Raw genomic sequence first — 57,671 nt, forward strand, 5'->3', positions numbered from 1 at the left:
AGGCAGATTCAAAGAATTCAGATCAGACAAAAGTACTCAGGCAAATCTTCTGAGGATAGTCATCACTGAATTGGAATAACCACCGCCAAATAAATTTGCATGAACCAGCAATGGATAGAGATTATAAAGATCTTTCCTTTTATCAAAATATTTCTCCAGAGGAAAGGTATCTTGGTAAGACTCATAAAATGAGGAATCAAAGCCACCAAACAAAGTCGTAAAAGCAATTTCAATTTCCCTGTTTCCATAATATACTGCAGGATCTACAAGTACAGGTTCCCCTGAGAATCCTGCCATTACATTGCCACTCCAGAGATCTCCGTGCAGTAATGATGGTTTTTCATGAACTAAAAGGTCTTTGATTTTCTTAGAAAGTTGTTCAATCAGCTCTATTCCTCTTCTTTCAAGTCTTCCAACTTCTAGTGCACGATGAGCTAGTGGTAAAAGCCTTCTTTCCACAAAAAATTCAGGCCAATTGCTGAACCAGCCATTGAGCTGTTCAAGACTACCTATATAGTTGTTATTATCTAATCCGAATGAAGAGGCAGTAACTTTATGTATCTCAGCAAGGCGATGCCCCAAACTACTCCAATATTCTTTACATTCTCTTCCCCTTTCAATAAACTCCAGTATCAATAGATTCTTTCCTATGAAAATTACTTCAGGAGTCCTGATCTTGTTTGTCTTTGATAATAAACTCAAGCCTTCCGCTTCCTTTTCAAAAAAATCCTCTGGTATACTTTTGTTAATCTTTACAAAATATGTCTTATTGGAAGTTGTTACTTTATAAGTATTGTTAATACTTCCACCACCGACAGGTATAATTGCATATATTTCTTCCTTAATACCTTCTTTTATAAGATTAACAAAATCGTCCATTCCACTTTTAGATTTTTTGCTCTTCTGAAATATAATTGTAAAAATTATTGCAACATCTCCAGAGGATCTCATAAACATCATGAAATCCAGACATGCCACCATAATACGGATCAGGAACATCCATAGTACTTTTATCCGAATCAAATGCTCTCATCATAAAGACCTTATCTTGTCTGGATTTATCCTTGGTAAGGTTTCTGATATTGTTGTAATTAGAAGTATCCATTGCAAGGATATAATCAAAGTCATCAAAATCTTTAACTGTAATTTGTCTTGCACAATGATCCAATATAATTCCTCGTTCTTGAGCTATTGCCCGCATTCGCTCATCCGGCAGAGCACCAATATGATAGGCAGAGGTCCCTGCAGAATCACAATAAAACTTATTTGCTACAGCCTTATTTTCAATCACTTTCTTAAAAACACCTTCTGCCATTGGGGAACGACAAATATTTCCCAAACAGACAAATAAAATTTTCTTCATTATCAGCAAATTATAAATATGGTCAAATAAATAATAACACTATTTATCGAATAAATTGAAATTTATTAATAATTTTAGACACTTTTCACTAAATTTAGTATGAGAAAATTAATAAAAACTCTTTTTTAAGTTACCTTTTATTAATTTCAGGTATTAAAATTAAAATTCTGTAGGCCTAATATAGAGGTTATGTCAAATTTGAGATTTCTGTTAAAAATATTTTGTCTCTTTGTGCTTCTGGGTATTTCTATTCTTCACAAAAAAATGGACACCTCACAATTAGCAGATAAAAAAGTTGAAATGGAAAAGTTAGCCATGACTCAACACTTACTTAAAAAAGTAAAATTTTAACATTCATTTAAAATATTTAAAGAATTTTCAAAAAACCTCTCTCGCAGAGGTTTTTTTATGAATCTTTTTTTAAAGCAATTGGTTACATTTTGTAACGTTTCTGTATTAATATTCAGAATACACTAAATAATTTTATTCATAACCTGTTTAATTTCTTCTAGGAAAAGCCCTTTCACCAGGGCTTTTTTTAGTTTTATCCCCTTCCTGTTTATCTACCATTTGATTTTTCTTTTAATCCGTCTATTTTTGTCTTTCTAAAAATTCTTAAATAGGAATTATTCCTATTTAAAATACATAGAGGGAACATGGAAAAAAGTTTTTCTGAAATAAAAGAATTACTAATAAGGAAAGGATTAAAAGCCACACATCAAAGAATTGTGATTTATCATCTGCTATTTAATTCTTTTGAGCATCCTACAGCAGAACTTCTTTTTGATAAACTAAAAATCAATAATCCCAGCATATCTTTAGGCACAGTATACAAGACACTTGATACATTTGTACAAACGGGACTTGCGGAGAAAGTCCTTTCCGAAACTGGCAGTGACAGGTATGATGCTAATCTAAGTTCACATCATCATATTTATTATACTGATACGAAAGAAATAGTTGACTTTTACGATTCAGAGTTGCAGGATCTGATTATTGCTTTTTTAAACAAAAAAAGCATCCCGAATTTAAAAATTAAGGATTTTAAGATCCAGATTCATGGAGAAAAAATCGACATGGTAGAAAATCAAATTAACTAATATTAACCTAAAACTTTAGAAATAATCATGGCATTAGTAGGAAGAAAAGCTCCTTTATTCAATGCTCCGGCGGTAATTAACGGAGAAGAAATTGTTGAAAGTTTCAGCCTTCAACAGTATTTGGGAAAAAGAGATGTAATCTTTTTCTTTTATCCAAAAGACTTCACATTTGTATGCCCTACTGAAATCCTTGCTTTTCAGGAAAAACTGGCAGAATTTGAAAAAAGAAATGTGGCTGTTGTAGGATGTTCTACAGATACTGAAAACTCTCACCTGGCTTGGCTTACAACTCCTAAGGCTCAAGGTGGTATTCAAGGTGTAACTTATCCGATCGTTGCAGACGTTGCAAAGACAATTTCATTAAACTATGGTGTACTTGCTGGTGAATATGAATATAACGAAGAAGGAATGATGGAATTCAAAGGTATTCCAATTGCTTACAGAGCAACTTTCCTTATTGACAAAAACGGTATAGTAAGACACGAACTAGTAAACGATCTTCCACTTGGTAGAAACATAGATGAGGCAATCAGAATCGTTGATGCTCTTCGTCATAACGAAAAATACGGTGAGGTTTGTCCTGCAAACTGGGAAGAAGGTAAAGATGCAATGAAAGCATCAAGAGAAGGTGTTGCTGATTATTTGGCGAAACATTAATTTAAGCTGAAAGCTGAAAGCCAAAAGCTTAAAGTAAAAAGCCCTGCAAATCCGTATTTGCAGGGCTTTTCGATAAAAACAAATGCTTCTCATTGCTTCATGGTATTCTCAACTTTAACACTTTTTCAGCTTTACGCTTTTAGCTTTATGCCTTCCGCTTTAAGCTTTCCGCTTTCTTCATCTTCAAGATAATCAAGATCTTTTCCGAAAGTTTCATCAAGGTTATATAAAGCTATTAAGGATATCACTATTATTATTCCAGTTACTATATAGCTAGTATTAATCAATCCAAATTCCTTTTCTAATAGATAGTCAAACAAAATGGAAATAGGCACCAGGGAACCTCTGACAAAATTTGGTACTGTAGTAGTAACAGTAGCACGAATATTTGTACCAAACTGTTCTGAAGCCACAGTTACAAAGATTGCCCAGAAACCTACTGAAAATCCTAAGCTGAAGATAAACATATAAAATGTTGCTACAGATGCATTATATTGTCTTAGATAAAAGACGATAATCACTGTTGATAGCAAGTAAAAAAAGTAAAACACTTTTTTTCTGCTTTTCAAAGCCTGACTCATCATCCCACTACACAGATCTCCGAAAACTAACCCCCCATAACAAAGCATTACTGCATAGCCCTGCTCTATCTTTCCTTGCACTCCTAGTTCTTTTGCAATCAATCCCGCACGTCCAATTAGAATTCCTATGATAAACCATACTGGCAGTCCGATTAAAATGCAGTTTAAATATTTAATTGCTCTTTCTTTATTTTGAAAAAGCATCATAAACTCTCCTTGCTTCACTTTCTTTTCTGTCAGGCCCTGAAACATTCCCGATTCAAAAACCCCAATTCGAAGCAAGAGAAGAGAGATACCTAATCCTCCACCGATAAAATATGACAACTCCCATCCTATTTTGCCTACCAGTGCAGCTACTACCGCTCCTGTAACACCCACGGAGGCAATTATCATTGTACCATACCCCCTGGTTTCTTTAGGCATTGTTTCTGAAACAAGCGTGATCCCCGCGCCCAACTCTCCTGCCAGTCCTAGGCCGGCTAAAAATCGCAGCACCGCATAAGTCTCCATTGGAGAGAAACCTGTGAATTCACTGATCTGGGCCACCATTCCGTTGGCAAGATTTGCAAGAGAGTAAAGCAATATAGATCCGAAAAGTACAGAAAGACGTCCTTTTTTATCTCCAAGAACTCCCCAGAATATTCCCCCTATCAGCATACCGATCATCTGAACATTCAGTAAAAACTGGAAATTTTTCACCGGCTCCCCAGGAATTTTCAAGTCTTCCAAGCTTTTTAGTCCTACTATAAGGAATAAAACAAGGTCATAAACATCTACAAAATAGCCTAAAGCGGCAACAATGACAGCAAGATTGAGGGCATCTTTATAGCTGACTTTTTCTTTATTCATAATAAACCTTTATGGTAATTAGATTCGTCTTTTTTCGTTAATTTTAACCTCCTAAAATAAATAAAAAATTTCACTTAGAAGATGACTTTTAGTCATTTTAGTATCCTCAATGATTATATTCTATAACGCCGGAATTTATCTCTACTATCTGCTCATTTTCATTATTTCACCATTTAATTCCAAAGCTAAATTATGGCTTAGAGGAAGGAAAAAGTGGAAAGAAAAACTTGCAGTTAAATTTGACAATAATAAAGCTCCGGTAGCCTGGTTTCATTGTGCTTCATTAGGTGAATTTGAGCAGGCCAGACCTGTACTTGAAAATTTCAGGGAAAAATTTCCCGAATACAAGATTCTCCTGACCTTCTTTTCTCCAAGTGGTTATGAAATCAGGAAAAATTATCCCAAAGCTGATTTTATTGAATACCTGCCTCTCGATACTCATGCAAACGCAAAGCTTTTTGTTGAAATTACGAGACCTAAAATTGCTTTTTTTGTTAAATATGAGTTCTGGCATCATTACATCCAATACCTGAGTGAGTCTGGAATCCCTGTGATCTCATTTTCTACAATTTTCAGAAAGGACCAGCTTTTCTTTAAACCTTATGGGAAGTTCTATCTGGCAATCCTTAATAGGCTTTCTAAAATTTTTGTCCAGAATAAAGAATCTTTGGATCTGCTTACAGAACATCAAATTAATAACGGTGAAATCGCCGGCGATACTCGTTTTGACAGAGTTCTGGAGATTAGAAAATCAATCAAGCCTCTCCCGATTGTTGAATCATTTAAGGATAATTCAAAAGTTTTTATTGCTGGAAGTACATGGCCAAAAGATCTGGAAATCTTATTGCCATTAATCAACAAAGGTCTTAAAGACTTAAAATTTATAATAGCACCACATGAAATTCATGAGCATGAAATTAATAATTTTATGCAAAGCTGTAAACTTAAAAGTATAAGATATACTAAGGCTGAAGAGGAACACGTAAGTGATTTTCAAGTGCTGATAATAGATTGTATAGGTATCTTGTCTGGTGTTTATGCCTATGGTGATTTTGGATATATTGGTGGTGCATTCGGAAAAGGATTGCATAATACGCTTGAAGCAGCAACCTTTGGATTACCATTATTCTTTGGTCCTAACTATAGAAAGTTTCAGGAAGCAAAGGACCTGATAAGCATTGGAGGAGCTTTTTCAATAACATCTGCTACAGAATTTGAAAATGCTTTTCTAAAAGTTATGAATAGCCAAAACATTCATCAGGAAATCATCAATAAAAATAAAAACTATATAGAAGCCAATAAAGGCGCTACTGATAAAATAATTGGTTATTCAGGTTTATTACTGAACAAATAAAAGAGACTTACAAGATTCTCTTATTTAAAGATAAAATCCAGGGCTGAATATGCAAGGAATGATAATGAGATCCACAGGATCATGGTATGAAATAATAACGGATCAAAAAGAGATCTTTAAGGGCAGGCTTCCCGGCAAATTCAAACTGAAAAACTTCAAAGTAACCAATCCCATTGCTGTGGGGGATTATGTTGATTTTACCATTGAGAATACTGCTGAACGCACTGTTCTCATTGAAAAAATTCATCCAAGAGAAAATTACATGATCAGAAAGTCTGTCCATAAGACAGGCCATGGTCACATGATTGCAGCAAATATAGACCAGAGTATTCTGGTTGTTACACTTGTACTTCCAAGAACATCACTGGGATTCATTGACAGATTTCTTGTCTCCTGTGAAGCTTTCAGAATACCGGCCGTTTTGGTCTTCAATAAAATAGACTTATACGATGAAGCCCTTTATGCTTATCAACAGGATCTTATAAACATATATGAAGGCCTGGGATACAAGTGCATATTGACTTCTGTACAAACAGGCCAAGGTATTGAAGAATTCAAAAATATTCTGAAAAATAAAAAAAGTCTTATAAGCGGCCACTCAGGAGTTGGTAAATCTTCCCTTGTCAATTTAATTGCTCCAGACCTCGAACTTAAAACCGGGGACATATCAGATTTCAGCCTAAAAGGCAAACACACTACTACCTTTGCCGAAATGTTTGAACTGGAACCTGGCACCTACATTATTGATACTCCAGGAATTAAAGAACTTGGGATCTTTGATATGGAGGAAGAAGAAATCAGCCATTATTTCCCTGAAATGAGAGAACTTCTGGGGCATTGCAGATTTCATAACTGCAAGCACTTCAACGAGCCAGGATGCACCATTATTCAACAGGTAGAAAAAGGTGAAATTGCTTTATCCAGGTATGAAAGCTATCTAAGCATGCTTATTAATGAAGATACCAGAAGATAATCAATATTATGAATATGACTTTTTGTTAAAAAGTAAATTACTTTTTAACAAAAAAATAGAGGTTAGCAAATAGAGAAATACCGGGGAAAAACAAAAAGCCATAATACCACTTTCTGCTATCCCTGCATTGTTCACGGAATGCATGGAAGCCAGTAAACTCATCAGATATTCCGTTCTCGTAAATCCTTTTGTATTTAAAATCCTTCCCTTCTCCATTTTTTTGAATTTCAAAATTCAAATGTTCTATAGTTGCTGATTTCTTTTTTAATATCAGATGATATGGGAAAAAAAGTATTGCGATGATCGTTGGAGTTACATAGAATTCCGTTCTCATAAACACTATGTTGTGAATATGAAAGATGATAGTCGCCAAGCCAATCCAATAAAATAAAGGCAAACGGACTGTAGCAGTAAAACTAATGAGCTGCAGATACAATGTAACCAAAAAAAGTATCTGCCAAATAATAGGATAATCATAAGCCTGGAGCAAAAAACCTAATTGGTTATCCCAGAATCTATATCCTGAAACTGCATTAACTAATGCGGCCTGAGGATGCAACCAGTGAATTACTTGTGAATGAAAAACAAGCTTTTGAATTAATCCACCTAACTTCCAAATTCCAGATATGGTATATGTGACCATTAATCCAAAAAAGAAAAACCTGATAGCACTTATTTGAAAACCTAGGTTTGAGGAATCTGTACTTTTAGCTGGAATAAATAAACAAAAGAGATTAGTAAGTATAAAAAAATGTCCTACGTGTGATGCAAAGCCGTAGCTCCATTTCAGACAAGTGAACCACATTATACAAAATAGCAATATTGCTTTATTCAATATAGAGCTTGAATTTTTAATAGAAAAACCATTAGAAATTAAAGCAACGATAATAATACTAAAGAAATAAGCCGAGGATGGAAATTCAGGTATGAATAATTTGGAGAAATAATTCATTCGTATGAATAATTCCTTGGGTCTATCCTGAAGCTGAAAATAAATATAGACCTGGTAGAATAACCAGAAAAATGTAAAAATCCTCAGACATCTATCGGCATAATAGAAATTGAAGGCAAGTTCTTTTTCTTCCTTGTCACCATAGTGGTGCGAATGTCTCTCTATTCGAAAAAAATCAATAAATCTCGACAACAGGTTTTCTTTCATAATTTTCAAAGTCATTCATTATTACAAGAGGATTGTAAATCTCCTCCACCACTCTGTAACTTTTAAACTCCGGAGCAATGTACCTGCATAGTATCCTCAGCTTTTCATTCCTTGTTTTCACATCTGAAAGCTGCATAAGATAACTTACCAGATAATTGATATCGTCACTTGAAAAAGTTTTCCTCTGTTCGTTTTTTATTCTGATATATTCGCCTGTATTAGTTTTTCCGTAAAGTCGGTACTCATGGACTTGTAAATCCCATCCTGTCGGCTGACTGAATAATTTCCAGTGAAAAAAAGGATATGGTTCTCCCCAGTCCATCCTCACTGTAAACAGGGTGCCTACAGAAGCAAATAAACTCAAGGTCATTAATACTTTTGTAGCCAATAGTCTTTTCTTCATCTCTATAGATTTACGATAACTTTTTATAAAGTTTGTAAAATAAAAAAGTCGGGGCTTTTATTTCTGCTAATTTACTTATGAAAAAAGCCCTTAAACCAACTTCCTCCATTTCTTTTAAAATCTTATAATAAACCTTTACAGCATCATAAGCCTGCACCAATAAAGCATGCCGCATTTCAAGTAATATCCTTTTTTTAAGTGCTTTTTTTTCTGCGTCATTTTTTATCAGCCAATTTGCCTTTTCACAAACCCTTGCCGTAGATGCCTGAATCTTGTTATTTCCTTTTTGGTCTCCTTTTGTTGACAACGATTTTTTTACCACACGTTTCACAGTTAGATTATCTGGAGAATAAAAATATTTGAATTTTAAAGATGATCTAACCCAAAAATCAAAATCTTCATAAGCAAGAGATTCATCATAGCCTCCAAGATACTCCAGCACGTCTCTCCTGATCATCATGGTCGGAGGACAAATAAAGCTTTTTTTCAATATTGATTCAAATACCAATCCATTATCGATCTTTACATGTTTGTCGCTCCACTTGCATAGAAAACTCCCCTCTTCATCAATAATTGTTGCATCAGAATGAACTACGCCAAAGCTTTCTCCAAGGTGTTCAAATAAATTTACCTGATTTTGAATCCTACCCGGACTCAACACATCATCCAGAGCGAAATCTATAATATAACATCCTTTACTTTGAGCAAAAGCCTTGTTAAATGATCGACAGTTTCCAAGATTTATTTCATTTCTGATATACTTCACTTCCCTTCCGGAAATCATTCTCTCTATTTCTTCAGATGATTTATCTTCACTCGCATCATCTACAATGATCACTTCAATATTTTCATAAGTCTGGCGAAATAAAGATTCTAGCGCCTCTTTAATATATCTTTCATGATTATATGAAAGACAGATGACCGAAACCAATGGCAAGTTACTCATGAGAAAAGAAGCTTCCTTTGTATATAAACTAGAACGAGCAAATAGATCAAAAAGCGTACAGCATGTGCCATTGAAAACCCTTCCAGCCCGAATACCGGTATCAGCAAATAGATCGAAACCAGATAAACCGCTGCAGATAACGCTTGAATACAAATAAACATCCAGGTTCTAGCTTGAGCAGAAAGCAAAAATGCCAATACAAAAGAATATACTTTAAACAGATCACCGACAACCTGGAAATCAAATAAATAAGCCCCTGCAACAAAACTTTCATCAAAGAAAAAATACAGGATTTCTGATTTAAAAAAATAAATGAATGCTAAAGTGATGACTGCAAAAGGAGTTACAACTATCAATACGTGCCAGACAAACTTTTTCAGAGCTAGTTGTCTATGCATTAATTCCGAAGCTTTAGGATAAAAAGCAACTGACAAGATGCTAGTACATGCAATGGCATAATAATCTGAAAACTTAACAACAGCCTGCCATAGGCCGGTATCATATACACTGAATTCATTAAAAGCAATGATCCTCACCACAAACTCTACAACCCTTGCAAATAATACCATACTGGCTGCCATAAGTATAAAACCACTCAGGTCTTTTATAGCTCCCAGACTAAAATGAAATCTGAATTTGTAGGTTAGATCTTTTAAAGCAATGTATATGCTGAGAAAGAATAATAGTGCTGGACCTGCTCCTAAGAGCAATAATACAGCACTAAAGTTCTTGAAGAGGGAAATAACATAAAGCAAACCTACAAGCAGCAAAGTTGACAGAGTCGTCAATAATACATAGGTTTTTATTTTCTGGGCAGATAACAATATAGAAAATGAGAAATAGCTGACTAGGTTGATTACTATAACTCCGAGAAATAAAACCATCCACAGACGAGGACTAATATTCCCAGTAATAAAGAGGCTTTCCAGATAATCATATTTAATAACCAAGCCGATGGCTGCTATTATAAATACAATTAAATTAAGTAAGATAGCTGTACCAAGATACTTTGTATACTCATTTTCTGTCAGGCCTTTATCTGATAAATACTTTACCAACCCCTTATTGATCCCATCCGAGGGAATCATAAGAATGATATTCATCAGGTTCTGGAAATGAGATATAAGTGCAAAATCTGATGGCAAAAAAAAGCGAGCAATGATTTTATTAACGATTACACTTCCAATCGTTTTCGCCCCCACGGAAATACCGGTCCACAAAGATGACTTAATAAATTTCATTCCTGGATTTGAAATTACATCTTTTTATAGAAACCGTCCCTCTGCGTTCTCAAAATTAACACAAAAGATTTTTTTCAAAGGAAAGTTTTAATGAAACCTTCCCTCCCATATTTTGCTTAAATTTTATAAGGCCAAAGTTTGGAACGCTCTTACTTGTTGCTATCCCTAAATCAAATAGAGTGATACCAGATTCTCTGCAGTAATTATAAATATGGCCAATCATACTAATTGAAGGACTGTATCTCTTATACCCATATGAATCTGCAGGCAGATAGTAATATAATATTTGACCAGAAATCTTTACGCCAAATGCCGATCCTATGACCTTTTCTCCATCTTTCAGCAAAAAGGTCTTAAAGCTCTTCTCAAATGTCTGATAGAGATTTTTCAATCCCTCAGGAGTAATAGTTACAGGATGCCCTTTAATTTCCCGGTTTTGTTTCACCAGGCTATAGATAGAATCTATATCAGGATTATCTTCGATACAAAACTGAAATGAATCTCTGTATTTCCTATATCTCCTCCTTGCTGAAGGATTTAAGCCAGACTCAAAATCCCCCTGTGAAGAAATCTCAAGATGGAAATTCATATCGTGTTCAGAAATAACAAACCCTTTTTTCAAAAGACAATGTGTTACCAGTTCACTGTGTCTCCTATTATAACAATAGGGATACGATACAATATGAATTTTTTGTATACTTCTTTTGAGAAGCCAGAATTCAAGTTCAAATAAAAAATGAAAAATATCTTCTGTGCCAATAGTATTATCAAATTCAAAACCACCGAAAGGAGCCTTCAAGGGGCTTGTGGCGTCTGAATCACTAATAAACAGAGTTATACGTAATCTCGCAACAGACTTTTCTTTATCAAACAGAATTAAAGAACAGAATGGATAACCTGAAGATTGAAAATGAATTTGTTCAATAGAGTTAAAAAGAAATCCCTCAAAGGAATTTTGGACAGAAAAAGTACTATCGTCTCTGAACTGCAACAAAGGACTTAAACAATTTATAATCTCTTAGATAATCTGATTCATCAAATTCTGAAGATGCAAGACTTAAAATAATTGCTTTTTCTGAAAGTCTTATCTGTTTCCAGTGAAGAGGCGGCACATACAATCCGGTATTGGGATCATTCAGTTTAAAAGTGGTAATTTTCCCCTCAGGATTTTCCAGAATCACTTCGGCTTCACCGTTTACAATCACCAATACCTGCTTTCCCGTTTTGGAAGCATGGTTTCCCCTTTCAGAATTTTCAGGTGTTCCATAAACCCAATATACCCTTTTTACTGGAAATGGTAACTCTCCTTTAGGTTCTGCTACAGAGATATATCCAATTTCCGGATTGCCTATCTTTTGAAAATCTATAATTCTGGGAATATCCATTAAATCCACTTATCCAACTAATTCTTAAATAAAAACAATTTTTCCGCAAATAACCGCTATAAATAGGGAAATATGAAAAATTGACTAATCTTTTTTACACAGCAAATTAATAAATGTAAACTTTCTATATATACCTTTTTGAAGGAGGTAGTAAACTTTATCCCTTATTTAATTATGGCATATACATCTGTTTTTCATTAAAAGTAACAACCATTAAAAATTCAAAAACCAGACACCTACTAAGAACCAGTCGATTATATTTTAAATATTCATTATAATTAACATTTTTTATTATATAGGGATTATATAGGATATTTTTCCGCTAAAGGGTATTATTTTTCCGTAATAAAAAATTGAGTCCCTAAGTCATTTTCGCTAAACACCAAAGGTCATTAGAGAAAAAAAGCATATATTCCGTGCGGTTTGCAAGGAAAGGTTCAGGATAAGTTTTGACGAATGAGAGTTATTTTAGTCCATATTACCGGAATAATTTTAATGGTGACTTTAAGTCTTAAAGCTTCAGGCCAATCGATGCTTAAAGATGAAAAAATCAAGGCTACCATTTTAAAGGCAATGGATTTAACCTATAATTTTGAATTTGACGAAGCCGATGAAGTTATATCGGAGGTAAAAGCTGCATATCCAACACATCCTGCTTATAATTTCCTGAAAGGGATGAACCTTTATTGGAAAATGTATTACTTCAATACGTTTAAGGAAAATTCGGGAGAGTATCTTAAATACCTTGATGCCGCCTTGCAACAGGCACAGGCCCGAATTACCAAAAATAACAAAGATCCGGAAGGGGTATTTTTTTCCCTGGCTATTTACAGTTCACTAGCCCATTATCATTCTCAAATGAAAGAAACAATGAAGGCTGTGAACAATGCCAAAAAAACATATGAGTATGTAAAAACCGGATTTAGCCTGAAAGACATTTTCAATGAATTTTACTTTACTACAGGTTTATATGACTTTTATGTGGAACAATTCCCTGAGACTCACCCAGTCTTTAGACCTTTTATGGTATTTTTCTCCGCAGGAGGCAAAGAGAAAGGAATAAAAGAACTTGAGATAGCTGCTGCAAATTCTTTGTTTTCAAAAGTGGAGGCCAACCATTATTTGGCAAATATATTTTTGCGCTATCAAAATACTCCCGAAAAAGCTCTTAAGTATACAACTCTACTGTTCAATAAGTATCCCAATAACCTTTACTTTTTATCAAGACATATTGAATCCCTTCTGGGAACTGATGATTATTCGGAAGCAGAAAGACTTTCCTTGATCCTTAGAAGCAGCGGAAAAAAATACTTTGAAATGGCATCTTATGTCTTTCTGGGAATCATCAATGAAAAAGGGAAAAAAAGACCTGAACATGCTAAAGCTTTCTACCTGAGAGCCGTTAACATGGCTCCTGAAATAAACACTCCTAATAAAGACTACGTGAGTTTTGCATACGCAGGTCTTGCCAGAATAGCAGAAAGCCGCGGAGAAAGTGATAAAGCAAAAGCCTATTACCAAAGGGCTCTGGAACTGGCAGAGTACACTTCAGTAATTGACGAAGCTGAAAAATATCTAAAAAAAGGAAAGTAAAACGATTTTTACGAAATCCTCCTTAAAATTCTGTCTCCTTTATCTTAATGCAACATATTTATTATTCAATAAAAGGTCCGTCAGAAGGATTATACAAAGAGAAAGGCAGTAAGTTCATATCATTTGCATTCCCTGTATCTACGGAGACAGAGATAAAGGATATACTTGAGAGATTTAAAAAAGAGTACTATGATGCCCGTCATATCTGCTATGCTTATAGAATAGGATTTTCTGAGCAAAAGTTCAGAGCAAATGATGCCGGAGAACCTGCTCATACTGCGGGAGATCCTATATTTAATCAGATAAAGTCTTTAGAATTAACGAATACCATTGTAATAGTAGTTCGCTATTTTGGAGGTACCAAGCTCGGCAAAAGCGGACTAATTCAAGCATATAAAACGGCTGCAGAGGAAGCTTTGAAAAATGCAGAGAAGATCGAAAAAACAGAACAAGTCGTGGTTACAATGGCCTTTGAATATGAAAAAATGAATGAGGTCATGAAGGTGCTGAAAAGCTTTTCTACAGACTTTTTAAGTCAGGATTTTCAGGCAATCTGCAGTATTACTGTTCAGGTTGCAAAAGATGATAGTGAAATTTTGGTAAAACAGCTTACACCATATTTAAAATCTATTGAGTTGTAAGCTTATAGTAGAAATTGAACCTAATTTTCCACACCCTGGTTAACCTTCCGTAAAATTCTTGTAATTTCGCCTTCAAAATCATTTTCAGCCTTGAGTAAGAAAGTAAAAATCGGACTTGTACAGCTTTCCTGCGAAAAAGATCCGCAGGCAAACTTCAGCAAAACCATTGAAAAAATTAAAGAAGCTGCAGCTAAAGGTGCTCAGATCATCTGTCTCCAGGAGCTGTTTCGCTCTCTTTATTTCTGCGATGTGGAAGAGCATGAAAACTTTAAACTTGCAGAATCAATTCCAGGCCCATCCACTGACGCTCTTTCGCAAATAGCAAAGGAATTGGGAGTTGTGATCATAGCATCTTTATTTGAAAAGAGAGCCCAGGGTTTGTATCATAACACTACAGCCGTTCTTGATGCCGATGGTGCCTATCTTGGTAAATACCGCAAGATGCATATCCCTGATGATCCGGGATATTATGAGAAATTTTACTTTACTCCAGGAGATACCGGATACAGGATCTTTGAAACGAAATTTGCAAAGATCGGAGTGCTTATCTGCTGGGATCAGTGGTATCCTGAAGCAGCCCGAATCACTTCTTTAATGGGAGCTGAAATTCTATTTTACCCCACTGCAATAGGCTGGGCTGAAACTCAGACCAAAGAAGTCAATGAAGAACAATATAATGCATGGCAGACTATTCAGAGAGGCCATGCTGTTGCAAACGGACTTCATGTAGTTGCTGTAAACAGAACAGGAGTTGAAGGACCAATGCAATTCTGGGGAGGCTCTTTTGTATCTAATCCGTTTGGAAGAGTTCTTTATCAGGCCCCACACAAGGAAGAGGAAATACACGTACAGGAAATTGATCTGGAAGGGTCAGAATATTATCGTACCCACTGGCCATTCTTGAGAGATAGAAGAATAGATTCTTATGAGCAAATTACAAGAAGATTCATTGACTAATTTATATCAGGAAATAACTCAAAAATATCCCAAAGATCTGGGATATTTTTTTCCCGCAGAATGGGCTAAACATTCAGCTACCTGGCTGAGCTGGCCTCATAAAGAAGCATCTTGGCCGGGAAAAATAGAATCTATCTATCCGGTATACTGCACCTTTATTAAAGAAGTCGCCAAGGGAGAAGTTGTAAACATCAATGTAAATGATGAAGCAATGAAGAAAAAAGCAGAAGCTTGCCTTCAGGCAGTAGGCGCTGACTTTTCGAATATCCGCTTTTTCATACAGCCCACAAATGATGCTTGGTGCAGAGACCATGGCCCTGCTTTTCTTGTAAACCCTAAGGCTGACATAAAAAAGGTTATTGTTGATTGGGGCTATAATGCGTGGGGGGGCAAATATCCTCCATTTGACAAGGATGATGTAATTCCGACTTTAATTGGGAAACATTATAATTTACCGGTTTTCAATCCTGGTATTGTAATGGAAGGAGGCTCTGTCGAGTTCAACGGACAAGGAACGGTACTTACAACTACGGCTTGTTTGCTTAACGAAAATAGAAACCCTCACCTTTCTCAAGCAGAAATCGAAAATTTCCTTGTTAGATACTACGGGATAGAACAAATTCTATGGCTTAATGATGGGATCGTCGGAGATGATACTGACGGACATATTGATGATATAACTCGCTTTGTAAATTCAGACACCGTAGTAACTGTTGTAGAAGAAAATAAACAGGATGACAATTACGAGTTATTACAAGAGAATCTTAAAGATCTCAAAAAAATGAGATTGCTGAACGGCAAACAACTAAATATAGTTGAACTACCAATGCCTGCTCCTGTGATTTTCGAAGATCAAAGACTTCCTGCGTCGTATGCTAATTTTTACATTGCAAATGATGTTGTTACAGTGCCGGTTTTCAATGACAAAAATGATCAGAAAGCACTTGATATATTAACAAAGGCATTCCCTGACAGAAGAGTCATAGGATTGAACAGTACAGATATCATCTGGGGACTAGGAAGCTTCCACTGTTTGAGCCAGCAGGAACCATTAGTATAACTATTTGAACCAGTAAGTTTAATTTACGTTTCATATAAACGGAGGAATAGGAATATGAAACTTTTAATTCTCTTACTGATATTTCTGGCAGTTCTTTATCTGGTAGCTACAACAGCCGTCTGGTTTTTTCAGGAAAAATTCATCTTCTTACCTGAAAAATTATCCAGAACTTTTGAGTTTAAGTTTAAGCATCCATATAAAGAACTGTTCATTACCACTAAAGACGCAGTACTCAACGCACTATACTTTCAACACCCTTCTAGTAAAGGAATCATATTTTACCTTCACGGGAATGCCGGATCTATGAGAACTTGGGCGGAAGTGTCCGAAATATTTCTTTCAAGAGGATTTAGCTTCTTCATATTTGATTATAGGGGATATGGGAAAAGCACAGGAAAACTTTCTAAAAAAGACCTTTACCGAGATTCTTCTCTCATGTATGAATATGCTTCAAGGTTAGAGCCTGGAAAAAAAATAATAATCTATGGAAGATCATTAGGATCCGGATTTGCCGCAAAGCTTGCTATTCAGAAGAAACCGGAGAAACTTATACTGGAAACACCTTATTACAGTATGCAGGAAATGGCAAGATTACAAATGCCCTTTTTCCCAGTTAAGCTTATACTCAGGTACAAGCTTCCCACTTATAAATGGCTGACCAAAATTCAATGTCCTATATTAGCCATCCATGGTACTGAAGATGAACTTATTCCTTATGAACAAGCGTTTAGACTTAAGCAATACCTAAAAAAAACAGATTGTTTTGTAACAATTGAAAAGGGTAAGCATGGAAATATTTCTAAGTTTATTATGTACCATACCAGCCTAGATCAGTTCCTAACAAATGAAACTACCTAAAATCTATTTCATTCCCGGGATGGGGGCCAACAAAGATCTCTTTGTAAACCAAAGAACTGCTGGATTTGAAATGGAAGTACTTGAATGGATAACTCCTTACGCACAAGAATCCATTGAGGATTATTCGGGAAGACTTTCGGAAGGTATTAATACCAATGAGGAGTTTATTCTTGCAGGTGTATCATTCGGAGGAATTATAGCTGTAGAAATTGCCAAGAAATTACCTCCTCAGAAAACAATACTCATCAGCTCTGTACCGACATATCAGGAGTACCCATTACTTTTAAAACTCTTTTCCCGCCTTCCCTTGTACAAAATGACTCCTAAGTCTGCTCATAGCAATGCCATTGTTCAAAAGTTTATATTATACAGTATGGGGCTCCAGACTGATCAAGGAAAGGAGATTTTTCTGGATATGCTAAAGCATTCCGATATACAGTTTATTCAGTGGGCCATTCATGCACTGATAAAGTGGAGAAATACAGTGTTGCCCTCATCTCTGGTGCGGATCCATGGAGAAATTGATAGAGTATTTCCTATAAGAAAAATTAAAAATGCGTATTGCATTCCGGGAGGTCATTCCATAATCCTGGAAGACGCAGAAAATGTAAACAATATTTTACGTTCAGTAATTGAAAATACTCCATTAAAAGATTGCACAGAGACTTTACTTTCAAAAAATTCAATAGATTTTTAAAGCAGCTTTTTAAAATAATGCAATATTTTTATCAAATTTACTGTACAAAATTGTATTCAGGATTGAATGAAAAATCATACTATTAAAGTAACTACCACTTGCACCTATCAAACCGAAAAGGGTGAATGCGGCAAAAAGACTACACAAACACACCCTTACTGTAATCACCATACCAAAATCACTACTGGCTTTTACGTTGCCAAGTCAGGCATAGAAGGAGCCGGGTATGGCCTTTATACAGACAGAGATCTGAAAAAAGGTACTACCTTGATGGAGTATACAGGTGAGCACATTTCCACTAAAGTATTTCAAGACAGATACGGAGATGATGGCTTTGGCTCATATGCAATGACATTGAACAAATCTACAGTAATAGATGCGAGAGAAACTTCTGCTGGAATTGCCCGTTACATCTGTGACTTTTTTAATTCAGGAAAAACAGCCAATGTAAAATTTGAATCTACAGGAAGACGTGTAGAGATTACAGCTATCAAAGATATCAAAGCCGGTGAAGAATTACTTGTAAACTATGGCAAAGATATGAGAAGAGCTCTGGGTTTTTATAAAAAGAAAAAATCCTGATTTAACAAATCAATAAATATGAAGGTTAACTCTTTAGATTAACCTTCATATATTATGCGATGGTCTTTATACATTGGTAAATTCGCCGGAACCAAAGTTTTAATACACTGGACATTTCTCCTGTTGCTTCTATGGATCGGATTCTCCGCTTATAGACAAGGAGCAACAACTCCAGAAATATTGCTGACTGTTAGTTTTATCTTAACAGTATTTATTTGTGTCTTATTGCATGAATTTGGCCATGCGCTGACAGCAAAGAAATTCGGCATAGCAACCAAAAAGATCACCCTCCTTCCTATCGGTGGTCTGGCTAGCATTGAACGTATACCTGAAGATCCCAAAAAAGAATTATGGATTACCGTTGCAGGTCCAATGGTAAATGTAATCATAGCTCTTGTGCTTTATCTTATACTAGGAGATAAAGTAATTCCGACAGAAGATCGTACTAATATTATTTCAGCAGATACTTTTTTTCAAAGCTTGTTTTGGATAAATGTTACATTAGTAATATTTAACGTCATCCCTGCCTTTCCTATGGATGGAGGCCGGATACTAAGGGCTCTGCTTGCTATAAAAATCGGTAGGTTTAGAGCAACTAAAATCGCCTCACGCTTAGGGCAGTTTGTAGCAGTCGGCTTCTTTTTCCTTGGTTTATTCTACAGCCCTTTATTAATGTTTATTGCTGCATTCATATTTTTTGGAGCGTATGCCGAAAATATGTCTGTACAACAGATGGAATTTCTTAGAGGACATGTTGTGAAAGAAGCTATGATGAAACACTTTATCACCATCAACCCGCAAACAACCATCAAAGAGGCCGCAGACAAGCTGCTCGAAGGATGGGACCATAATTTCATCATTACTGACAATTCAGAAATTCAAGGCATTATAAAAAGAGAATCATTATTCAGCAGCCTTAGATCCTATAATCCTCTTGCTCCTGTAAAAGACATTATGAAAACCACTTTCAAAACTTTTAATGAGCATGACCAAATCTCTAAGATTTATCACTTTGTTCAAGAGGACCCTACAGGATATTTTCCTGTATTAAATAATGGTGTACTTACAGGGGTTATAAATCTGGACAACTTAAACGAATTCGTAATGATTCAGTCTGCTTTAAAATACTAATTTGATCGGGCATAAAATTTTATTTGTCGATTTCTAAAAGCAAAAATCAATTCGCTGTAAAAATATTACATTAAAATAGGATTATCTTAACATTTTATTATCCTATAAACTAACCCAAAAGAAAAACGCTTCGTAAAATTCATCATGATTGAAATATATTAGTTCCTTTTTATCGATAAAAACCATATATTTGAACATAACTTTAATGCTTTTCATTAGTTATTCCGGCTCCAAATACCGCCTTATAAAGATTCACCGGAGGAAACTAGTGTTCACTACATGTGTGGACTTGGTTTTTTTATGTGAATCGGGGGATGGCGGTTCCCAGGAGCATAAAGCCCAAGCTCCACACACTTGTTTAAAATTTCCAGAACTATATTTTTAACGCCTGCGTGGAAAAGTTTAAATCCATTTTATTAATTGAGGATGACGACATTTGTAATTTCATTACAACAAAATTCTTTTCCCGTTACCAGATCTCAGAACAACTACATAGTGTAAAAGATGGGGAGCAAGCTCTTGATTTTCTCCGATTACAAAATGGCAAACAATCATTTCCTCAAATTATCCTGATGGATTTGTTCATGCCTATCATGGATGGATTCGAATTTCTTGAAGAATTCAATCAGATAAAAGGCACGTTATGCCAATGCCCTGAAATTATTGTTCTTACTGTTACTACTCGAAACAAGGACATAGAAAGAGCAAAAAATCTTGGCGTTAAGACAATTCTCCATAAACCATTCAATCATAATTATATTGATCATCTAAAGTCTCTTGCCGCAAAGGTCAATTAAGAGGACAATATTCTTACCACCATTTTATAGCAGCATTATAAAATTATTTTGCTCTTCCATAAAATTCATATCACTATCCTTTTCAATTGCTTTGCTTAATAATCCCAGGACGAATTCAAATTTTAAGAGAAAAACCCAATTCAATGGAAAATTTTGTAAAGATTTTGATTAAAGAAAATATTATGATGTAACGGCGAAAGTTTCTGATATTGAATAAAAAAAGAGGTAACAACAACTATAAACTAATTAGTTGTTGAATGACTAACCTTCAATTAAGAAGATATTTAAAGTTTTGTTGGGGAGGACCTGACTGCGTAATTGATAAAAGCAATCTTGTAATAAGAAAAAAGAGTCCAGGTTATCCAGACTCTTTCTTTTAGTATTTTTAAGCCTTCAAAGCTATTAATATTAATAATAGTTGCGGTCATCCATAATTTGGACAGTCCAATTGTTAGCAAGCAATTCATTTTTCAGAAGTGTTCCCTGAGCTTTTGTCTTAGGATTTTTAACAAGAAATTTAAATCCATCAATTTTCAACACTTCCCACTGCTCTGTATTTTCCGGATTTCTTAAAATATCCCCTACTTTAATGATTGTATCTTTCTTAATTACTTTCATAAATCACTTTTATATTTAACGAAATTAAACATTTTTTAGAAAATATCATTCCGTATATAATTTGAAATTAAGCAAAATATTTCACACCCTTAATTAACTGTATTTCAAAATCAAATTTCGCAAATACATTTTCCTGTAATGGTCCAGTCAATATCTATTAAAACTTTTTTAATAGGGAAATCTTATCTCTAATAATAACTGATACTTCATGGCAATTTTAAAATTTAGAAATATAAATCGCCTCTTATTTAGTGCTTTTCTGATTATTGGTGGTTTATATTTAGCCCGTCCCTTTTTAATTCCTGTTACAATAGCTTGTCTCTTGGCTATGCTACTGCTACCTGTTGCAAGAAAACTTGAATCACTTGGAATAAAAAGAGCAATTTCCATAATCCTCTGCATTGCTTTATTTATGCTTGTTGTTATGGGAATTACTACATTGTTATCTATGCAAGGTTTTAACCTTGCAAATAACCTGGAAGAAATTGAACAACAATTCAAACAGGTTTTTGATGACATACAGGAGTATGTTCAAAACAAGTTTGGAATGGAGAAAGCCAAACAAAGTAAAATAATCAGGGAAAAAACAGAATCCCTTCTTCAAAGCAGCACTACCCTGATCACAGGATTTCTTGGAGGGCTTGCTACTTTTGGCCTTATATTGGTCTATACTTTCTTCTTTCTTTATTACCGCCATAAATTCTTCAATTTCATTCTGATGGTAAGTCCAAAGCCCCTTCATCAACAAAACACCATCATACTGAATCAGATAAGTAAAGTAACGCAGAGATATCTGACAGGGGTATTCATTGTGATATTAATCCTTGCAGTCATGAACTCTTCAGTACTGCTGCTATTGGGTGTAAACAATGCAATCTTTTTCGGATGCTTGGCAGCACTTCTCAATGTTATCCCTTATGTTGGAGTTATCATTGGTAGCCTCCTCCCTTTTATTATGACCTTAGTAACTAAAAATGCATTCGGACCTGCACTCATTGTACTAGGATCCCTTTGGTTTAACCAGGTAATAGAGAATAATTTGCTCACTCCTTTCATTACAGGTTCTCAGGTAAGAGTTAACGCCTTATCAACGATTATGGCTTTAATCCTGGGAGGTTTAATCTGGGGAATTTTCGGGATGATTCTTTTTATTCCATTAATAGGTATACTAAAAATTATTTTCGATCAAGTCGAAGAGTTAAAACCATTAGGATATCTTATAGGAGATGATTCTCCTGAAGAAAGTGACAATATTCAAAAAATTAAAAAGCTATTTAAAAAAATCAAAGCCAAGTTTTAAAGCAAAAAACACCCAGCATGCAGTGTTTTAAATTTACAAACACTCAATCTATTCTAATGAGCATAAAAAAGCCCCCGAATGTCGGGGGCTTTTTCGTCTTACCTTTTATCAAACTTATTCAAGGCCAAAAGCATAGTAATACTTTCCGGGGCTTCCGGGATAAACACCTTCCAGCAAGACCCCACCTTGTTGTGCTGAAAGCACTTCATTGAATTCATTCAGGTCCTTAATAGGCTTATGGTTTATACCTGTAATAATAAACCCTTCTTTCATATTTGTTTGTTCTGACAAAATACCCGAGCCTAGCGTTTTTACCTTAACCCCAGTGATACCATATTTCTTCTTTTCCTGGTCAGTAAGGTCTTCAAAATCCGCACCCAGCTTCTCCTCAACTTCATTCACTTCTTTTTTGATCACTTCTACTTTACCCTGACTGTTTTTCAATTCTACCTTAAATTCTTTTTCCTTGCCATCTCTTAAAACTGTCAGTTTAACATTGTCACCTGGGTGATGGATCCCAATAAGTTCCAGAAGTTTTGCAGTTGAACCGATTTCAACCCCATCAATTGCGAGGATCACATCTCCCGCCTTTATTCCTGCCTTAAATGCAGCGCTATTCTCCACTACACTTTCCACATATGTTCCTTTCAAGGATTTTAATCCAAGAGTTTTAGCAAGATCAGAATCCATATCTCTGATTACCACACCAAGATATGCTCTGTGAACAACTCCATATTGTTTAAGATCTTCTATTACCTTAGCAACTATATTGCTGGGAACAGCAAAAGCATAACCGGCATATGCACCTGTGGGTGTAGCAATAGCAGTAGTAATGCCTATCAGATCACCTTCAAGATTTATTAAAGCTCCACCACTATTTCCTGGATTAACAGCAGCATCAGTCTGAAGAAAGGATTCAATTGCTGATTTATCTTGTAAAATACTGATGTTCCTTGCTTTTGCACTAATGATACCGGCGGTAACAGTAGAGGAAAGATTAAAGGGATTTCCTACAGCAAGCACCCAATCACCAACTTCAACGAAATCAGAATTTGAGAAAGAAATAAAGGGAAGATCAGATTCATCAACCTTTATCAGAGCAATATCCGTTGAAGGATCTGTTCCAATGAGCTTAGCTTTAAAGCTTCTGTTGTCGTTCAAGGTTACATTGATTTCTTTTGCACCTGCTATAACGTGATCATTAGTTACTATATATCCGTCAGGGCTAACAATTACACCAGATCCAGTCGCCATTTCCAGCCTTTGTTTTTCTTCCCTTGGTCTTCCCCAGAAATCATCACCAAAAAAATCTCTGAAAGGCCCCATATCATTATATTGCTTGCTGGCAGGAATAGCAGAATGAATATGAACAACAGAAGGCAATGCTTTTGCTGTAGCAGGACGGAAATTTATACCAGCACCATGCCCCTTATAGGTAGTATCGGAACTATTAGATTTTTTACTGTAAGAGACAATACTTCCACTACTACCATTACCTGTTATAAATCGAGTGGCAATAATCGTTACAGCACTTCCAAGAATAGCTGCAAGAAATAAAGTTAAAAACCTTTTCATTAATTTTTATTCATTAAAAATGAATCTACACTGAAAAAATAAAAGTAACAATTTATCAGGATATCTTCACGAGATCTGCATAATATAATCCGTTCAACCATTTGACATCAATCACCTGATATTTGATATCTTCAAGAGAGGGAGAGTTGCTGAGAAAGATAAAGTCGTTAGGATGAATACCTTCTTTGGTGTAGGCAATCTTCACTTTGTCTCCTCCATCGGCAATTTCTGTAACCTCATATCCTTCTGTAAGGGTAGATAATCTCATAATATATATGTTTCTGTGGATTAAACCGGTTTGGTTTTAAATTAACCCCAGGGAAAGACAATTGTTGACAAGCATTCCATTTAAATATTTAAAACACCTTTTGGGGAAGAAACTATTACTTTAATAATTACCATTATATTTTCATTTTCCACCACAGATAATACACGTTTAACATTTCCCCAGATCCTCTGTTTTGATTTAACAATTTAAAAAATATGCAAAAAAATCTAAGAGGAATTAAAGTTGCCTTGCTTGTTGACAACGGGTTTGAACAAGTAGAGTTGACTGAACCTGTTAAGGCCTTAAGGGAAGCCAATGCACTTGTAGAGATTATTGCTCCTGAAAAGAAGATCAAAGGATGGGATCTGAAAAATTGGGGGGACGAAATAACCGCTGATACCCTTCTGGATGAAGCTAACCCTGAAAATTACGATGCTTTAATTTTACCGGGAGGTGTAATGAATCCGGATTTTTTAAGGATGAAGAATAACGCTATTGAATTTGTTAAAACCTTTTTGACTGCTCAAAAACCTGTAGCATCAATATGCCATGGACCATGGACCTTAATTGAAACAGGTTTAATCAAAGGTAGAAAGCTTACCTCATATCCTTCCCTAAAAACTGATCTTATCAATGCAGGAGCAACCTGGATAGATGAACCGGTAGTGACGGATAAAAATCTTATCACCAGCAGAAGACCTTCAGATCTTCCAGCTTTTAACGATCGAATCATTAGTACTCTTGCAGCTCTGGTTTCCTCTCCAAATAATGCATCGAACAGACCTCCAATCAAGGGAGAAAAAATGGATGAAATCAAGTCTAAGGATAAGGTGAAAAAATAAAATGATTCTATTAAAAAATATTTATTCCTGCCGAACAAAAACCGGGATCTTTCATTTAGCAATTATACATAAAATGTAAAGAGCACCAGCTATTTACCTAACTCAACCAACATCGTAAACCTGCTCTCAAGGCAGGTTTATTTTTTTCTTCCTTCTAAAAACACTCTTAGTATATTGGCACTTGTCTGGCTTATAAGACTAAATGCCTCGTTTACCGATTCAGCCAATGTCATTGGGCCATTTTGAAATGGCATAATACATGTAACCCCATGCTTTAATAATTCCTCCGATTCTGGTGCAGCATATCCGGTAAGAAGGAATACAGGAACTCCACACTTTTGGCCAAGTTTTCCTACGCAATAGGGCAACTTGCCTGAAAGCGTTTGTATATCAGATTTTCCTTCTGCTGTAAAAATGATATCAGCATTTTCTAATTTATCTTCCACCTTTGCGAATTCTGCGATCAAAGGAAAGCCAGATTCAATTACCCCACCACAGAATGCAAGAATACCAGCCCCCAGGCCTCCTGCGGCCCCAGCTCCTGCAATATCAGCGATCCCCTTCCCCATTTGTTTTTTTATAACGGAAGCATAATGAGTAAGACTTTCATCCAGAATAGTAACCATTTCTTCTGTAGCACCTTTCTGAGGACCGAATATCCTAGTTGCTCCATTTGAACCTGTTAAAGGATTGGTTACGTCCGAGGCAATTTTAAACTCTGCAGTTTTCAGAGCTTCATGAATTTTCGAAATATCAATCTTGGCAAGATGAATGAGGGAAGCGCCTCCCTTTTGTAACTCTTTACCTTGTGAATCAAAAAGATTAACTCCCAATGCCTGAGCCATACCAGCACCGCCATCATTGATTCCACTTCCCCCAAGGCCAATAATAAATTTCCGTATTCCTTTGTTCAGTGCATTTACAATCAGTTCGCCGGTACCAAAGGAGGTTGTGATCATCGGATTCCTATCGTGTTTATTGAGGAGGGCAAGCCCTGAAGCAGACGCCGTTTCTATAACTGCAGTCTGATGATCTCCCAATATGCCATATGATGCTTTTATACTTCTCATAAGAGGATCATGAACATGAACCTCCACCTTATAACCTCCAGTAGCATGAACCAAAGCATCCATAGTCCCCTCGCCTCCATCGGCAAGCGGACAAGAGATTATTTCAGCATCAGGAAGGACTTTTCTGATACCATTAGCCATTGCTTCAGCAACTTCAAATGCACTTAAAGATTCTTTTAAGGAATCCGGTATCAATACTATTTTCATTCCTCTTCCTCCGGGTGACTGCAGCAAGGACCTTCATGTACCTTCCTGACCCACTCTTCCTGCTCCTCAGTCAAAGATTTGTTTTTGGGGACCGTGCAATGATCACAATCATTTCCATGCTCATCCATCCCGCGTCCTTCGCACAAAGGACAAACATAACCACAACCTGCCATATCTATATAAAATTAGATTTACTCAAAATATCACGTATAATCATGGTTGCATGTACTCTGGAATTTTCTATGAACCATTTATGAGTTTCCATACCACCACAAACAACTCCTGCGAGATAAATATTATTTACATTTGACTCCATTGTCTGTTCATTGTAATAGGGGATCTTTAAATTTCCCGAATGAAATTCAATTCCAGCCCTGGACAACAAGCTAAAATCAGGATGATAGCCTGTCATGAGCAATACAAAGTCATTTGCAATAGTAACTATCCCATTTTCAGTTTTTACATCAACTTCATTTTCTCTGATCGAAACAAGTTCCGCATTAAAGAAAGCCTTTACAGAATTTTCCTCTATCCTGTTTTCTATATCAGGTTTTACCCAATATTTTACTCTGTGGCTTATTTCTGGTTTTCGCACAACCAATGTTACCTCTGCTCCTTTTCTATAACATTCCAAAGCTGCATCAATTGCCGAGTTTGCAGCTCCAACTACTACCACCTTACTGAATGAAAATGGATGAGGCTCCTTATAGTAGTGTAAAACCTTAGGCAGATGTTCTCCATCTATACCGCACCCAATTGGATGATCATAAAAACCGGTAGCAATGATTATATATTTTGCATGATAGATGCCTTTTGAAGATTGGATTTCAAACAATGCATCATCACTTCTATTAATTTTTTGTACCTCTTCGTACAGATTTATTTTAAGTTGAAAATACTCCAATACTCGGCGATAATATTCAAGAGCTTCATCCCTCATAGGTTTACCGCTAATCGAAACAAAAGGTACTGCCCCTATCTCCAATCTTTCTGAAGTAGAAAAAAACCTCATGTTTAATGGATAATTGTAGATGGAGTTTACCAAAGCCCCCTTTTCGAGAATCAAATATTTCAACCCAGACTTCTGAGCCTCGATGCCACAGGCTAATCCTATTGGGCCGCCTCCAATTACAATTATATCATAAGTACTCATATTCACAACCTTATTGCATTTTACCCAAGCAACATCATACTAATTTAAAGGTTTTATTTATATTCGTAAAAACTTTTGTATGGCACAAACACCCAGCAATATGCTTCCTCTCGGAACCATTGCACCGGAATTTACGCTTTTTGATACCGTCTCAGGGAAAGATTTATCACTGAACCAGATTAAATCTCAGAAAGCTACTGTAATCATGTTCATTTGCAATCACTGTCCTTTTGTAAAACACGTGAACAATGAATTGGTACGATTGGCTAAAGATTATATTCCAAAGGGAATTTCATTTATAGCAATCAGTTCAAATGACGCCGAAAAGTATCCGGCGGACGCACCTGCAGAGATGACAAAAGCAGCAAAAGAGCTTGGCTATCCATTTCCCTATTTATATGACGAAAGCCAAAATGTTGCAAAAGCCTATGAAGCCGCCTGTACTCCTGATTTTTATATATTTGATAAGGACCTTTTACTTGTATACAGAGGCCAACTGGACGACTCCAGACCTTCAACCACACAACCTGTCAATGGGAAGGATATCCGTAACGCCCTTGATAATATATTAAACAATAAAGAGGTTGACAATAATCAGAGACCAAGTATAGGATGCAATATTAAATGGAAGATATAATGTCTGAAGATAAGTTCTGTTACGATTATCCAAGAGCTGCTGTAACTACAGACTCTGTAATTCTTCAATTTGAATCAGGGACTTTGAGTCTTTTATTAATTGAGAGGAAACACGACCCATTTAAAGACTGTTGGGCACTACCAGGTGGATTCCTTGAAATGAATGAAAACGGCCTGGAATGTGCGAAAAGAGAACTACTTGAAGAAACAGGTCTGGCAGTAGGCGACATGGAACAGACTGGTGCATTTACAGACGTAAACAGAGATCCAAGAGGCCGAACCATTTCTATTGCTTATACAACTTTAATTACTAGTAAAGTAACCCTGAATGCCGGAGACGATGCCCAAAACGTTAAATGGTTTTCCATTTTCAACTTGCCCTCACTCGCCTTTGATCATTTAAAAGTAATTCAGGAGACTGTTTTCTTTTTTCAAGTAAGATTACAGTCTGGCAACTTACCAGATTTTTTAAAATGTCTCGATAAACAACAACTAAAAGAGCTTCACAATATTACAGATAAATATCTGAAATAAAGCCCAAAAACATACGTTAGCTAAATCCCGTACAATAAACATATTTTTGTAGTTGAGGGGAATTTAATATGAAGGATTCTGTAAAACTTAAAATCCTTTTTCCTATACTGGGTCTATTGTTAGTAGTTCTTGCAGCCGCATCCATTTACTCTATCATATATTCTCAAAAAATCAAGGAAGAATTCAGGTCTGTTGGCGCGTCTTATACCGTCATCAATCATCTGGACAACCTCGTCATATTGCTTTCCGAAACAGAAGGCAATCTGAGAGGATACATCCTTTCTAAGAATATTCATTTTCTGTATGAATATGAAGACAATGCCAGAAAAACAAAAGCCGAAATAGCCATACTAAAGGCTTTGGTAAATGACAATCCTCCTGTTTACCAAAGAATAAAACTTATAGAGGAGCTTTTTGAAGAAAGAAGGAAAGAAATTGACCATCTTATAGACAAAGATGCCATCAGAAAAGGTCTCCAAAGCCTTTCCTTCGAAAAGCTTTCCTATGCTGCCGAGCTCAAGATAAAAATTACGGAAGAAAAAAAACTGATAGAACTACGTGAGAAAAAAGCTTTATACAATAAGCAAACCGAGGCAACTTCAAACTTAAAGTTAATAAGTATTGCTATTATATTTTCAGGCATTTCTGCCCTTATCACATCTCTGATGATTGTATATATATTTTACAGAGAATATAAGCTTCAGCAAAGACTTAAAAATGAACTGGCAACTTTAAATGAAAGCAAAAACAGATTTTTCTCAATTGTCAGTCATGATTTGCGTGGACCAATTAATTCTGCACTTGTATTATCTACATTTTTAAAGGATCAGAATCATGTCAATGAGGATGAATCCGAAACCATATTCTTTCTTCATAAAAGTCTGGTAAAAATTCAAAATCTGTTAGATGTACTTTTAAAATGGGCCAAGCTTCAAATGAATGAGCTTGCTTACAGGCCAGAATCTTTTACAATTAAAGATATTACATGCGCTACAGCTGAATACCTTTCTCCTTTATTTTCGATAAAGAAGATTTCAGTTGACATAAAAATAAACCATAAGATAAAAGTATATGCTGATAAGAATATGGTCGAAACCATTCTGAGAAACCTTATCTCCAATGCAGTCAAATATTCTTCGGAAAATGACACTATAACTATAGATGCCTTTAGAGAAAAAGGCTTCGTGACACTTTATGTCAAAGACAATGGTGTTGGGATTTCCAAAGATTTACTTCCAAAATTATTCAGCATTGATCAAAAGTATAGCACCAAAGGTACGGCAGGAGAAGAAGGTACAGGCCTTGGATTAAAACTATGTAAAGAGTTTGTTGAGAAAAACGGAGGTAAGATCTGGGTAGAAAAAAATGAGTCCAAAGGTACCACCTTTCTTTTTACTTTGCCAGCATCCTATTGATGTTTTTCACCAGCATAATTAGCTTATTCATTCTAAAACTAAGGTTTATTGTTTACATTTCTTTTTAACTTGGGCCTCAATTAAAAACCTTATGATCGACATCAAAAAGAATTTAAAGAGTTACAATTATGCGATAAAAGGCCTGAAGCATTTACTGATGCTTGAAAATAATGCTCGCATCCATCTTGCAGCCACTCTATTTATCCTGGCTTTATCTGCATATTTCAACATCGAAGAAACAGAATGGTTGTGGATTATATTAGCTATAACTCTAGTATGGATAGCTGAACTATTGAATACTGCAATCGAAAAGATAGTTGATTTTATTTCCCCTGAATATCATCCTACAGCTGGCAAAATAAAAGACTTAGCAGCTGCAGCAGTATTAATTGCCGCCATCTTTGCAATAGTTGTCGGGGTCATAATTTTCAAAAAGTATATTTTTTAATTTCCTCTTAAAACAAAAAAGACCTCCTTTAAAGGAAGTCTATATAATCACTAAATTATTTAGTTTTATCTGTTAAGCAATTTATAAGTCGCCGCAGCAGTCAGTCCTCCAGCGAGATAAATTCCCATAGAAAGTAATCTTTGTTTAAATGTAGAACCTACAAGCTCTTTACCGAAGCCTAAAATATTAGGCAAACTTAAGGTTCCAGCTCCAGCTCCCAAACCAAGAAGAGAGCCGCTCATTAAAGGCGTCTTGCCAGAAGCAGTCATGCTGTAATAAAGACTATTAAACAACAAATCACTTCCCAAACTTAAACCAAAGAGCTTTTTCTTTCCAGGACTTGCCAATCCTAACGCTTGAAGTCCCTTTTTAATAATTTTCATTCCGAAGAAATCCACCTTAGGAGCCTCCGTGGTATACTTTTGTAATCCCTGATTTGCGGCAGTAAGCGCCAATGCACCTGCCAAACCACTTATCAATGCTTTCGATCTGCTCATATTTCTTCCCTTCAATTCTTAAAGTTTAACAGATCAGAGAAATAAAATGTTCGATTTAAACAGCCTTAAGGAGGGCTGGCTTACTTTCCAGCTCAAGTTCATTTTCAGAAGCCAGTTCACCTGAAATATATTTAGCCGTCACTACATCGATCAATTTTTCCAATTGCTTTTCAATCTGCACCACTTTTGAACTATCTCCAGTAGCTCTGATAATCATTTTGCTTAGACCATTGGAATCTTCACCTGAGATCTCCATAAAATCTATATCAAATCCTCTTCTTTCAAAAATTAAAGCTGCCCTTATTATAATTCCGGGCTTTTGATTTATCGACAGGGAAAATATATGCTGCATAGGTTTAATGTTTATTTTAACTGGTCCTTTTTATTTAATAAGAAGTGATGAAAAGATTTTGTTTCTAGGTACTACCTTCTGGCATTTCCATCTTTACAGTGGGAGCCTCAGTAATCATGTGTTCTACTGACATACCTGCAGGAACCATTGGATAAACATTATCGTCCTTTACCACTTCAGCATGAATCAGGCATGGCCCTTCATTATAATCAAACGCTTCTTTTAAAACTGCGGTAACTTCAGAAGGCTTGCTTATGTGAAATCCTTTTACTCCATAAGCTTCAGCAAGCTTTACAAAATCAGGATTTACAACCATGTCTACACCACTGTATCTTGAATCAAGGAAAAATTCCTGCCATTGACGAACCATTCCAAGGTATTTATTATCAATTACCAAAATCTTAACTGGCAACTTATGAATAGCAGCAGTCGAAAGCTCTGCAAGTGTCATCTGAAATCCACCATCACCAACTATAGCAAGAACTTTATGATCAGGTTTACCTAACTGTGCACCTATTGCGGCTGGAAACCCAAAACCCATTGTACCGGCTCCTCCTGAAGATAGCCATTGGTTGGGAGTGTCTGTAAGGTAATATTGAGCTGCCCACATCTGGTGCTGTCCAACATCAGTAGAAACAATAGCTTTGCCTTCGGAAACTTTATAAGCTTCTTCAATTACATATTGGGCTCTTAAAGGCTCATCTTTGGAGTAAGTGAAAGGAAAGTCCTTTTTGTATTGATTTAACTTATTCAACCATTTATCAGTATCAACCTTTTGTACCAAAGGAATAAGCATCTTTAACACTTCCTTTGCATCGCCAATTGCATATGCATCGGGAGTAACTATTTTCCCTATTTCTGCAGGATCAATATCTATATGGATTTTCTTGGCATTCGGACAAAACTTCTTGGGATTTCCATTTATCCTGTCATCCCATCTGCTGCCTATAGACATGATAAGATCACACTCCAGCATTGCTTTGTTGGAATATACTGTCCCATACATTCCTACCATTCCAAGAGAAAGCTCATGCGTTTCAGGAAAAGCGCCCTTTCCTAATAAGGTTGTTGTTACAGGAGCATTAAGTTTTTCTGCTAATTGCCTGACCTCTGCATCTGCTTTAGCAATCAAAGCACCGTGACCAACCAACAACAAAGGCTTTTTAGATTTAAGAAAAAGATCGGCAATTGCTTCTACTGAATTCTGATCAGGCTTTGAAGGCACTTTGTAACCTGGTAATTCAATGTTTTCTTTAATCTGCCCTTCAAAAACTGCAGAAGTAATATCTTTCGGAAGATCTAACAATACTGGGCCTGGTCTTCCTGAGTTTGTTATATAAAATGCTTCTTTTACTATCCTAGGAATATCAGATGTTCTTTTAACAAGGTAATTATGTTTCACTGCAGGCATTGATAACCCGAACACATCCGCTTCCTGAAAAGCGTCCATTCCAAGTAAACTTGTTATTGTCTGCCCGGTAAGGACAATCATTGGAACCGAATCCATCTGAGCAGTCATGATACCAGTAATGGTATTAGTAGCGCCAGGACCACTTGTGACAAGCACCACACCAGGTTTGCCGGTCGCTCTTGCATAGCCATCAGCCATATGCGTTGCTCCTTGTTCATGCCTGGTTAATATGAGTTTTATTTTAGAATCATATAAAGCATCAAAGATCGGAATAGCAGCCCCGCCTGAATATCCAAAAACATATTCCACTCCCTCTTTTTCAAGGCAATCAACTAGCATTTGGGCACCATTCTTTTTTACTTTGTCCATGTGTATGATTTTTTATCAGATAAACAATCTTATAACTGTCACAAATATATTGTCTGTTTTTGTCCGCATTTTTTTTATTTCAATTTTAATACGTTTCCCAAAAAACACAATAATAAAATAATCAACTCATTATCAATAAACTAAAAAAATATTTCTACGTATTTAAACTTTTAACACATAATATAGAGTTTTCACAATAACTCTACAGTAAATCCATTTTTTTAAACTAGATTTACACTATATTTCAGAGGATTAATTAAAAAATAACTACGGTGGCCAGAATAAAATCTAGAAGTCTCTACGAGCTTGTAAAATCCATGAGCAAGAATGAAAAAAGATATTTCAAGCTCTTATATGGAGGATCCGGGGATGGAGAAGACAAAAAAATGCTGATCCTTTTCGACTATATGAATAAGCAGAAGGAATTTGATGAGGACTCTATTCCGGATAAGCTACCAAGCCTCAAAACTGAGCAGCTTTCAAACATGAAAGCATACCTTTATGACAAATTGCTTCAGGCTATACGATTATTTAACGCTCCAAAAATTCTTGATCTTCAGATAAGGGAACAAATTGATTACGCTCAGCTGCTCTTTTCAAGAAGGCTTTATACTCAAGGAATGAATTCCCTGAAAAAAGCACGAAAAATGGCCCTGGTTCACGACAACCTGGAATTGCAATTGGAGATCATTAAACTTGAGAAAAGCGTACTCATGCAGACAATTGATCACGATACAGTGGACAAAGTTGACAGGATTATAGAAGAGGCTAGAACGATAAATAAGAGAATTAATAACATTAATACCTTCTCTAACCTTTCAATTAAACTTAATTCTTTCTATACTAAGATCGGATATATCAGAGGTGAAGCGGACTTCCTGAGGGTTAAAGAATTTTTCAATTCTAATATCCCTGATTTTACTGAAGAAGAGTTATCCATCTCGGAAAAACTGAATCTTTATAAGCTTTATGTGGGCTATTATTTATTTATACAGGATTTCAGAAACGGTTATGAGTATGCTTTGAAACTGGTTAAGCTTTTTGACACACACGAGGAACTTAAAGAAACAAGCACAGAGCAGTACATTAAAAGTCTTAACAACCTGCTCATCGCACAGTACAAGCTAGACATGTATAACGACTTTGTTGAAACAAATAAAATTCTTCATGCAATTGCAGCAGATTACAACCAGACACAAAATGAAAGCATAAGAATCAGGCTTCTTAAGTATTACTACATCCATGAAATAAACAAATACTTTATCACTGGCGACTTCACTAAAGGTGTTGACGTTTTGATGAAAAGTCCGGATACCAAGATTTACGAACTTCTGGAAGTAGTAGACAAGCACTCTGAGTTGATCATCAACTACAAGTTATCTTGTCTGTATTTTGGGGCAAGTGATTTTCACGGAGCATTGAAATGGCTGAACAGAATTATTAATATTCCTGATGGCGACATAAGAGAAGACCTTCATTGTTTTGCAAGGATACTAAACCTCATCTGTCACTATGAGCTTGGGAACTATGATGTGATCAAATATTATATCATATCCACCTATCGATTCTTACTTAAAAAAGAAGATTTACATCTCTTCCAGAAATTCATTCTCAAATTCCTAAAAGACCTGAATCAAAACACCAGAGACAAAGAACTCTACGAACGATTTGTACGCCTTAAATCCCAGTTAATTCCGTTGGTGAACAGCACGTACGAAAAGCGAGCATTCATATACTTTGATATCATCTCCTGGCTAGAGAGTAAAATTGAAAAAAGACTTATTCAGGATGTTATTCAGGAAAAAGTTTCTTTAAAGTACAAGTCAGACAAGGCATCATAAAAAGAAGAAAGGATCAACATCCTTTCTTCCTGCATTTATCAATAGCCATTCCGATTTTAACAATACCAAGAAGGATTTCTTCTTCTGAAGCATTAGAGAAATTAAGCCTCATAGCGTTTTCCTTTTTTATGCTTGTGCAGAACTCAGCCCCCGGAACAAATAATACTCCTGCTTTAATTGACTCTTCAAGTATATCTTTAACAGGATATTCATCGGGCAATTTAACCCACATAAACATCCCTCCTTCTGGCTGAGACACTTCAGCTGTATTTGGGAAAAACTCCAGTATAAATGATCTCATTAGATCACATCTTTTACCATACTCTTTATGAAGTAGTTCCAGATGATCTTCGATTCCATTTTTATGGAGAAATTCTGATACTATCATTTGAGAAAGCATGTTGGTATGCAAATCACTTGCCTGCTTAGCAAGCACCAGCTTGTTTATAATTTCCTTATTTGCAATGATCCAACCCAGTCTCAAACCCGGAGAAATCATTTTTGAAAATGATCCAAGATGAATAGTTCTTCTTCTATTTAATGTCAGTAAGCCCGGAAGTGCTTTACCTTTGAATCTTATATCACCATATGGATCATCTTCCACAAAAAGAAGCTTCTTTTCATCCAAAAGGTGGGCTAGCTTTATCCTTGTCTCTAATGAGTATGTAATCCCTGTTGGATTCTGAAAATTAGGAACCCCATAAATAAACTTACCTTTGATCTTGATAGTTTTTTCCTTAAGATCTTTAACATCTATACCTTGAGAAGTCAATGAGATCGGTACAAACTCAGGCTGATAAGCAGAGAATGACTGAATAGCGCCTAGATAACCGGGATTTTCCATAAAGATCTGATCGCCTTTATTAATAAATATTTTAGCTATAAGATCCAATCCTTGCTGAGAACCGCTTGTTATCAATATTTCATCTGTTGAAACGTCAATACCACGTTTCGTCCTATACCATTTAACTATCCACTCTTTCAATGGAAGATACCCTTCTGTAACATTGTATTGAAGCGCTTTGGCTCCATCCTCTTTTATAACTTTATTGGAGATCTCCTGCAAAGCATTAATTGGAAAAAATCCTGCATTCGGCAAGCCACCTGCAAAAGAGATAAGGTCCTTTGAAGATGCTACTTTCAGAATCTCTCTGATAAAGGATACAGGAATGGAATTTGTCCGTTCCGAAAACTCATAAAAATCTGTTTCAGTTTTCATAATATGTAAATGTTTGATTTTCTTTTGGATTAAATAAAAAAGCCCCGAATGTGAGTCCGGGGCTTCATGTATGTTAATTATATTAAATGCATGCTCTACCCGGGGGGATTATCCACAAGGACTGCCACTGACGCGACCACGGCCAGAACCGCTATGTATGAGCTATTACTTTTATATAGTGAATTCATTTTTTTTATAAAACGGTAAAAAACAAAAAAGCCCCGAACTTAGGTCCGGGGCTTCATCCTTATATTGATACAATGGATTACTTTCTCCGGACCTTAGGCCTGGCTGCCACGACTAGTGCAACGACAGAGAAAGTATTTTTCATTGATTGTTTCTAATAGTATATTTAGCAAAAATAGGTTTTAAAATCTTAAGTTTAAAATCTGAAGACAAATATTTTTACATAAGAAAGTAAACAGGCATCCAAACATGAATAAAGATCTTTTAAAGTTTTTAACCCAATTAAAGAAAAACAATAACAAAGAGTGGTTTGATAAAAACAGAGCTACCTATGATGCACTCAGGAAAGATTTTGTTGCTTTTGTGCAATTGGTAATTAATGACATTGCAGATTTTGACGATAAGATAAAAAGTATAGAGGCTAAAAATACCATTTTCAGAATTAACAGAGATATACGCTTTTCAAAAGACAAAACTCCATATAAGAAGAACTTCTCTGCTTTTATCAGTATAAAAGGGAGAAAATCATTCGGTCCGGGATACTATATCCATATTCAACCTGGAGACGAGAGCTTTATCGCTGGTGGAGTGTATATGCCTGAAAAAGATATGCTGGAAAAAATTCGTCAGGAAATAGACTATAATGGTAAAAACCTTTCAAAAATTTTAAGTAAAGCAAGTTTCAGAAATACTTTTGGTGCGATGGAAGGAGAAAAACTTGTAAGAGCTCCTAAAGGATATGACGAGGAAAACCCACACATTGATCTTCTGAAGTATAAAAGCTTTATTGTATCTAAAGTGATTACTGATAAAGAAATTGAAGAAGGAAAGTTAAAAGGATTACTAAAAAAATATAGCAAGGAAATGCTGCCATTTATAGAGTTCTTGTACCCTGCGGCAATTGAAGAATAAATTAATTCATGGACACTGATGGCATAAATCCTGAAGCATGGAAGGCTAGTGGGAAAACAGTGTATTTAAAATAGGAATAGAGAGGAAATGTAGACAATGTGTCTTTAATTTCTTCTTCGCTTTTCGCTTTTATGTTAACCCACAAACGTGTTCTATCAAGAGATAAAGAATAAGATAGTACAATACCTTTGCTAATGAGATTATTGATATGATCCTTTTGAACTGGAACCAGCTTCATAAAGTTCTCATCAAAATTGATGGGAAAAGATATATCAATCAGATATTGCATGTTTTACCTTTTAGTATTTAAACGGCAAAGGATATCAAAATGATAGAGTTTGTGATTTTTTTTCGGGAAATTCTGAAAAATGCTTTTTCCCAAAAAGAAAAACTACACAAGTACTAATAAATCAAGCCCTTGTGTAGTTTTTGCTTCGTCCTGGCAAAAGGACTATTTTTTCAATTTGTAACCAACCAGTTTATTTCTGAAAAAAGTAGGGACTAATAAAAGGTCTTCAGAAGGAATAAATTCGATATCAGCAGTATTTACTTTCTGCTCTTTTGAATCGATCAGCTTTTGAGATTTTCCATCAGAAATATAATAAATACCACCTTCCCAATCAGAAACAAGAAAATCATTACCGGTACCAACATACTCTACACCATCACCCATACCAATACCTGTAGCCAGAACAGAATCTTTTTTAGTAGTCATGTTAATAGCTTTGAAATCGCTGCTTCCCATAGAGGCTAAAAATAATGTGCTATCTTTAATAAAGATACCGTTTGGCTTATTCAAATTTTGATCAGAGAATACAGTTATTTTTCCATTTTCCAGTTTGTGGATTTTATTAGTCTCACTGTCGGAGAAATACACAACTCCCTGTGAAGTAACGAAAACATCATTTAAGAATTTAGCACCTGGCACATTATAAGTCTTCACAATTTTTCCTTTGTCTGTGTCGATTTCAACAAGTTTATTGATGTCTGTTACAAAAAGGATATTTTTATTAAGACCAAGACCCTTTGGTGCGCTCAGCCCCTTTACCCATTCTAGGTTTTCAATTTTGCCGTCTAGACTTACTTTTGAGATAAACCCATTATTATCTGTTGCAGTAGGATCACCGTTAACATTAGATACATACAATATCTTTTTACCTTCATCAAAAATCACAGATTCAGGAGTTTTTAAAGTAGTATCAGAAGACCAAACCTCTTCTAAGGTAACTTTAGGTTTCTGCTCTTCTACAACTGTTACAGTATCTACATCATGGCTAGCCTGTTCCTGCTTCTTACTTTCACAAGAAATAAGAAGTACAACTAAAAAATTCAAAAAAAGTAAACTGATCTTTTTCATAATAATTTTCAAATGGTTTTATTGATGATAAATTAAAACTTAATGGAGCTGCCACGAAGGGTTTTGCATAACCTTTCATTGGATAAATTGTTTTCACTGAAAGTTGAGATAATACTTTTTCCAAATAGACCTCGTTACAAACACAGGAAATATTGCGCTAATTTATATACAGGATAGTGACAATTGCAAGATGAGTTTTCTATGTTTAAGCTGCCTAAAGGTTTCAGGCCAAAAGTACATCGAATAAGCTTTTCCAAAGCACTGCAAAGAAATGTTTACAGCATCACTAATTCAAAAATGAGCCCTGGGAATTCCCCCTAAAAACTGAAAATTAACATCCTGATTATAAGAAAATTAAGACAAACTCAATTCTTATTTTTCCTTTACTTTATTAATTTCTTACATTTAAGGTAATTTTATTAATTAATTGATTATTAAAATCCTATTTAAACATAACTTTTACAACAGGTGATTCTTTAAATAATTTTATTTCCAAAGTAGCCTTCTTAGATATTGATTCGTAAAAACACCAGATTAAGATTACTATGAGTTCTGAAAAAGTTGACGTACTGGTAATAGGGGCAGGACCTTCCGGAGCCGTGGCCGCTTCTATTATCCACAAGCATGGATTAAAAGTTAAGGTAGTTGAAAAACTTAAGTTCCCCCGTTTTGTCATCGGAGAAAGTTTACTTCCGAGATGCATGGAAGCCCTTGAGGAAGCTGAATTAATTGAAGCTGTAAAGGCAAAGGGGTTTCAGCAAAAGTTTGGAGCTAAGTTCGTAAAAGACGGAAAAATTTGTGATTTTAACTTCTCCAACCAGTTTACCCAAGGCTGGTCGTGGACCTGGCAGGTACCAAGAGCTGATTTTGACAAAACCCTTACAGATGAAATGCAGCGCAAAGGTATTCCGGTTTTGTTTGAAACAGGAGTAACTGATATTAAATTTAATGGTAGCGATAGCATAACCACAATTGAAGATAAGGATGGTAACAAGAGTACCATTGAGGCCAGGTTCATTGTAGATGCAAGTGGGTATGGAAGGGTAATTCCTAAAATGTTCAATCTTGATCAACCATCTAACCTTCCGACCAGAAGAACCTTGTTTGCGCATACAGTAGATGTAAACAGATATGTAGATGAAGAGCCTAACAGAATTACAATAGTTTCTCACGAACCAGGCGTGTGGATCTGGATCATTCCATTCTCTAATGGCAATACATCTGTTGGTTTTGTTGGTGATACAGAATTCTTTGACAGGTTTACAGGGACGCCTGAAGAACGCTTCAGAGCGATGATCAAAACTCAACCGCATACTCAAAGAAGATTTGATGGAGTTGACCTAGTATTCGAACCGAGAACATTGGAAGGCTGGTCAGTGACTACCAATAAATTCTATGGAGATGGATTTGTGCTTACAGGTAATGTTACAGAGTTCCTTGACCCTATCTTCTCTTCGGGAGTAACGCTTGCAACAGTTTCAGGTGCTACCGCTGCAAATCTGGTAGTAAAGAAACTGAAAGGCCAGAATGTGGACTGGGAAAAGGAATTTATGGAGCCAACAATGCAGGGTGTCAATACATTCAGAAGCTATGTAATGGGTTGGTATGACGGCACACTTCAGGATATTTTCTTTGCGCCTAAGCCAGATGAAGAAATCAAAAAACAAATATGTTCAGTACTTGCTGGTTATGTATGGGATTTAAATAATCCTTTTGTGAAGAAGCACGACAGAGTTATCAAAAATCTTTCGCATCTTATCCGATTAGAAGAAGGAGCAAGTTAACCTTTGAAACAGATCATTTCATTAAATTATTTTTTTAGAAATCAGAAGATGCAACTCTGTTCAAGGGTTGCATCTTTTATTTTATTCATTTCATTTTTTATAAGCCCCTCCTATTCACAGATCACAAGAGTTACAGGTAAGGTCATTGATGCTCAAAGTAAAGAACTGATTCCTTTTGCAAATATTTATTTTTCCGATAAGTCTAAAGGAACCGTTTCTGATTTTGAAGGAAATTACATTATAGAAACATCCACCGCGCCCGACAGCCTTATTGTCACAAGCGTAGGTTACTCCATGAAGAAACTTCCGATTAAAAAAAATCAAGTGCAGCAAATCAATATATATCTGGAAGAAGAAATTGGAAGCCTCAATGAAATTACAGTTTCTGTTATAGAAAATCCTGCTTACCGAATCATAAGGAATGTTGTCTCCAACAAAGTTAACTTCAGAAGAGAGACCATTGAAAGGTATTCTTATGAATCCTATAATAAGTCAAAGATAGGATTAAGAGAACTTGATGAAGATTTGAAGAAACAATTTTATCTCAAGCCCTTTGCATTCTTTTTTGAAAACATGGATACCACAGAAGGAAAGCCCTATCTTCCTGTAATGCTACTTGAAACAGTATCCGATAATTTCTATCAGAAAGATGGTAACAAACAAAAAGAAGTTATAAAAGCAACAAGGCTTTCGGGGATGAAAAATGAAAGTATTGGCAAACTATTCTCCAATCTTGCCTTGAATGTTTATGTCTATGACGATTTCTTACTGATGTTTAACAAAAATTTTATCAGTCCTGTAAGTACTTCATGTTTTCGTCACTACGATTATGAGCTGCTTGACAGTGGATACATAGACAATAACTGGTGTTATAAGGTACGCTACTTCCCTTCCAGAAAGCAAGAGTTAACTTTATCTGGCATCATGTGGATAAGGGATTCTACATTTACCATTAAAGAAATAGATGCTAAAGCAGGTCAGGAAATCAATCTTAACTTCATTACCTCATTTGGCTTAAGACAAACATATACTGATGTTGAAAGTAGATCCCTTTTAGGAACGGAACAGCTTTATATTTATGGAGAAGTATTAATTCCTCATTCAGGTAAGACTCAGAAGTTTTTTGCATCTAGAAGTACTTCAAACAAAAATTTCAATTTGAATCCATCTTTTACAAATAGTTTTTTTGATGATAAAGCAATTACAACAGTAGAGAAAGATGCGGGAGAAAAAGATAATACTTACTGGGAAACCTTCAGGCATGATACTTTATCAAATTCAGAACAAGCATTATATCAGTTGAGTGATTCTCTCAAGAATACCAAAGCTTTCAAAAGATATCTGGTCTTGTTTAAAGGATATATACCTGTAAAAAAAATTGAGTTTGGCCCTATCTATAAAGTTTATTCATATAACCCAGTTGAAGGAAATAAATTCAGGCTGGGGTTCAGAACTAATCCAAAATTTAGCAGGAGAATTTTACTGGATGGTTATGGAGCTTATGGCCTTAGGGATGAGAAAATAAAATATGGAGCTGGTATTACTTACTTCAGAAAAAAGGATCCAGATGAGATAATAAGTTTTAGAGTTAAACATGACATAGAACAGCTAGGCTTTAGCCAGGTTACTTTTATGCGGCCAGACAATCTGCTTAATGCGCTATTTAAAATCTCCGCACAAAACAGGTTAAACTTTATTGATGAATACAAATTGTATTATGAAAAATTCTGGACTCCAAACTTATCCAACAAAATACAGATAAGGAATGCTACCATAAGGCCTGTAGGAAAGCTTGAATACAGTAAAGAAATACCCGGAACTAATGATACTGCGAATATATCATCAATTACCACGACGGAAATTTCATTCTACACTCATTATGCATACAAAGAAAAGTTCCTAAGGGGCGATTATAGGAGGATTAGCCTCGGAACACCCTACCCTGTGTTTGATGCAGCAGTGGTATGCGGAATAAAGGATTTATTGGGGAGCAATTATAATTATCAGAAAATAGCTTTGAGTGTCCGACAAAGATTGAGGATAAAAAATATAGGATATACTAAATACCGAGCTGAAGCAGGCAAAATTTTCGGCACCCTTCCCTACCCTTTGCTGGAGCTGCACAATGGCAACCAGACAATCTTCTATGATGATTATATTTTTAATTCAATGCAATTTTTCGAGTTTGTAAGTGATCAATATGTAAACCTCCAGGTTTCGCATCATTTTGATGGTTATTTCTTTAATAAAATTCCGGTGGTAAGAAAACTAAAGTGGAGAGAAGTTATATCTTTCAAAGGAGTAATGGGATCCTTGTCAAACAAGAATAAAGCACAAATGATATTGTTACCAGAAATGTATAGCCTTTCTAAAGAACCTTTTATGGAAGCTGGAGTGGGAATTGAGAATATTTTTAGGGTGATCAGACTAGATGGCATATGGAGACTAAACTATCATGACCACCCCGGAACAGAAAAATTTTATTTAAAACTCAGTGTTCATATAGATTTCTAAAGGCTTACAATCCTCCTTTTTTCATTTGTTTAAATTCTTTACCACTAACCTCCATCACATTCAGAATAACTCTTGCCCAGTAGTTTTTGACACCGATGCCACCTGGTTTTCCTTCATATAGGTTTGTTGATAATACCTTTTTAGTTGCCTGATCAAAAAAGGTAACATAGATATACCCCTGCCCTTCCATTTTATTGAAGCTATCCACAATAAAAACCAGGCCAAGCCCCTTTTTCCCCTTAATATTATAACTATTTATCAATTTCTGTATTTTCGTCTTTGAAAGTCTATTTGGAGTAGAAGGATCAAAAATGACATTAATGTCTGCATCCGCATTATTCTTCATCACCAGATCCAACTCATTCGCAAAAAATTCAAAACCGTAAAACTTTCTGATATTATACTTTCCAGGTTCATTTATGATGAGGTCATTCCATTCAGGAAAATATAGTCTCTGAATTTCTTTATTACTTTTTGTTCCTGCATCATCAAATTGGCTAAATTCACCTACAAATTTAGCATTTGAAAAGTCTATTCCGTACCACACGATTTCATCTGAGAGAAACAAATCATTCTGGGCGGAAACATTAAAAATTACTGAAAAAATGGCGAATAAAAATGTAAAATTTTTTTTCATGGTTTATTTAAAATCAAAATTTAAAACAAATCTGTTTATCTCATTAAATTAAATTAAAATCAAAAAAACAACCAAATCAGGATCGATGAAATCGGGAAAACTAATAAGCACAATTTTGTTCGTCACATTTACAACCCTTCAATATACTTCATTTTCCCAGACATACTTTCCTTATGATAAGTATAACGGCACTAACCTTAAATGGACCGAGGCCTTGCAGCTGAAGACTTCCGACACAACTATTATCATGGTGACAGTAAGAGATAAAGTTGCCAGCAGCCAAAAGCTTTTCTCTGATAAGTCTATTCGTCCGGATCAATATACTACTTTAATCTGCCTTTGGAAAAACCCTGATTGGTACATCATGGAAGTACCTTCATTGGAAGTAGCCTTACAAAAATCAGGCTGCACAAAAGAAGTAGTAACCTTTATTCATGGAGATGGAAAGGATTTCCCATTAGCGATCAACAGAGCCGCAGATATCAAACTTCTTTTCGATATACCTGTCATTGCCTTTGATGTACCCAGCCTGCTTCCTACAAGTAACAAGATCAAAAACTTCTATAACTCTAAACACAATTATAAAGAGTCTTCAAGTCTGTTTACAGAATATGTAAAAGCTTTGGGAAAAATAAAAGAGCACCAACCCAACCTTTCTTTAGTGCTGCACATGCACAGTCTTGGTAATTATGTTTATATGGAATCTCTTAAGAAAAATCGATTAGATAAATGTCCATTAATATTTGAAACCATACTTATGAATGCGGCGGCAGTAAAGCAAAAACGCCATAAGGGTTGGCTTGAAAAAAGTCATATTCAGAAAAACATTTATATAACCTACAACAAAACAGATCATACACTAAACGGAGCCCATTTCATCACATTCAGGAAGCAGCTTGGAGAACGCTTGAAAAAGCCATTAGCAAGTAATGGTCATTACATAAACTTTCAAACCATTGCGCATAAGGAGCACAATTATTATCGCAATACAGAGTTATTCAGGATTCACCCGAATCTAAAGCTATTTTATATAGACATTCTTCATGGACGACACGTACCACTTGAAGATGAGTCCAGATTTTCCAAAAGGAAAGATGGTAAAGGTTTTGATATCCGTTGATCAGGATAGCACTGGATTTCTTTTGTCAAAAAATTTAATAGCCTTTCTGCTTATTTCAGGGAATTGCAAAGACTGTATCAACTTCGGATCTTCAAACCTTACCATTGGAGCAACTCTCAGCTTTGCTCTGAAATGGTCCTTTATCTCCTTTTCAAAATTCTCAAGAACATCCACACAGCCTATTCTGATTAAGATTTCATCAGTACCAATTTCGTTAGTAAAAACTTCAACAATGTAGTTTTTAATCATAGGCATTGTATCCAATATATCGTACAAAGCAGGAGGATAGAGACTAGTTCCCTTATATTTGATCATTTGATTTTTACGACCCAATATTGGCCCAAGACGCATGCTGGTTCGTCCGCACTCACATTGATCATAGTTAGCGGTGCAGATATCCCCTGTCTTAAATCTAAGGAGAGGCATGCCTTCTACCCCAAGTGTTGTAATGGTTACTTCACCAGGTTCCCCTTCTTTTACAGGCACATTATTATCATCCAAAAACTCAACAATGATTAATTCAGGATGATGATGTCCTCCTTGCGACGCTCCGCACTCGGTAAAGGCAGTGACCATTTCAGTGGAAGCATAGGTAGAGTATAATTTAATCCCCCACTTGTCCTGTATTTTCTGGCCCAATGTATTCAGTGAGAAATCAGGATTTCTGACCGATTCTCCTATACAAATAGCCTTTTGTACAGAGCTGGATTTATAATCAATATTATTCGCTTCGGCATATTCAATAAGCTTGATAATAAAGGACGGTACAGCCACCAACACCGTAGGGTTTATTCTTTGTATAGTATCCCATTGAAGTTCCGGTATTCCCGAACCCACTCTCACAAGCCCTGCGCCAAGCTTTCTTGCACCGAGAAAATATGCAAGGCCAGCCATAAATCTCCGATCTATGGTAGTTGTAAGTTGAAAGATATCATCGGCACTACATTCTGCACACAAGAATGAAATAGCTTCATTATAGCCGAGACGGTCCAGATCGCCATCGGTAAGAGCAAATGTTACTGGATCACCGAGTGTTCCCGAAGTTGTAACATAATCAACTATTTTATTTTTGGGAACACATAAAAAGTCAAAATTTCTTGAGTAAAGATCATACTTAGAAGATACCGGTACTTTTGTAAGATCTTCCAGAGTATTGATATCAGATCTTTGAATCTTATTTTTCTCAAACAATTCTTTATAGAAAGGAGAAAAAGCCAGAAGATAATCTAATAACTCTCCCAGCTTTTTTTCCTGAAACCTTTTAACTTGCTCTTTATCCTTAAATTCTATTTCGGGGGCGTGCATGCTAATCAGGTTATTATTTATTTAAAAGTTGTAATTGATTGTAGCGCTCTACAGCCTTTCTGCTACTATTTTCTCTTACGACCTTCTTAAGAACTATATTTCCTACTTGGCAAATCAAGAAAGAGCCAATACCAGCAACAGCCAGAGGCGCAGCTAAAGGATCTTGGGGAGTTCCATACGTAGCCGCATCATTAATTTCCGCGAGACCAACAAGGCCAACAGTACCCAGTGGGAATGACAATCCAAATAAAACCCAGCTTCCAATATTGGCAGCTTTTGCAGTGGTGATATGATCCCTGATTTCTCTATCGTTTGTGGAAAGCAATAAAGGACTCAATCTTTTCGAAGAATAATACCTGCCATTATAATAATACAACCCTCTACCTCTGGTCTCAATAAGCATAGGGCCAGAAGGTTCTTCTTTTTCCTCTACAGGTGCTGCCGTGACAGGCTCAGCTATGATCGGATTATCAAAAACTATCTTTGCTCCGTTTTCAAATTTTACCATGAAAACAAGTCTTTTATCGATACTGTTGATTATAGAATCATTTACGTTGTTTTTAAAAAAGATTTTGTCTTCTTTTATTTCCAATACTTTACCATAAATTTCGTCTCCTCCTCTTTTCAAAATCAGGTCTTGAGAAAATGAAACTGTCACAGCAAAAAATAGAATGCATAAAGCAAAAAATGATTTAATAAAATTAGTTTTCATATAAAGTACTTAATAGTTTTTCAATTTTGTTCTTTTCAATTAAAGTAGGTATTTCCTTTTTGAGAGCCTCCTTATACATGGTTGAAGCTTCATCCCTTTTCCCCAAATACTTATAGCAATCACCGGCTATCCAGTGTGCTTCATAACTTTCAGGATTGCATTTTACAATTTTTACAATTGAATCCTCAGAAACAATAGCTTCCTTACTAATCTGCTTTTTCAGGAATTGCTTTAATCTCTTATACGATTCATAATTTCTGAATTCCTGAGTAGAAATAAAAGGATCAGCTGGAATTACTAATGATTTTTCATAAATGGCAGTGTCCTTATTAAGACCTTTCAATTGGAAAATTTTATTAAGATCGTAAGCAACATAAGCCCCTAATACATATGGATTGGAAGACACCCATACCTGTCTTAATGTAGGTTTAAATATTACAGAATGATGTGCAATAAGCTGATTCATGGCTCTTTCATTGCCAAAACCCAATTCTTTATCATTTAATCCATTTTTATTTCTTAGGATCTGAGCTGTTTCCTTAACTCCAATCTTAGGATATTTGCCGATCAACTGATTCATTCTTTCATATCTGTAAAGAGAGGAACTTTCTTTTTTATTTTGAATATTCAGAGGATCATTGGCATATACTTCACTTTGGTAGTGATTTGAACAAACTATATAATTCTGATTTGATTCGAAAAGCCCTTGTTTATTAGGAGATTTTTCGATGATTGCAGCTTTGTTTTCATTTGCAGAACCGACTAATATAGATTCAGAAACAAAAGTTTTTCTCTTTGAAGCAATCTTATTTGCTTCATCAATAGTAGAAGCATATTGCAATATTTCTCGTGCCACCAAGGATATGGGCGTTGCAGATCCAAGCGGAGGGTCTGACTTCGCTGCGTTAATAGTCACAGTAAGACCTTTTTCATTCATTCCGGATAGAACCCCAGTCATACCACCCCAGGTAACCATCATAAATTTAAACCCGCTGTCAGGAGCTATAAAAGCTACAATTTTGTCCTGAGCAAATTCATCTCCTACGTAAAAGTCAAAATTTCTCCCGACCACTAACCCTCCATCTTCGCTTTTAGCATCCCAGGCAGCAAATGAAGTACATCCTACAAGGTTTTTATCCTGCAAAGCATGCCCAATATCGTGAGCCGCGTGATAATTGAGTAATCGCTGATATGGAGTACCAATGGCACCATAGTTCTCAGAGGCAGAAAATGAGACACCGGAAATTTCCTGTTTATATTCCAATGGAATATTTTCATCCAAGTTTCTATTAAACCAACCAATGAGGTATTTTAAAAAGCCACGATAGGTTTTATTGGGAACCAGTTCTGTTATTTGGCCAACGAAAATATCTTCCTGTCTTTTAACGAGTTCACTACTTAATTTACCATTGATAATTCCTCTGTCGTATGGGGAGCCCTCGACATACATTTCATAGATACCAAACTCATTCTTCTTAAACCAGTTATTGCCAATTCTATAAAAGCCCTTGGAGACCTCTTCTCTTGGGAGAGATTCTGCATTAGTATTTGGTGGTACTGGCGGGTAAGCAAGTGCAACAGAGATAAACCAGACTATCAGAAATAAAAAAATTGAAATAATACCGGTAAAAACATATCTTTTTTTGATGCTCATGAATTTTCAAATTTCACCCTTGATTACAAATTTGGCAGGAATAAAATTCACTGCAAAATAAATGTTGCAGCTATTTTTTTCGTCAAGCTAAAATTCTCTTAATTGATATAGAAGTATAACTGTTTTTATTGCAATCTTAGTATATCTGACTTAAACTAAAGCTATTAATATATCAGAGCTCAATATAAAAAATACTAATGCTTTTCATCTATTATGTCAATTAAATTAAACTAAATAGAATAATTGAGAGGCCTTAAATAAAAACAGCTGCCCTTAAATTAAAGAACAGCTGTTTTATTCTAATTTAAGAGTAACTACTCTATGATAAGTTTCTCAGTCGCGATGCTAGTCTCACCTATGATGTTTATCAAATAAACACCTGATGGTAAGTAACTTAAATCAATTTCTTTTTCATAGGCAGAACCTTCAGAATAACCTGATATTACATACACTTCTTTACCCAATAAATCCACTACGTTGAATTGGTATTTTCCTTCGGCATTGAATACCTGTACTTTGAAAACTCCTTTATTAGGGTTAGGAACAATACTGTACTTGAAAGAAGCTTCAGACCCAATAACAGGCTCTACTTCTGTGCTTGTAATATCACCGTTAAAATCAACTTCACGGATTCTGTAATAAGAAGTGTTTTTCGAATTATTTTTATCAGTGAAATTATAATTTCTTTGTGAATTTGAATTTCCAGCTGCTTTAAGCGTACCAACCGCAACGAAATTTATACCATCAAAAGATCTCTCAATTACGAATTCTTTAGCATTCTTTTCAGTAGCAGTAGACCATTTTAATAATACTAAAGAAGCAGATTGTCTCTCAGCACTGAAATGAATGAATTCAACAGGAAGAGGACAAGTGGAACCATCCGCGCATACTAAAATTCTACCGCAAGAATAAGTAGGGCCTGAGGTGTATGAAATATTGTACAATCCGCCTTTATTCTTTGAATTATTTCCGACAATAGAAGCATTTCCAGTAAGCACATTATTGGTCTCTGTTGCGGGAGTTGACCAAAGGTTACTATTGTTAGTTATTGTTGTAGCGCAATTAAAAGCTCTTAATGCACCTGACGTTGCTTTAATTGCCAGCCAATAAGTTCCGGCAGGTAAATCGTAAGGTGTGGTTAACGTCCAAGTCCTTGCAGAATTTGCTTCAGGAAAGGTGGTCGTTTCTATAACAGTACCGGCGCCTCCTGGACCATTGTAATTTCCAGCAGGACTACAATCATTACAGTAAATAGTACTTGGAATAACATTAGGATGAATCCTTAATTCAAAAGCACCTGCTCCCCAGCCACTTCCCTGGAAGAAACTTACTTCAGTCAATTTAATTGGTTGAGTTGAAGTAATCATTGTATAAAGAGGACCATTAACATTTGATGCATCAGGAGCACATGGCTGAGTTTTAATTATCGAACCACTTATACTAGATTTGTCTTCTGCATACAAAGCCCTTGCGCAACCTGTTGCTGAAGTGTTAGTAGATGTAAATGGAACAACAATTGAATCTTTCGTGTCTAAAGGATTCAATTCAGTACCAGGAAGATCGTTAAGGTTTTTATACCATTTAATCGGTAAATTGTCTGGATCAACTATATAAAAGCTAGCTTTATTTGCAACAGCATCAACACAACCTCCTGTTATATATGGACTTGGTGGAGCGGTATAAGTAACTGTATCCATATAAACGGGACATGGACCGCAAAGAAATGCTACTGAAGCTCTATCATCTGAAATAGTAACTCTATATTGCCCAAAATCAGTTGCAGGAGTGTATGTTACATCATCTCCCTTTGGTGTTCCAAGAGGCAACCATGCACCTGACGTTCCCGCACGATATTCCCAAGTATATTCATACGAGGTGTAAGTCTGAGGTATATTTGAATTTAAAGTGGCAGAAAAACCTGGACAAGTCACAACATCAGGACCCAGGTTAGGCTTGCCTGGACATGGATTAGCAAAACTACAACCTGAAGGTAGGGTAAAACTTACTGCACTGCATTTGTCAACGAAATCACCAACGCCAAGCTCCCCTCTTCTGTTCCATCCCCAAGCATACGCCGCACCTCCTCCTGAAACTGCATAAAACCAAGCATCACCATCGGAAACCGAAACAATGCCTGTTAAATCTTGATTACCAGGTTTTGAACCATCTTTTACATAAACCGGAAACGGACTAAACAATTTAGTAGACTTTCCATCACAACTAGTTAAATTACAAGCAGAATTACCATCACCTAAGGACCCTGCGCCAACCAAATCTCCGCCAGGTTTTAGACAATCAATCGATCCCCCTGACCCTGTTGAAATTGGCTTATCATTAAACAATCCTCTTGCTCCAAATGTAACTACTTTACCATTTGCCATAACAATAGCTGAATTGGCCTGACCTGCGGATACATAAACAGCTTTCCCATCAATACCATTTCCTAAAAACTGAGCCTCTGTAGTGGCATACGTAGTAAGACCCGGAATAACCACCCTTCTTGCATCATTTTGATAGACACCTGTAGCTGCAGCGACGGTTCCACCTCTACCTAACTGTCCAATTCCCCAGTCACCTCCAAATGACCATACATTTCCCTTACCATCCAAAGCTAAGCAGTGAGTATCTCCACCTGAAATTTGTATAATGTTGGATAAAAATTGGGCCGGAGTTGGAGTAGCTGAATAACCACTATTTAATGGATCACCTTGGATTACTTTTCCTGCTGTAATTGCTGCCGTACTTCCGTCTGCAGCTGGTCTTCCCAGTTGATTTCCATCATTTACCCCCCAAGACCAAACATTTCCAGCTGCATCCAATGCATAAGTACAGGCATCACCTCCTTCAATCTGGATAATATTATCTAATGGAGTTCCATCATTTTTAATAACATATACTGGCGTAGTACGATCTGTTGTTGTTCCATCTCCTAACTGTCCATTTTTATTCTGGCCCCAAGCCAAAACTCTTCTGGTAACTTTCTCCAAAGCAAATGATGATGCATTACCTCCAGAAACATAAAAAATATCATGAAGGAAAACACCGTTTGGATCACTTACAGCATCTATTTTGGAAGCTTGTAATCCTCTGGAGACTCTTGTAGGGACACCACTGTTGACTAATGATCCTCGACCTAACTGCCCTAAAGCTCCTTCTCCCCAAGCCCAAACCTGTCCTGCACAAGAAAGACCAAGAACATGTGCTCCTGATCCTGCATCCACCTGACTAATTGCAGGTAAATTCCCATAAGTTAAACCTCCTGTATTATTATCTATGTTTCCTCTCCTAACTGCTACAGGTGTATTGCTAAATGTATTAAGAGGGAATGGAGCATCTGTTAATGATATTCCAAGTTGTCCTTTACTATTTTCCCCCCAAACAAATACAGTCTGGTTTTCGCAAACAGCTGCCGAGAAATCGTTTCCTCCCGAAATTTGAAGATTTTGCCCAAAGCCCCTTATTGCGGTAAGGATAATGGTTAAAAGAAGTAGGCTTTTTTTCATATTATTTAATTTGTTTTCGAGTCTAATATTTTCAAAATCAGTTTTAAAGAATTATAAGAGCATTAAGTTACAAATAAATCTACAAAAAGTATTAATTAAAGATACTGCTATTAAAGGCTGTATACAAATTCTTTTAAAAATGTAACCCCAAATTTAGATGATTTTTTTCCTTTTGAATGAGAACCACTATAAAACTATATAAAATATTAATTGACATTTATTTAATTTAATTAATAAGTAAGGGTCAGTTGCTTCTTTCCTGTCACTTTAATTACTTTTTGGAATTATTAATATTTAAAAAAGATTTAAGTAAAACTTTTCAAATAAATTATAAAGTAAAAAGTAACTAAACAAAATATCATCACCTTTAATACAAAAAACTAAAAGTCAAAAATTTACCTATAAAAAAAGACCATTCTTTTGAATGGTCTTTTCAATTATTTTTTATTTTCTTTAGTTTCAGGCTTTGTCCCATGCCTTTTAGATGGAGCATCTTGTTCTTCCCATGGCTCCCCCAGTGGATACATCCTCTGAGGTGGCTCTGGAGTTACTATCTCATTAAATAATTTTCTATTCTCCTCGTTTTTATCTACTCCCATTTTATTATATAAATAATGTTAATCCTCTTCTCTCTGACTATCACTCTTCTAGTACAAAATACTTTTGTACAATATCATTAATTTTATCGGCATTTAATGGTTTTACAAGAAATTCGGAAACTCCCGCATTGCGAAGTTCAATCTTCTCAGCATCAGGAAGTTCTGTTGCACTTAGTACAACAATAACGCTCTCCTTTTGCCTTGGTATTTTATGATACCTCTCAACAAATTCCCTTCCGTCTATTAATGGCATGTTAATATCAAGCAAAATCAGATCAGGGCATGTCCCTAAGTCGTCGGTACATTGGTACTTAATATAATCAAGACCTTTTTTCCCATCATATGCAGTAGTTACCATTGAAGTAACACCCATTCCATTCAGGACCTTTTCAGTAATGAAATTACTTACCCGATCATCATCTACTAATAAAACACAATTCATTTTCATATGTTACTAAAGCCTTTAAATGTCTATTATCCGAACATGATATTTGATGACTGGGTTCAGCTTTAGGAAGGGAAAAAAGCCTAAAAATAAGGGAACTTTTAAGATACTCTAATAAATCAAACTTGTTTTCCTCAGTATGCCTTTAAAATTTTACAACAATGGACATATTATAAGTATAAACAAATTTATTACCTGTAATCAAAGGTAAAGCATCGTAAGTAGCAACAAACTGGTTGTTTAATGAAAAGTACTTATTGATGTTTATCATCACCTGAAAATCAGTAATTACCCTGGGTTTAAAAAAATTGGTAAATCTTGCCTGATAATAAGTTACCATGAAGACATTTACGTTTTGGGATACATCACCTCGAAAAGAAACATTGGTTGTATTTTTAAAAAAGTATGTTTCAGCCTTGGTACTATCACCTCCTGACTCAAACCTCAAAACATCACCCCTCCATATTTCATGTTCATACATCCCACCGGAATTTATGCTAAATGAAAATTTAGGTGTGGATTTTATCCTGAACCTGAGGCTTGCCCCATATAATTCCCTTATTTGCAATCCTCTACCAAGGTCATACTGCAACTGAAGAAAAGGTTCATAAGATAACCTATGGGTTCTGAACAGGTTCACTCTCCAATGTGTATATCCCTCACTTATAACCCTTTGCTGAGTAGTTTTAATCAACTTTCCGTAGTTAATATTGAGATACCCGTGTTTTTCCGACAAATAAACAAGATTGGAGTTTAAATTGACGGAAGTAACCTGATTTTGTTGTTTTTTAGTTGAAAAGCCCAGGCCAATGTTTCCGGTCCAGTAATTTGACGTATCTTTCTCAATGCGAAACCTTTCAATGTTTAGAATTTGTCCAAAAGAAGAGGGAACAAAACATGCAAACGAAATTGTTATTAATAATGGAAGAAATAAGTAAGAGGATTTCATTAAAAGGTTAAGATAAATAATTTGCAATTTTTATATTTGCAGGGCAAAAACAAAGATTTTTGTTAATTGTTCTTGATAAAAGTTCATTGACTTATGGGGCCGACCGGATTTGACAGGTTGAGTAATGACGTGTATAAGCATGCAGGCTCATGGGATGAGAGCCTTGAAAGATAGTTCCGAACAATATCTGGCGAAGAATCTTACGCCATGGCTGCTTAATCTGACTGAATGTTAGATTAGCTCATCCTGATATTAGATTATCAGGAAGCCATCACTCCTCAGTTCTTTCGTTCCGCGGGAACTGAATACGGAGTGTCGAACAGTGGAACTAGTCAGAGTGATGTTGTTAAGCTTTGGCGAAATCTAAACAACTAAGGTAAAATTTGGCTGCTGCCTGCCTGGTTTTACCCGACAATTAAAGTCAGCTAAGCATGTAGAAGGCTCGATTATTAGCTTCTCTGGACCAGGGTTCGACTCCCTGCGGCTCCACTCCTTTTGATGGTAATTTACTATAATTCAGCAGATTACCATCAATTTTTCAAACCGACTTTAGTTATAAGTCGAGTTTTACTTACACGGATATTACAGGGTAAGTTTTTTCTTTCAATTAACCGATTTTTAAATACTTTATGCTTCAGGAAATTCTAGTCCAGTTTAAAGAAAATTTCAATCAAAAGGTAAAAACACCATTCTTTGGTGCCTTAATTATAGTTTGGTCAGTTTGGCATTGGGAGCTCCTTTATTCACTATTCAATTTTGATGAGGATTGTACTAGGGTTGATAAAATTGTGATAATTAAAGAGCTTCTTGGCAATTATAGTTTTTGCTATGAACTTGGAACTTGTTTGTGGGTGACTTTTGCTTCCCTCATTTGCACATACATCTTAATCAATTTTTCCAGATTAATAACAATACTTTTTGAAAATCATCTTTCTCCGTTAATTTATAAGCTAGGCGATAAATCTATGGTGGTAACTAGAGCAGATTTTGAGAAAGAAAAAAGGATAAGTCTGTCTTTTAGAGATAAATACGAAGGCGAAAGAAAAGAACGCTTAGCAATTGAAAAAGAACGTGATGAAATGAAAGCCTTAATAGGAAATGATCCTTCTTTGGAAAATCACTTCAATGAATTGTATTATAATTGGCTTTCCCAAAATAACCTTTTAGACCAATATGAATTAATCCAAACTGATGCTAAACATGGTACACTTGAACTTGAGACAGGCATATCTAATGAAATAAATAAATATGGACTTCTTCAATTTGATATTTCATCTCGACGTTGGAAACTCAGTAAAATAGGAAAAAAATTTGACGATTACTTTAATTCTCAAATGGCAAAATCCACAAGTCCCAAACCTGAAAAAGAAGTAGCATTGCCCATCTTGTCCTAAAGTTAAATTCAAGTTTTCCCCTGTATTTCCAACCTTTCGATATTACAATCAAACAAAAAATAACCATATCGCTTTAAAAGAAAACTGCCAGGAGCAACCGGATTTGAATCAGCACCCTTAATTAGGTTTGCTTTTGAGCTCTTTTATAACTCTAAATATAAAAGGGCTTCTTTCACGAAAATTCTGAAATAAGAATAGAATTTAAATTATTGACTTTTGAAACAAAAATGATTTTCTTTACGTAAAGATTCTACGATTAATCATTTTTAATTGCATTTATTCCTTAAACTTTTAAATTAGTATAGCAGTTATGTTTAAAAATTCAACTGTGAATACAATTGTCTTGATATTATCTATTTTATTAGTGCTATATTACATTATTAGCATAATAAGAAGATTATCTAAGGTCAATAAAGTAAAGAAGATTATTCTTGAAAAGGATAATAAGAAAATTGTTTTGTCAAAATCTGCAGATAAAAGTGATATGAAAAAAATATTAGAGTTATCGCACTGAGGATTTTTTTAAGGTTCTATTTTTTGTAAATGCCAGGAGAAGATATACCTAAAAGGGGAAGAAATTTAGAAAGTAAAGCCGGTGGAATCGGTGTTGGTACTTTGATAGTGCATTTTGCAGAAAGGATCAAACCTGATTGTTCAAATTGTCCTAAAATATTCAATATCATTAGTACTGATTGTTTAGAAATCAAGCATTGGTTAATAATTTTAGCTCCTTCTTTAGCATTTGTAGTCTCATTTATTTTCCAGTTAATTCGTAGAAAAGTAGATTTCTTTATCCTTGACTCTTATATAAAAAAGGGAATAGAAGAATATAGAAAACAATTAAACGATCCACATATTTCAGCTTCTAAAAAAACAAAACTTCAAAAAGAATATGACGAGTTATGTACTGTTAAAGCAAGAACTCTTGTCAAAAATATCAAGAAGATTGATTAATTAGAATTGCTCCAATAGCCCCTTTTTCATTACTCTGCAGTCTTAAAAAAGACTTATTTTTAATAAATACTTCTCTCACCTTATGGAGAAGAGACATCAATTATTAGTAGAAGATTTCGAACAATTTTTGAAGAGTAACCAAGATTTATTTAAAACAAAAAATACATTTGCCGATTAAAAGAAACCCCCCGACCAGCTGCCAGGGGTCAACGGATTTTGGGGTCCGTTAGTTCAACCAGCTATGGTGAAGAGCAAAATTATCATACTATTCTGGATATCAAAATAGTATGATAGTTATTTTTTCCAATCAAAGCTATCAAAAGACAACAGTATATAATCTATCTGGGAATAATTAACAGTTAATAACAGCTTCTGCCTGTCATCCACCTTTTTCGCTTCCTTATGGGCTTTTATGTTTTTCTCCGGAAGGAGTATAATAGCCGTACTGTTGAATCTGCTTAATTCAACAACCCGACCCCGTAAGAAATGCTTATTCCTGTTTTTGTCTAATTTCAAATGGCCTGTGAATAATGGATCTGGAGTCCCTGCTTTTAGGAGGACAATTACCTCATCATATTCCCTTAGATCATAAGGATCTTTTCTCGGGTCTTGAGGTTCGTGAGAATAAGGTTTATTAAAATTCATCTCGTTTCTCCTTCTCCTTATTCCTAGCCCAGATGTTTCCGATTTCTTTGCTTTTTACTGGCTCAGGCGGCGGATTTATAACTTTGCCTGTAATGCTCTCAATTTGCTTGATAATGTCCTCTAGCTCCTTAATTCGCCTTTCTAAACGTGCATTTTCTTTTAGACCTTCCATCCACCATTCTGTAACGGTCTTTAAATCCCTGATTGGTAATTTTGCCCCATTCTATACTAAGTATTTTAGTTTTTATGTAAGAAGCTAAAAAAAATTGGCAAGGTTATCCACATTTTTTAGACAAAATTGCAATTCGATAACTATTAGTTATTCAGGATGGGGGGAAAATCTTTGATTTATTATAGGAGGAGCCAGGAGCTTACTCCTCTGCGGAAAAGATAAAATAGAGGGTGATTTTGTTTTACAATTTATTTGTAAAAATTTTACAAATTAATTGAAAATCAACAAGTTGTGAATAAATAATTGAGGTTTTTTTCTTGATTGTGGCCGGATGGATTTTTACCTTTGATAAAATAAATAATAATATTTATGATTATTTCAAATGTAAAATTCATGCATGTTCAGTCTGATGGTAATCTGGTAAATGAGATGGGAAATCAGAAAACAATGTATGAATCAGTTTGGGAGTCACTCCCATGCAGAAGCCACAGCTTTGAGCTGTTAAATAAGATAGGTAAAATAAATGTAGAACTTAAAACATTCAGAGTAAAGGAGGCTGAGGCTTTATTGAGGAAAAGTCTTAAGTCTGATCATGGGCCTAACTTAAGCGATTATCAATTAAGTTGCTTTAACGAGTGCCAAAGTGCGGCGCTTGAAATGTTAAGCTGATTATTAGAGGCTGTCTTAAAGGGCAGCCTTATTTATTTACTCCGGTCATCGTAAAGTAAAGTCTTCATAGCACCAATA

Annotated in this window: 59 protein-coding genes and 1 other RNA gene (1 of these 60 only partly in view); 29 read left to right on the top strand and 31 right to left on the bottom strand. The window is 35.5% G+C overall.

Annotated features, from left to right (window positions below; translation table 11 throughout):
- Positions 1-69: the 3' end of a hypothetical protein gene (locus J7604_RS03210; protein ID WP_293890942.1), read on the top strand. 270 nt of this gene lie to the left of the window's left edge; 69 of the gene's 339 nt are visible here — the last part of the coding sequence; its start codon lies off the left edge, out of view; its stop codon occupies positions 67-69.
- Here the strand turns inward: J7604_RS03210 and J7604_RS03215 are convergent.
- The gene (locus J7604_RS03215; protein ID WP_293890945.1) at positions 37-879 is read right to left on the bottom strand and encodes a fructosamine kinase family protein; all 843 of its coding nucleotides are present in this window, start codon (positions 877-879) and stop codon (positions 37-39) included. The two genes, J7604_RS03210 and J7604_RS03215, sit on opposite strands and share 33 nt — an antisense overlap.
- Before the next feature lie 7 nt (positions 880-886).
- On the bottom strand, positions 887-1,363 hold the full coding sequence (locus tag J7604_RS03220) for a low molecular weight protein-tyrosine-phosphatase (RefSeq protein WP_293890948.1): 477 nt from the start codon (positions 1,361-1,363) through the stop codon (positions 887-889).
- Positions 1,364-2,019: 656 nt separating this feature from the next.
- On the opposite strand from J7604_RS03220, the gene J7604_RS03225 reads away from it, so the two are divergent.
- Both J7604_RS03225 and J7604_RS03230 read left to right on the top strand, forming a co-directional pair.
- Complete coding sequence (locus J7604_RS03225; protein ID WP_293890951.1) at positions 2,020-2,463, top strand: Fur family transcriptional regulator; 444 nt, start codon at positions 2,020-2,022, stop codon at positions 2,461-2,463.
- A 27-nt stretch (positions 2,464-2,490) separates the two neighbouring features.
- Entirely contained in the window at positions 2,491-3,120 is a 630-nt protein-coding gene (locus J7604_RS03230; protein ID WP_293890954.1) for a peroxiredoxin, read from the top strand.
- A gap of 131 nt (positions 3,121-3,251) precedes the next feature.
- Here J7604_RS03230 and J7604_RS03235 read toward each other — a convergent pair whose 3' ends face one another.
- Positions 3,252-4,550, bottom strand: a complete 1,299-nt coding sequence (locus J7604_RS03235) for an MFS transporter (protein WP_293890957.1) — start codon at positions 4,548-4,550, stop codon at positions 3,252-3,254.
- 109 nt (positions 4,551-4,659) lie between these two features.
- On the opposite strand from J7604_RS03235, the gene J7604_RS03240 reads away from it, so the two are divergent.
- Together J7604_RS03240 and rsgA are read left to right on the top strand one after the other, a co-directional pair.
- Positions 4,660-5,904, top strand: coding sequence for a glycosyltransferase N-terminal domain-containing protein (locus tag J7604_RS03240; RefSeq protein ID WP_293890960.1), 1,245 nt, complete (start codon positions 4,660-4,662; stop codon positions 5,902-5,904).
- Positions 5,905-5,968: 64 nt separating this feature from the next.
- Positions 5,969-6,877 (top strand): ribosome small subunit-dependent GTPase A, encoded by a 909-nt coding sequence (gene rsgA, locus J7604_RS03245; RefSeq protein WP_293890963.1) that lies wholly within the window; start codon positions 5,969-5,971, stop codon positions 6,875-6,877.
- Positions 6,878-6,914: 37 nt separating this feature from the next.
- On the opposite strand, the gene J7604_RS03250 is transcribed toward rsgA, so the two are convergent.
- The 6 genes from J7604_RS03250 to J7604_RS03275 are packed head-to-tail and all read right to left on the bottom strand — an operon-like array spanning position 6,915 to position 12,011.
- Entirely contained in the window at positions 6,915-8,036 is a 1,122-nt protein-coding gene (locus tag J7604_RS03250) for a hypothetical protein (protein WP_293890966.1), read from the bottom strand.
- The gene (locus J7604_RS03255) at positions 8,005-8,439 is read right to left on the bottom strand and encodes a hypothetical protein (RefSeq protein ID WP_293890969.1); all 435 of its coding nucleotides are present in this window, start codon (positions 8,437-8,439) and stop codon (positions 8,005-8,007) included. Before J7604_RS03255 ends, J7604_RS03250 begins: the two co-directional genes overlap by 32 nt.
- A 10-nt stretch (positions 8,440-8,449) precedes the next feature.
- Complete coding sequence (locus tag J7604_RS03260) at positions 8,450-9,385, bottom strand: glycosyltransferase (protein ID WP_293890972.1); 936 nt, start codon at positions 9,383-9,385, stop codon at positions 8,450-8,452.
- The gene (locus J7604_RS03265) at positions 9,382-10,626 is read right to left on the bottom strand and encodes a hypothetical protein (RefSeq protein WP_293890975.1); all 1,245 of its coding nucleotides are present in this window, start codon (positions 10,624-10,626) and stop codon (positions 9,382-9,384) included. Before J7604_RS03265 ends, J7604_RS03260 begins: the two co-directional genes overlap by 4 nt.
- 55 nt (positions 10,627-10,681) lie before the next feature.
- Positions 10,682-11,620 carry a GNAT family N-acetyltransferase gene (locus J7604_RS03270; protein ID WP_293890978.1) on the bottom strand — a complete coding sequence of 313 codons (939 nt, stop codon included), beginning with the start codon at positions 11,618-11,620 and terminating at the stop codon, positions 10,682-10,684.
- Positions 11,598-12,011, bottom strand: coding sequence for an FdtA/QdtA family cupin domain-containing protein (locus J7604_RS03275; RefSeq protein ID WP_293890981.1), 414 nt, complete (start codon positions 12,009-12,011; stop codon positions 11,598-11,600). Before J7604_RS03275 ends, J7604_RS03270 begins: the two co-directional genes overlap by 23 nt.
- 456 nt (positions 12,012-12,467) lie before the next feature.
- Between J7604_RS03275 and J7604_RS03280 the strand changes: the two genes are divergently transcribed.
- From J7604_RS03280 to J7604_RS03320, 9 genes are all read left to right on the top strand, one after another.
- On the top strand, positions 12,468-13,604 hold the full coding sequence (locus J7604_RS03280; protein ID WP_293890984.1) for a lipopolysaccharide assembly protein LapB: 1,137 nt from the start codon (positions 12,468-12,470) through the stop codon (positions 13,602-13,604).
- 47 nt (positions 13,605-13,651) lie between these two features.
- Positions 13,652-14,245, top strand: a complete 594-nt coding sequence (locus tag J7604_RS03285) for a YigZ family protein (RefSeq protein ID WP_293890987.1) — start codon at positions 13,652-13,654, stop codon at positions 14,243-14,245.
- Positions 14,246-14,335: 90 nt separating this feature from the next.
- Positions 14,336-15,202, top strand: coding sequence for a carbon-nitrogen hydrolase (locus tag J7604_RS03290; RefSeq protein ID WP_293890989.1), 867 nt, complete (start codon positions 14,336-14,338; stop codon positions 15,200-15,202).
- Positions 15,171-16,262, top strand: coding sequence for an agmatine/peptidylarginine deiminase (locus J7604_RS03295; RefSeq protein ID WP_293890992.1), 1,092 nt, complete (start codon positions 15,171-15,173; stop codon positions 16,260-16,262). The genes J7604_RS03290 and J7604_RS03295 overlap by 32 nt, the downstream gene beginning before the upstream one ends.
- A 54-nt stretch (positions 16,263-16,316) precedes the next feature.
- Positions 16,317-17,120 carry an alpha/beta fold hydrolase gene (locus J7604_RS03300; protein ID WP_293890995.1) on the top strand — a complete coding sequence of 268 codons (804 nt, stop codon included), beginning with the start codon at positions 16,317-16,319 and terminating at the stop codon, positions 17,118-17,120.
- A complete protein-coding gene (locus J7604_RS03305) occupies positions 17,107-17,817 on the top strand; it encodes an alpha/beta hydrolase (RefSeq protein WP_293890998.1) in 711 nt (236 codons plus the stop codon). Before J7604_RS03300 ends, J7604_RS03305 begins: the two co-directional genes overlap by 14 nt.
- A gap of 66 nt (positions 17,818-17,883) precedes the next feature.
- Positions 17,884-18,399 (top strand): SET domain-containing protein, encoded by a 516-nt coding sequence (locus J7604_RS03310; RefSeq protein ID WP_293891001.1) that lies wholly within the window; start codon positions 17,884-17,886, stop codon positions 18,397-18,399.
- Between the two features lie 54 nt (positions 18,400-18,453).
- Positions 18,454-19,530 (top strand): site-2 protease family protein, encoded by a 1,077-nt coding sequence (locus J7604_RS03315; protein ID WP_293891004.1) that lies wholly within the window; start codon positions 18,454-18,456, stop codon positions 19,528-19,530.
- Positions 19,531-19,922: 392 nt separating this feature from the next.
- Complete coding sequence (locus J7604_RS03320; RefSeq protein WP_293891007.1) at positions 19,923-20,327, top strand: response regulator; 405 nt, start codon at positions 19,923-19,925, stop codon at positions 20,325-20,327.
- Between the two features lie 408 nt (positions 20,328-20,735).
- On the opposite strand, the gene J7604_RS03325 is transcribed toward J7604_RS03320, so the two are convergent.
- Positions 20,736-20,945: a hypothetical protein gene (locus J7604_RS03325; RefSeq protein WP_028981972.1), complete on the bottom strand. Its 210-nt coding sequence runs from the start codon at positions 20,943-20,945 to the stop codon at positions 20,736-20,738.
- 208 nt (positions 20,946-21,153) lie between these two features.
- Between J7604_RS03325 and J7604_RS03330 the strand changes: the two genes are divergently transcribed.
- Positions 21,154-22,245: an AI-2E family transporter gene (locus tag J7604_RS03330; RefSeq protein WP_293891011.1), complete on the top strand. Its 1,092-nt coding sequence runs from the start codon at positions 21,154-21,156 to the stop codon at positions 22,243-22,245.
- A 114-nt stretch (positions 22,246-22,359) separates the two neighbouring features.
- Here the strand turns inward: J7604_RS03330 and J7604_RS03335 are convergent, their stop codons facing one another.
- Complete coding sequence (locus J7604_RS03335) at positions 22,360-23,820, bottom strand: Do family serine endopeptidase (protein ID WP_293891014.1); 1,461 nt, start codon at positions 23,818-23,820, stop codon at positions 22,360-22,362.
- A gap of 55 nt (positions 23,821-23,875) precedes the next feature.
- On the bottom strand, positions 23,876-24,088 hold the full coding sequence (locus tag J7604_RS03340) for a hypothetical protein (RefSeq protein WP_293891017.1): 213 nt from the start codon (positions 24,086-24,088) through the stop codon (positions 23,876-23,878).
- A 215-nt stretch (positions 24,089-24,303) separates the two neighbouring features.
- Between J7604_RS03340 and J7604_RS03345 the strand changes: the two genes are divergently transcribed.
- Positions 24,304-24,930, top strand: a complete 627-nt coding sequence (locus J7604_RS03345; protein ID WP_293891020.1) for a type 1 glutamine amidotransferase domain-containing protein — start codon at positions 24,304-24,306, stop codon at positions 24,928-24,930.
- A gap of 137 nt (positions 24,931-25,067) precedes the next feature.
- Here the strand turns inward: J7604_RS03345 and J7604_RS03350 are convergent, their stop codons facing one another.
- From J7604_RS03350 to J7604_RS03360, 3 genes are read right to left on the bottom strand one after another with little or no spacing between them, the layout of a single operon-like run.
- The gene (locus J7604_RS03350) at positions 25,068-26,207 is read right to left on the bottom strand and encodes a glycerate kinase (RefSeq protein WP_293891023.1); all 1,140 of its coding nucleotides are present in this window, start codon (positions 26,205-26,207) and stop codon (positions 25,068-25,070) included.
- A complete protein-coding gene (locus tag J7604_RS03355) occupies positions 26,204-26,380 on the bottom strand; it encodes a hypothetical protein (protein WP_293891026.1) in 177 nt (58 codons plus the stop codon). The genes J7604_RS03350 and J7604_RS03355 overlap by 4 nt, the downstream gene beginning before the upstream one ends.
- A gap of 2 nt (positions 26,381-26,382) precedes the next feature.
- A complete protein-coding gene (locus J7604_RS03360) occupies positions 26,383-27,360 on the bottom strand; it encodes a YpdA family putative bacillithiol disulfide reductase (protein ID WP_293891029.1) in 978 nt (325 codons plus the stop codon).
- Between the two features lie 79 nt (positions 27,361-27,439).
- Between J7604_RS03360 and J7604_RS03365 the strand changes: the two genes are divergently transcribed.
- The 4 genes from J7604_RS03365 to J7604_RS03380 all read left to right on the top strand — a co-directional run bounded on the left by J7604_RS03365 (position 27,440) and on the right by J7604_RS03380 (position 30,393).
- Positions 27,440-27,997, top strand: a complete 558-nt coding sequence (locus J7604_RS03365; protein WP_293891032.1) for a thioredoxin family protein — start codon at positions 27,440-27,442, stop codon at positions 27,995-27,997.
- Complete coding sequence (locus J7604_RS03370) at positions 27,997-28,530, top strand: NUDIX hydrolase (protein WP_293891035.1); 534 nt, start codon at positions 27,997-27,999, stop codon at positions 28,528-28,530. Before J7604_RS03365 ends, J7604_RS03370 begins: the two co-directional genes overlap by 1 nt.
- Positions 28,531-28,598: 68 nt before the next feature.
- On the top strand, positions 28,599-29,945 hold the full coding sequence (locus J7604_RS03375) for an ATP-binding protein (RefSeq protein ID WP_293891038.1): 1,347 nt from the start codon (positions 28,599-28,601) through the stop codon (positions 29,943-29,945).
- A gap of 91 nt (positions 29,946-30,036) precedes the next feature.
- The gene (locus tag J7604_RS03380) at positions 30,037-30,393 is read left to right on the top strand and encodes a diacylglycerol kinase family protein (RefSeq protein WP_293891041.1); all 357 of its coding nucleotides are present in this window, start codon (positions 30,037-30,039) and stop codon (positions 30,391-30,393) included.
- Between the two features lie 65 nt (positions 30,394-30,458).
- Here J7604_RS03380 and J7604_RS03385 read toward each other — a convergent pair whose 3' ends face one another.
- From J7604_RS03385 to ilvB, 3 genes are all read right to left on the bottom strand, one after another.
- Complete coding sequence (locus tag J7604_RS03385) at positions 30,459-30,890, bottom strand: hypothetical protein (RefSeq protein WP_293891044.1); 432 nt, start codon at positions 30,888-30,890, stop codon at positions 30,459-30,461.
- Positions 30,891-30,945: 55 nt separating this feature from the next.
- Positions 30,946-31,242: an acetolactate synthase small subunit gene (gene ilvN, locus J7604_RS03390; RefSeq protein WP_293891047.1), complete on the bottom strand. Its 297-nt coding sequence runs from the start codon at positions 31,240-31,242 to the stop codon at positions 30,946-30,948.
- 64 nt (positions 31,243-31,306) lie between these two features.
- Positions 31,307-33,022, bottom strand: coding sequence for a biosynthetic-type acetolactate synthase large subunit (gene ilvB, locus J7604_RS03395; RefSeq protein WP_293891050.1), 1,716 nt, complete (start codon positions 33,020-33,022; stop codon positions 31,307-31,309).
- A gap of 272 nt (positions 33,023-33,294) precedes the next feature.
- Between ilvB and J7604_RS03400 the strand changes: the two genes are divergently transcribed.
- On the top strand, positions 33,295-34,863 hold the full coding sequence (locus J7604_RS03400; protein WP_293891053.1) for a hypothetical protein: 1,569 nt from the start codon (positions 33,295-33,297) through the stop codon (positions 34,861-34,863).
- Positions 34,864-34,876: 13 nt separating this feature from the next.
- Here the strand turns inward: J7604_RS03400 and J7604_RS03405 are convergent, their stop codons facing one another.
- Positions 34,877-36,082 carry a PLP-dependent aminotransferase family protein gene (locus J7604_RS03405; protein ID WP_293891056.1) on the bottom strand — a complete coding sequence of 402 codons (1,206 nt, stop codon included), beginning with the start codon at positions 36,080-36,082 and terminating at the stop codon, positions 34,877-34,879.
- 435 nt (positions 36,083-36,517) lie between these two features.
- Here J7604_RS03405 and J7604_RS03410 point away from each other — a divergent pair, with 435 nt between their 5' ends.
- Positions 36,518-37,180, top strand: coding sequence for a DUF2461 domain-containing protein (locus J7604_RS03410; RefSeq protein WP_293891059.1), 663 nt, complete (start codon positions 36,518-36,520; stop codon positions 37,178-37,180).
- A gap of 1 nt (position 37,181) precedes the next feature.
- On the opposite strand, the gene J7604_RS03415 is transcribed toward J7604_RS03410, so the two are convergent.
- Together J7604_RS03415 and J7604_RS03420 are read right to left on the bottom strand one after the other, a co-directional pair.
- Entirely contained in the window at positions 37,182-37,469 is a 288-nt protein-coding gene (locus J7604_RS03415) for a muconolactone Delta-isomerase family protein (RefSeq protein ID WP_293891061.1), read from the bottom strand.
- Positions 37,470-37,631: 162 nt separating this feature from the next.
- Complete coding sequence (locus J7604_RS03420) at positions 37,632-38,537, bottom strand: ATP-binding protein (protein WP_293891064.1); 906 nt, start codon at positions 38,535-38,537, stop codon at positions 37,632-37,634.
- Between the two features lie 545 nt (positions 38,538-39,082).
- Here J7604_RS03420 and J7604_RS03425 point away from each other — a divergent pair.
- Positions 39,083-40,321: an NAD(P)/FAD-dependent oxidoreductase gene (locus J7604_RS03425; protein ID WP_293891067.1), complete on the top strand. Its 1,239-nt coding sequence runs from the start codon at positions 39,083-39,085 to the stop codon at positions 40,319-40,321.
- Positions 40,322-40,369: 48 nt separating this feature from the next.
- Positions 40,370-42,835 (top strand): DUF5686 and carboxypeptidase-like regulatory domain-containing protein, encoded by a 2,466-nt coding sequence (locus J7604_RS03430; protein ID WP_293891070.1) that lies wholly within the window; start codon positions 40,370-40,372, stop codon positions 42,833-42,835.
- 4 nt (positions 42,836-42,839) lie between these two features.
- On the opposite strand, the gene J7604_RS03435 is transcribed toward J7604_RS03430, so the two are convergent.
- Positions 42,840-43,472 (bottom strand): hypothetical protein, encoded by a 633-nt coding sequence (locus J7604_RS03435; protein WP_293891073.1) that lies wholly within the window; start codon positions 43,470-43,472, stop codon positions 42,840-42,842.
- Between the two features lie 85 nt (positions 43,473-43,557).
- On the opposite strand from J7604_RS03435, the gene J7604_RS03440 reads away from it, so the two are divergent.
- Positions 43,558-44,592 carry an alpha/beta hydrolase gene (locus J7604_RS03440; RefSeq protein ID WP_293891076.1) on the top strand — a complete coding sequence of 345 codons (1,035 nt, stop codon included), beginning with the start codon at positions 43,558-43,560 and terminating at the stop codon, positions 44,590-44,592.
- On the opposite strand, the gene J7604_RS03445 is transcribed toward J7604_RS03440, so the two are convergent.
- From J7604_RS03445 to J7604_RS03475, 7 genes are all read right to left on the bottom strand, one after another.
- A complete protein-coding gene (locus J7604_RS03445) occupies positions 44,593-45,897 on the bottom strand; it encodes a phenylacetate--CoA ligase family protein (protein WP_293891079.1) in 1,305 nt (434 codons plus the stop codon).
- Between the two features lie 13 nt (positions 45,898-45,910).
- On the bottom strand, positions 45,911-46,609 hold the full coding sequence (locus tag J7604_RS03450) for a hypothetical protein (protein WP_293891082.1): 699 nt from the start codon (positions 46,607-46,609) through the stop codon (positions 45,911-45,913).
- A complete protein-coding gene (locus J7604_RS03455; RefSeq protein ID WP_293891085.1) occupies positions 46,599-48,263 on the bottom strand; it encodes a C45 family peptidase in 1,665 nt (554 codons plus the stop codon). The genes J7604_RS03450 and J7604_RS03455 overlap by 11 nt, the downstream gene beginning before the upstream one ends.
- Before the next feature lie 314 nt (positions 48,264-48,577).
- Complete coding sequence (locus J7604_RS03460; protein ID WP_293891088.1) at positions 48,578-51,766, bottom strand: T9SS type A sorting domain-containing protein; 3,189 nt, start codon at positions 51,764-51,766, stop codon at positions 48,578-48,580.
- Between the two features lie 437 nt (positions 51,767-52,203).
- Positions 52,204-52,365, bottom strand: a complete 162-nt coding sequence (locus J7604_RS03465; protein WP_293891091.1) for a hypothetical protein — start codon at positions 52,363-52,365, stop codon at positions 52,204-52,206.
- A 40-nt stretch (positions 52,366-52,405) separates the two neighbouring features.
- The gene (locus tag J7604_RS03470; protein WP_293891094.1) at positions 52,406-52,813 is read right to left on the bottom strand and encodes a response regulator; all 408 of its coding nucleotides are present in this window, start codon (positions 52,811-52,813) and stop codon (positions 52,406-52,408) included.
- A gap of 142 nt (positions 52,814-52,955) precedes the next feature.
- A complete protein-coding gene (locus tag J7604_RS03475) occupies positions 52,956-53,759 on the bottom strand; it encodes a DUF481 domain-containing protein (protein WP_293891097.1) in 804 nt (267 codons plus the stop codon).
- Between the two features lie 95 nt (positions 53,760-53,854).
- Between J7604_RS03475 and ssrA the strand changes: the two genes are divergently transcribed.
- From ssrA to J7604_RS03490, 3 genes are all read left to right on the top strand, one after another.
- Positions 53,855-54,251: a transfer-messenger RNA gene (ssrA, locus tag J7604_RS03480) on the top strand.
- Positions 54,252-54,388: 137 nt separating this feature from the next.
- Positions 54,389-55,153 carry a hypothetical protein gene (locus tag J7604_RS03485; RefSeq protein ID WP_293891100.1) on the top strand — a complete coding sequence of 255 codons (765 nt, stop codon included), beginning with the start codon at positions 54,389-54,391 and terminating at the stop codon, positions 55,151-55,153.
- Positions 55,154-55,696: 543 nt separating this feature from the next.
- Positions 55,697-56,107 carry a hypothetical protein gene (locus J7604_RS03490; RefSeq protein WP_293891103.1) on the top strand — a complete coding sequence of 137 codons (411 nt, stop codon included), beginning with the start codon at positions 55,697-55,699 and terminating at the stop codon, positions 56,105-56,107.
- A gap of 294 nt (positions 56,108-56,401) precedes the next feature.
- Here the strand turns inward: J7604_RS03490 and J7604_RS03495 are convergent, their stop codons facing one another.
- Both J7604_RS03495 and J7604_RS03500 read right to left on the bottom strand, forming a co-directional pair.
- Entirely contained in the window at positions 56,402-56,752 is a 351-nt protein-coding gene (locus J7604_RS03495) for a hypothetical protein (protein WP_293891106.1), read from the bottom strand.
- Positions 56,742-56,924 (bottom strand): hypothetical protein, encoded by a 183-nt coding sequence (locus tag J7604_RS03500; RefSeq protein WP_293891109.1) that lies wholly within the window; start codon positions 56,922-56,924, stop codon positions 56,742-56,744. Before J7604_RS03500 ends, J7604_RS03495 begins: the two co-directional genes overlap by 11 nt.
- A 369-nt stretch (positions 56,925-57,293) precedes the next feature.
- On the opposite strand from J7604_RS03500, the gene J7604_RS03505 reads away from it, so the two are divergent.
- Positions 57,294-57,593 carry a hypothetical protein gene (locus J7604_RS03505; RefSeq protein WP_293891112.1) on the top strand — a complete coding sequence of 100 codons (300 nt, stop codon included), beginning with the start codon at positions 57,294-57,296 and terminating at the stop codon, positions 57,591-57,593.
- The last annotated feature ends 78 nt before the right edge of the window (positions 57,594-57,671 follow it).

The organism is Sporocytophaga sp. (assembly GCF_017745095.1).
GTDB lineage: Bacteria > Bacteroidota > Bacteroidia > Cytophagales > Cytophagaceae > Sporocytophaga.

What these genes read in the sequence shown, in the direction of transcription:
- J7604_RS03215 (WP_293890945.1), bottom strand. Translation starts at nt 879, where the DNA reads ATGGACGATTTTGTTAATCTTATAAAAGAAGGTATTAAGGAAGAAATA.
- J7604_RS03220 (WP_293890948.1), bottom strand. Translation starts at nt 1,363, where the DNA reads ATGAAGAAAATTTTATTTGTCTGTTTGGGAAATATTTGTCGTTCCCCA.
- J7604_RS03225 (WP_293890951.1), top strand. Translation starts at nt 2,020, where the DNA reads ATGGAAAAAAGTTTTTCTGAAATAAAAGAATTACTAATAAGGAAAGGA.
- J7604_RS03230 (WP_293890954.1), top strand. Translation starts at nt 2,491, where the DNA reads ATGGCATTAGTAGGAAGAAAAGCTCCTTTATTCAATGCTCCGGCGGTA.
- J7604_RS03235 (WP_293890957.1), bottom strand. Translation starts at nt 4,550, where the DNA reads ATGAATAAAGAAAAAGTCAGCTATAAAGATGCCCTCAATCTTGCTGTC.
- J7604_RS03240 (WP_293890960.1), top strand. Translation starts at nt 4,660, where the DNA reads ATGATTATATTCTATAACGCCGGAATTTATCTCTACTATCTGCTCATT.
- rsgA (WP_293890963.1), top strand. Translation starts at nt 5,969, where the DNA reads ATGAGATCCACAGGATCATGGTATGAAATAATAACGGATCAAAAAGAG.
- J7604_RS03250 (WP_293890966.1), bottom strand. Translation starts at nt 8,036, where the DNA reads ATGAAAGAAAACCTGTTGTCGAGATTTATTGATTTTTTTCGAATAGAG.
- J7604_RS03255 (WP_293890969.1), bottom strand. Translation starts at nt 8,439, where the DNA reads ATGAAGAAAAGACTATTGGCTACAAAAGTATTAATGACCTTGAGTTTA.
- J7604_RS03260 (WP_293890972.1), bottom strand. Translation starts at nt 9,385, where the DNA reads ATGAGTAACTTGCCATTGGTTTCGGTCATCTGTCTTTCATATAATCAT.
- J7604_RS03265 (WP_293890975.1), bottom strand. Translation starts at nt 10,626, where the DNA reads ATGAAATTTATTAAGTCATCTTTGTGGACCGGTATTTCCGTGGGGGCG.
- J7604_RS03275 (WP_293890981.1), bottom strand. Translation starts at nt 12,011, where the DNA reads ATGGATATTCCCAGAATTATAGATTTTCAAAAGATAGGCAATCCGGAA.
- J7604_RS03280 (WP_293890984.1), top strand. Translation starts at nt 12,468, where the DNA reads ATGAGAGTTATTTTAGTCCATATTACCGGAATAATTTTAATGGTGACT.
- J7604_RS03285 (WP_293890987.1), top strand. Translation starts at nt 13,652, where the DNA reads ATGCAACATATTTATTATTCAATAAAAGGTCCGTCAGAAGGATTATAC.
- J7604_RS03295 (WP_293890992.1), top strand. Translation starts at nt 15,171, where the DNA reads ATGAGCAAATTACAAGAAGATTCATTGACTAATTTATATCAGGAAATA.
- J7604_RS03300 (WP_293890995.1), top strand. Translation starts at nt 16,317, where the DNA reads ATGAAACTTTTAATTCTCTTACTGATATTTCTGGCAGTTCTTTATCTG.
- J7604_RS03305 (WP_293890998.1), top strand. Translation starts at nt 17,107, where the DNA reads ATGAAACTACCTAAAATCTATTTCATTCCCGGGATGGGGGCCAACAAA.
- J7604_RS03310 (WP_293891001.1), top strand. Translation starts at nt 17,884, where the DNA reads ATGAAAAATCATACTATTAAAGTAACTACCACTTGCACCTATCAAACC.
- J7604_RS03315 (WP_293891004.1), top strand. Translation starts at nt 18,454, where the DNA reads ATGCGATGGTCTTTATACATTGGTAAATTCGCCGGAACCAAAGTTTTA.
- J7604_RS03325 (WP_028981972.1), bottom strand. Translation starts at nt 20,945, where the DNA reads ATGAAAGTAATTAAGAAAGATACAATCATTAAAGTAGGGGATATTTTA.
- J7604_RS03330 (WP_293891011.1), top strand. Translation starts at nt 21,154, where the DNA reads ATGGCAATTTTAAAATTTAGAAATATAAATCGCCTCTTATTTAGTGCT.
- J7604_RS03335 (WP_293891014.1), bottom strand. Translation starts at nt 23,820, where the DNA reads ATGAAAAGGTTTTTAACTTTATTTCTTGCAGCTATTCTTGGAAGTGCT.
- J7604_RS03340 (WP_293891017.1), bottom strand. Translation starts at nt 24,088, where the DNA reads ATGAGATTATCTACCCTTACAGAAGGATATGAGGTTACAGAAATTGCC.
- J7604_RS03345 (WP_293891020.1), top strand. Translation starts at nt 24,304, where the DNA reads ATGCAAAAAAATCTAAGAGGAATTAAAGTTGCCTTGCTTGTTGACAAC.
- J7604_RS03350 (WP_293891023.1), bottom strand. Translation starts at nt 26,207, where the DNA reads ATGAAAATAGTATTGATACCGGATTCCTTAAAAGAATCTTTAAGTGCA.
- J7604_RS03355 (WP_293891026.1), bottom strand. Translation starts at nt 26,380, where the DNA reads ATGGCAGGTTGTGGTTATGTTTGTCCTTTGTGCGAAGGACGCGGGATG.
- J7604_RS03360 (WP_293891029.1), bottom strand. Translation starts at nt 27,360, where the DNA reads ATGAGTACTTATGATATAATTGTAATTGGAGGCGGCCCAATAGGATTA.
- J7604_RS03365 (WP_293891032.1), top strand. Translation starts at nt 27,440, where the DNA reads ATGGCACAAACACCCAGCAATATGCTTCCTCTCGGAACCATTGCACCG.
- J7604_RS03370 (WP_293891035.1), top strand. Translation starts at nt 27,997, where the DNA reads ATGTCTGAAGATAAGTTCTGTTACGATTATCCAAGAGCTGCTGTAACT.
- J7604_RS03375 (WP_293891038.1), top strand. Translation starts at nt 28,599, where the DNA reads ATGAAGGATTCTGTAAAACTTAAAATCCTTTTTCCTATACTGGGTCTA.
- J7604_RS03380 (WP_293891041.1), top strand. Translation starts at nt 30,037, where the DNA reads ATGATCGACATCAAAAAGAATTTAAAGAGTTACAATTATGCGATAAAA.
- J7604_RS03385 (WP_293891044.1), bottom strand. Translation starts at nt 30,890, where the DNA reads ATGAGCAGATCGAAAGCATTGATAAGTGGTTTGGCAGGTGCATTGGCG.
- ilvN (WP_293891047.1), bottom strand. Translation starts at nt 31,242, where the DNA reads ATGCAGCATATATTTTCCCTGTCGATAAATCAAAAGCCCGGAATTATA.
- ilvB (WP_293891050.1), bottom strand. Translation starts at nt 33,022, where the DNA reads ATGGACAAAGTAAAAAAGAATGGTGCCCAAATGCTAGTTGATTGCCTT.
- J7604_RS03405 (WP_293891056.1), bottom strand. Translation starts at nt 36,082, where the DNA reads ATGAAAACTGAAACAGATTTTTATGAGTTTTCGGAACGGACAAATTCC.
- J7604_RS03410 (WP_293891059.1), top strand. Translation starts at nt 36,518, where the DNA reads ATGAATAAAGATCTTTTAAAGTTTTTAACCCAATTAAAGAAAAACAAT.
- J7604_RS03415 (WP_293891061.1), bottom strand. Translation starts at nt 37,469, where the DNA reads ATGCAATATCTGATTGATATATCTTTTCCCATCAATTTTGATGAGAAC.
- J7604_RS03420 (WP_293891064.1), bottom strand. Translation starts at nt 38,537, where the DNA reads ATGAAAAAGATCAGTTTACTTTTTTTGAATTTTTTAGTTGTACTTCTT.
- J7604_RS03425 (WP_293891067.1), top strand. Translation starts at nt 39,083, where the DNA reads ATGAGTTCTGAAAAAGTTGACGTACTGGTAATAGGGGCAGGACCTTCC.
- J7604_RS03430 (WP_293891070.1), top strand. Translation starts at nt 40,370, where the DNA reads ATGCAACTCTGTTCAAGGGTTGCATCTTTTATTTTATTCATTTCATTT.
- J7604_RS03435 (WP_293891073.1), bottom strand. Translation starts at nt 43,472, where the DNA reads ATGAAAAAAAATTTTACATTTTTATTCGCCATTTTTTCAGTAATTTTT.
- J7604_RS03440 (WP_293891076.1), top strand. Translation starts at nt 43,558, where the DNA reads ATGAAATCGGGAAAACTAATAAGCACAATTTTGTTCGTCACATTTACA.
- J7604_RS03445 (WP_293891079.1), bottom strand. Translation starts at nt 45,897, where the DNA reads ATGCACGCCCCCGAAATAGAATTTAAGGATAAAGAGCAAGTTAAAAGG.
- J7604_RS03450 (WP_293891082.1), bottom strand. Translation starts at nt 46,609, where the DNA reads ATGAAAACTAATTTTATTAAATCATTTTTTGCTTTATGCATTCTATTT.
- J7604_RS03455 (WP_293891085.1), bottom strand. Translation starts at nt 48,263, where the DNA reads ATGAGCATCAAAAAAAGATATGTTTTTACCGGTATTATTTCAATTTTT.
- J7604_RS03460 (WP_293891088.1), bottom strand. Translation starts at nt 51,766, where the DNA reads ATGAAAAAAAGCCTACTTCTTTTAACCATTATCCTTACCGCAATAAGG.
- J7604_RS03465 (WP_293891091.1), bottom strand. Translation starts at nt 52,365, where the DNA reads ATGGGAGTAGATAAAAACGAGGAGAATAGAAAATTATTTAATGAGATA.
- J7604_RS03470 (WP_293891094.1), bottom strand. Translation starts at nt 52,813, where the DNA reads ATGAAAATGAATTGTGTTTTATTAGTAGATGATGATCGGGTAAGTAAT.
- J7604_RS03475 (WP_293891097.1), bottom strand. Translation starts at nt 53,759, where the DNA reads ATGAAATCCTCTTACTTATTTCTTCCATTATTAATAACAATTTCGTTT.
- J7604_RS03485 (WP_293891100.1), top strand. Translation starts at nt 54,389, where the DNA reads ATGCTTCAGGAAATTCTAGTCCAGTTTAAAGAAAATTTCAATCAAAAG.
- J7604_RS03490 (WP_293891103.1), top strand. Translation starts at nt 55,697, where the DNA reads ATGCCAGGAGAAGATATACCTAAAAGGGGAAGAAATTTAGAAAGTAAA.
- J7604_RS03495 (WP_293891106.1), bottom strand. Translation starts at nt 56,752, where the DNA reads ATGAATTTTAATAAACCTTATTCTCACGAACCTCAAGACCCGAGAAAA.
- J7604_RS03500 (WP_293891109.1), bottom strand. Translation starts at nt 56,924, where the DNA reads ATGGAAGGTCTAAAAGAAAATGCACGTTTAGAAAGGCGAATTAAGGAG.
- J7604_RS03505 (WP_293891112.1), top strand. Translation starts at nt 57,294, where the DNA reads ATGATTATTTCAAATGTAAAATTCATGCATGTTCAGTCTGATGGTAAT.